The organism is Pseudomonas sp. MWU12-2020 (assembly GCF_023100605.1).
Taxonomy (GTDB): Bacteria; Pseudomonadota; Gammaproteobacteria; order Pseudomonadales; family Pseudomonadaceae; genus Aquipseudomonas; species Aquipseudomonas fluorescens_H.
Window position 1 is genome coordinate 54867 of record NZ_JALMEX010000011.1, and the last position, 57671, is coordinate 112537.

At 61.0% G+C, this 57671-nt stretch carries 54 protein-coding genes (2 of these 54 cut by a window edge); 30 read left to right on the forward strand and 24 right to left on the reverse strand.

The window, feature by feature from the left end; genetic code table 11:
- Positions 1–2284: the 3' portion of a DNA polymerase I gene (gene polA, locus M0814_RS22270; protein WP_103483964.1), read on the forward strand. It extends 521 nt beyond the left edge of the window; only the last 2284 of its 2805 coding nucleotides appear in the window; the start codon falls outside the window, past its left edge; the stop codon is at positions 2282–2284.
- 410 nt (positions 2285–2694) lie between these two features.
- On the opposite strand, the gene yihA is transcribed toward polA, so the two are convergent.
- The gene (yihA, locus tag M0814_RS22275; protein ID WP_003220309.1) at positions 2695–3345 is read right to left on the reverse strand and encodes a ribosome biogenesis GTP-binding protein YihA/YsxC; all 651 of its coding nucleotides are present in this window, start codon (positions 3343–3345) and stop codon (positions 2695–2697) included.
- Positions 3346–3536: 191 nt separating this feature from the next.
- Between yihA and M0814_RS22280 the strand changes: the two genes are divergently transcribed.
- From M0814_RS22280 to M0814_RS22310, 7 genes are all read left to right on the forward strand, one after another.
- Positions 3537–3842, forward strand: a complete 306-nt coding sequence (locus M0814_RS22280) for a c-type cytochrome (RefSeq protein WP_003220307.1) — start codon at positions 3537–3539, stop codon at positions 3840–3842.
- A gap of 32 nt (positions 3843–3874) precedes the next feature.
- A complete protein-coding gene (locus M0814_RS22285; protein WP_003220305.1) occupies positions 3875–4480 on the forward strand; it encodes a c-type cytochrome in 606 nt (201 codons plus the stop codon).
- A gap of 200 nt (positions 4481–4680) precedes the next feature.
- A complete protein-coding gene (locus M0814_RS22290; protein ID WP_103483966.1) occupies positions 4681–5322 on the forward strand; it encodes a thiol:disulfide interchange protein DsbA/DsbL in 642 nt (213 codons plus the stop codon).
- 14 nt (positions 5323–5336) lie between these two features.
- On the forward strand, positions 5337–6215 hold the full coding sequence (locus M0814_RS22295; protein ID WP_103483967.1) for an endonuclease/exonuclease/phosphatase family protein: 879 nt from the start codon (positions 5337–5339) through the stop codon (positions 6213–6215).
- Positions 6212–8293 (forward strand): GGDEF domain-containing protein, encoded by a 2082-nt coding sequence (locus M0814_RS22300; RefSeq protein WP_103483968.1) that lies wholly within the window; start codon positions 6212–6214, stop codon positions 8291–8293. The genes M0814_RS22295 and M0814_RS22300 overlap by 4 nt, the downstream gene beginning before the upstream one ends.
- 100 nt (positions 8294–8393) lie before the next feature.
- Positions 8394–9173, forward strand: a complete 780-nt coding sequence (locus M0814_RS22305; RefSeq protein WP_103483969.1) for an N-acetylmuramoyl-L-alanine amidase — start codon at positions 8394–8396, stop codon at positions 9171–9173.
- Positions 9174–9246: 73 nt separating this feature from the next.
- A complete protein-coding gene (locus tag M0814_RS22310; protein ID WP_103483970.1) occupies positions 9247–10863 on the forward strand; it encodes an EAL domain-containing protein in 1617 nt (538 codons plus the stop codon).
- On the opposite strand, the gene M0814_RS22315 is transcribed toward M0814_RS22310, so the two are convergent.
- Positions 10860–12650, reverse strand: coding sequence for a KinB sensor domain-containing domain (locus M0814_RS22315; protein WP_003220288.1), 1791 nt, complete (start codon positions 12648–12650; stop codon positions 10860–10862). The genes M0814_RS22310 and M0814_RS22315 overlap by 4 nt on opposite strands.
- A gap of 10 nt (positions 12651–12660) precedes the next feature.
- A complete protein-coding gene (algB, locus tag M0814_RS22320) occupies positions 12661–14007 on the reverse strand; it encodes a sigma-54-dependent response regulator transcription factor AlgB (protein WP_003220286.1) in 1347 nt (448 codons plus the stop codon).
- A 426-nt stretch (positions 14008–14433) separates the two neighbouring features.
- Between algB and M0814_RS22325 the strand changes: the two genes are divergently transcribed.
- The 5 genes from M0814_RS22325 (at position 14434) to M0814_RS22345 (ending at position 18888) form a co-directional block, all read left to right on the forward strand.
- Positions 14434–14718, forward strand: a complete 285-nt coding sequence (locus M0814_RS22325; protein ID WP_103483971.1) for a hypothetical protein — start codon at positions 14434–14436, stop codon at positions 14716–14718.
- A 72-nt stretch (positions 14719–14790) separates the two neighbouring features.
- The gene (locus tag M0814_RS22330) at positions 14791–14955 is read left to right on the forward strand and encodes a DUF1328 domain-containing protein (protein WP_003177151.1); all 165 of its coding nucleotides are present in this window, start codon (positions 14791–14793) and stop codon (positions 14953–14955) included.
- Between the two features lie 2 nt (positions 14956–14957).
- Positions 14958–15422 (forward strand): inhibitor of vertebrate lysozyme family protein, encoded by a 465-nt coding sequence (locus M0814_RS22335; protein ID WP_003220283.1) that lies wholly within the window; start codon positions 14958–14960, stop codon positions 15420–15422.
- A gap of 702 nt (positions 15423–16124) precedes the next feature.
- Entirely contained in the window at positions 16125–17456 is a 1332-nt protein-coding gene (gene gltP / locus M0814_RS22340; RefSeq protein WP_103483972.1) for a glutamate/aspartate:proton symporter GltP, read from the forward strand.
- Between the two features lie 202 nt (positions 17457–17658).
- Entirely contained in the window at positions 17659–18888 is a 1230-nt protein-coding gene (locus tag M0814_RS22345; protein ID WP_103483973.1) for a spore maturation protein, read from the forward strand.
- Positions 18889–19009: 121 nt separating this feature from the next.
- Here the strand turns inward: M0814_RS22345 and M0814_RS22350 are convergent, their stop codons facing one another.
- The 9 genes from M0814_RS22350 to M0814_RS22390 all read right to left on the reverse strand — a co-directional run bounded on the left by M0814_RS22350 (position 19010) and on the right by M0814_RS22390 (position 29595).
- Positions 19010–19636 (reverse strand): ABC-type transport auxiliary lipoprotein family protein, encoded by a 627-nt coding sequence (locus M0814_RS22350; protein ID WP_103483974.1) that lies wholly within the window; start codon positions 19634–19636, stop codon positions 19010–19012.
- Positions 19633–20571, reverse strand: coding sequence for an MlaD family protein (locus M0814_RS22355; RefSeq protein WP_103483975.1), 939 nt, complete (start codon positions 20569–20571; stop codon positions 19633–19635). Before M0814_RS22355 ends, M0814_RS22350 begins: the two co-directional genes overlap by 4 nt.
- A gap of 1 nt (position 20572) precedes the next feature.
- Positions 20573–21376, reverse strand: coding sequence for an ABC transporter ATP-binding protein (locus M0814_RS22360; protein ID WP_103483976.1), 804 nt, complete (start codon positions 21374–21376; stop codon positions 20573–20575).
- Entirely contained in the window at positions 21373–22521 is a 1149-nt protein-coding gene (locus tag M0814_RS22365; protein WP_103483977.1) for an ABC transporter permease, read from the reverse strand. The genes M0814_RS22360 and M0814_RS22365 overlap by 4 nt, the downstream gene beginning before the upstream one ends.
- A gap of 55 nt (positions 22522–22576) precedes the next feature.
- Entirely contained in the window at positions 22577–23605 is a 1029-nt protein-coding gene (locus tag M0814_RS22370) for a DUF5924 family protein (RefSeq protein ID WP_103483978.1), read from the reverse strand.
- A 191-nt stretch (positions 23606–23796) separates the two neighbouring features.
- Positions 23797–25185: an insulinase family protein gene (locus tag M0814_RS22375; protein ID WP_103483979.1), complete on the reverse strand. Its 1389-nt coding sequence runs from the start codon at positions 25183–25185 to the stop codon at positions 23797–23799.
- A gap of 163 nt (positions 25186–25348) precedes the next feature.
- A complete protein-coding gene (locus tag M0814_RS22380) occupies positions 25349–27007 on the reverse strand; it encodes a Na/Pi cotransporter family protein (protein ID WP_003220268.1) in 1659 nt (552 codons plus the stop codon).
- Between the two features lie 442 nt (positions 27008–27449).
- Positions 27450–28217: a TerC family protein gene (locus M0814_RS22385; RefSeq protein WP_003220266.1), complete on the reverse strand. Its 768-nt coding sequence runs from the start codon at positions 28215–28217 to the stop codon at positions 27450–27452.
- A 70-nt stretch (positions 28218–28287) separates the two neighbouring features.
- Positions 28288–29595 (reverse strand): CitMHS family transporter, encoded by a 1308-nt coding sequence (locus M0814_RS22390; protein WP_007954069.1) that lies wholly within the window; start codon positions 29593–29595, stop codon positions 28288–28290.
- 416 nt (positions 29596–30011) lie between these two features.
- On the opposite strand from M0814_RS22390, the gene M0814_RS22395 reads away from it, so the two are divergent.
- From M0814_RS22395 to M0814_RS22405, 3 genes are read left to right on the forward strand one after another with little or no spacing between them, the layout of a single operon-like run.
- On the forward strand, positions 30012–31025 hold the full coding sequence (locus M0814_RS22395; protein ID WP_103483981.1) for an ATP-binding protein: 1014 nt from the start codon (positions 30012–30014) through the stop codon (positions 31023–31025).
- Positions 31022–31528 (forward strand): hypothetical protein, encoded by a 507-nt coding sequence (locus M0814_RS22400; protein WP_103483982.1) that lies wholly within the window; start codon positions 31022–31024, stop codon positions 31526–31528. The genes M0814_RS22395 and M0814_RS22400 overlap by 4 nt, the downstream gene beginning before the upstream one ends.
- A 15-nt stretch (positions 31529–31543) precedes the next feature.
- Positions 31544–31945, forward strand: coding sequence for a GFA family protein (locus tag M0814_RS22405; protein WP_103483983.1), 402 nt, complete (start codon positions 31544–31546; stop codon positions 31943–31945).
- Here M0814_RS22405 and M0814_RS22410 read toward each other — a convergent pair whose 3' ends face one another.
- Positions 31946–32272 carry a DOPA 4,5-dioxygenase family protein gene (locus M0814_RS22410; RefSeq protein ID WP_003220261.1) on the reverse strand — a complete coding sequence of 109 codons (327 nt, stop codon included), beginning with the start codon at positions 32270–32272 and terminating at the stop codon, positions 31946–31948.
- Between the two features lie 80 nt (positions 32273–32352).
- On the opposite strand from M0814_RS22410, the gene M0814_RS22415 reads away from it, so the two are divergent.
- Positions 32353–33018: an NAD(P)H-binding protein gene (locus M0814_RS22415; protein WP_103483984.1), complete on the forward strand. Its 666-nt coding sequence runs from the start codon at positions 32353–32355 to the stop codon at positions 33016–33018.
- Between the two features lie 82 nt (positions 33019–33100).
- Here the strand turns inward: M0814_RS22415 and M0814_RS22420 are convergent, their stop codons facing one another.
- Positions 33101–34051, reverse strand: a complete 951-nt coding sequence (locus tag M0814_RS22420) for a LysR family transcriptional regulator (RefSeq protein WP_103483985.1) — start codon at positions 34049–34051, stop codon at positions 33101–33103.
- 114 nt (positions 34052–34165) lie between these two features.
- Here M0814_RS22420 and betC point away from each other — a divergent pair, with 114 nt between their 5' ends.
- The 3 genes from betC (at position 34166) to M0814_RS22435 (ending at position 38396) form a co-directional block, all read left to right on the forward strand.
- Positions 34166–35680 (forward strand): choline-sulfatase, encoded by a 1515-nt coding sequence (betC, locus tag M0814_RS22425; protein WP_103483986.1) that lies wholly within the window; start codon positions 34166–34168, stop codon positions 35678–35680.
- 15 nt (positions 35681–35695) lie between these two features.
- The gene (choX, locus tag M0814_RS22430) at positions 35696–36616 is read left to right on the forward strand and encodes a choline ABC transporter substrate-binding protein (RefSeq protein ID WP_103483987.1); all 921 of its coding nucleotides are present in this window, start codon (positions 35696–35698) and stop codon (positions 36614–36616) included.
- A gap of 211 nt (positions 36617–36827) precedes the next feature.
- Entirely contained in the window at positions 36828–38396 is a 1569-nt protein-coding gene (locus M0814_RS22435) for a SulP family inorganic anion transporter (protein WP_003220253.1), read from the forward strand.
- Positions 38397–38486: 90 nt separating this feature from the next.
- Here the strand turns inward: M0814_RS22435 and aroE are convergent, their stop codons facing one another.
- Together aroE and hemF are read right to left on the reverse strand one after the other, a co-directional pair.
- Entirely contained in the window at positions 38487–39308 is an 822-nt protein-coding gene (gene aroE / locus M0814_RS22440; protein WP_103483988.1) for a shikimate dehydrogenase, read from the reverse strand.
- A 9-nt stretch (positions 39309–39317) separates the two neighbouring features.
- Positions 39318–40232: an oxygen-dependent coproporphyrinogen oxidase gene (gene hemF, locus M0814_RS22445; protein WP_003220249.1), complete on the reverse strand. Its 915-nt coding sequence runs from the start codon at positions 40230–40232 to the stop codon at positions 39318–39320.
- 164 nt (positions 40233–40396) lie between these two features.
- On the opposite strand from hemF, the gene M0814_RS22450 reads away from it, so the two are divergent.
- Positions 40397–41374: an NADPH:quinone reductase gene (locus tag M0814_RS22450; RefSeq protein WP_103483989.1), complete on the forward strand. Its 978-nt coding sequence runs from the start codon at positions 40397–40399 to the stop codon at positions 41372–41374.
- A 65-nt stretch (positions 41375–41439) separates the two neighbouring features.
- Here M0814_RS22450 and M0814_RS22455 read toward each other — a convergent pair whose 3' ends face one another.
- From M0814_RS22455 to M0814_RS22470, 4 genes are all read right to left on the reverse strand, one after another.
- A complete protein-coding gene (locus M0814_RS22455) occupies positions 41440–42114 on the reverse strand; it encodes a hypothetical protein (RefSeq protein ID WP_103483990.1) in 675 nt (224 codons plus the stop codon).
- A gap of 239 nt (positions 42115–42353) precedes the next feature.
- Positions 42354–42911, reverse strand: a complete 558-nt coding sequence (locus tag M0814_RS22460) for an L-threonylcarbamoyladenylate synthase (RefSeq protein WP_003220243.1) — start codon at positions 42909–42911, stop codon at positions 42354–42356.
- A gap of 55 nt (positions 42912–42966) precedes the next feature.
- Positions 42967–44064 (reverse strand): DNA-processing protein DprA, encoded by a 1098-nt coding sequence (gene dprA / locus M0814_RS22465; protein ID WP_103483991.1) that lies wholly within the window; start codon positions 44062–44064, stop codon positions 42967–42969.
- A gap of 82 nt (positions 44065–44146) precedes the next feature.
- Complete coding sequence (locus M0814_RS22470) at positions 44147–45172, reverse strand: LysM domain-containing protein (RefSeq protein ID WP_103483992.1); 1026 nt, start codon at positions 45170–45172, stop codon at positions 44147–44149.
- Between the two features lie 159 nt (positions 45173–45331).
- Here M0814_RS22470 and def point away from each other — a divergent pair, with 159 nt between their 5' ends.
- The 5 genes from def to M0814_RS22495 all read left to right on the forward strand — a co-directional run bounded on the left by def (position 45332) and on the right by M0814_RS22495 (position 50027).
- On the forward strand, positions 45332–45838 hold the full coding sequence (gene def / locus M0814_RS22475) for a peptide deformylase (RefSeq protein WP_027610272.1): 507 nt from the start codon (positions 45332–45334) through the stop codon (positions 45836–45838).
- Between the two features lie 57 nt (positions 45839–45895).
- Positions 45896–46855 carry a methionyl-tRNA formyltransferase gene (fmt, locus tag M0814_RS22480; RefSeq protein WP_003220236.1) on the forward strand — a complete coding sequence of 320 codons (960 nt, stop codon included), beginning with the start codon at positions 45896–45898 and terminating at the stop codon, positions 46853–46855.
- Complete coding sequence (gene rsmB, locus M0814_RS22485) at positions 46852–48162, forward strand: 16S rRNA (cytosine(967)-C(5))-methyltransferase RsmB (RefSeq protein ID WP_103483993.1); 1311 nt, start codon at positions 46852–46854, stop codon at positions 48160–48162. The genes fmt and rsmB overlap by 4 nt, the downstream gene beginning before the upstream one ends.
- A gap of 22 nt (positions 48163–48184) precedes the next feature.
- On the forward strand, positions 48185–49561 hold the full coding sequence (gene trkA, locus M0814_RS22490; RefSeq protein ID WP_003220233.1) for a Trk system potassium transporter TrkA: 1377 nt from the start codon (positions 48185–48187) through the stop codon (positions 49559–49561).
- Between the two features lie 151 nt (positions 49562–49712).
- Complete coding sequence (locus M0814_RS22495; RefSeq protein ID WP_103483994.1) at positions 49713–50027, forward strand: tetratricopeptide repeat protein; 315 nt, start codon at positions 49713–49715, stop codon at positions 50025–50027.
- A gap of 1 nt (position 50028) precedes the next feature.
- On the opposite strand, the gene M0814_RS22500 is transcribed toward M0814_RS22495, so the two are convergent.
- From M0814_RS22500 to tag, 3 genes are all read right to left on the reverse strand, one after another.
- Complete coding sequence (locus M0814_RS22500; protein ID WP_003220229.1) at positions 50029–50268, reverse strand: PilZ domain-containing protein; 240 nt, start codon at positions 50266–50268, stop codon at positions 50029–50031.
- 110 nt (positions 50269–50378) lie between these two features.
- Positions 50379–51266 carry a lysophospholipid acyltransferase gene (locus tag M0814_RS22505; protein WP_003220227.1) on the reverse strand — a complete coding sequence of 296 codons (888 nt, stop codon included), beginning with the start codon at positions 51264–51266 and terminating at the stop codon, positions 50379–50381.
- 40 nt (positions 51267–51306) lie between these two features.
- Entirely contained in the window at positions 51307–51864 is a 558-nt protein-coding gene (tag, locus tag M0814_RS22510) for a DNA-3-methyladenine glycosylase I (protein WP_103483995.1), read from the reverse strand.
- Between the two features lie 81 nt (positions 51865–51945).
- On the opposite strand from tag, the gene glyQ reads away from it, so the two are divergent.
- The 4 genes from glyQ (at position 51946) to M0814_RS22530 (ending at position 56356) form a co-directional block, all read left to right on the forward strand.
- Entirely contained in the window at positions 51946–52899 is a 954-nt protein-coding gene (gene glyQ, locus M0814_RS22515; protein WP_003187265.1) for a glycine--tRNA ligase subunit alpha, read from the forward strand.
- A complete protein-coding gene (glyS, locus tag M0814_RS22520; protein ID WP_103483996.1) occupies positions 52896–54950 on the forward strand; it encodes a glycine--tRNA ligase subunit beta in 2055 nt (684 codons plus the stop codon). Before glyQ ends, glyS begins: the two co-directional genes overlap by 4 nt.
- A 4-nt stretch (positions 54951–54954) precedes the next feature.
- Positions 54955–55494, forward strand: a complete 540-nt coding sequence (gene gmhB, locus M0814_RS22525; protein ID WP_177434763.1) for a D-glycero-beta-D-manno-heptose 1,7-bisphosphate 7-phosphatase — start codon at positions 54955–54957, stop codon at positions 55492–55494.
- 82 nt (positions 55495–55576) lie between these two features.
- Positions 55577–56356: a lysophospholipid acyltransferase family protein gene (locus tag M0814_RS22530; protein WP_103483997.1), complete on the forward strand. Its 780-nt coding sequence runs from the start codon at positions 55577–55579 to the stop codon at positions 56354–56356.
- Between the two features lie 168 nt (positions 56357–56524).
- Here the strand turns inward: M0814_RS22530 and M0814_RS22535 are convergent, their stop codons facing one another.
- Positions 56525–57671, reverse strand: partial view of a HAMP domain-containing sensor histidine kinase gene (locus tag M0814_RS22535; RefSeq protein ID WP_103483998.1) — the 3' portion only. It continues 386 nt past the right edge of the window; the window shows 1147 of its 1533 coding nt (coding positions 387–1533); its start codon lies off the right edge, out of view — the gene reads right to left on this strand; the stop codon is at positions 56525–56527.

Consider the following 57671-nt stretch of genomic DNA (forward strand, 5'->3'; position numbering starts at 1 on the left):
CGATTATCTGGCGCTGATGGGCGATTCTTCCGACAACATCCCGGGCGTACCGGGCATCGGCCCGAAGACCGCTTCCGGCCTGCTGGTCGGGGTCAACGGTGGCCTCACCGAGCTTTACGCGAATCTCGACATTGTGCCGACCCTGCCGATCCGTGGGGCCAAGACCCTGCCGGCCAAGCTCGAAGAGCACAAGGAGATGGCCTTCCTCTCCTACCAACTGGCGACCATCAAGGTCGATGTGCCGCTGGACATCGGCCTCGACGACCTGCAAATGCGCCCGGAAGACCCGGCCAAGCTCTATGAGCTGTACACCCTGCTGGAATTCAAGAGCTGGCTAAATGATCTGGATCGCGACGCCAAGCGCCAGGAACTGAACGCGGCCGCCGAGCCTGCGCCGGCTGGCGATCTGTTCAGCGCGCCGGCAGAAGAAGCCCCTGCCGCTCCGACCGAAGCAGCGTATGAAACCATCCTCGATCAGGCGCGTTTCGACGTCTGGCTGGAGAAACTGAACAACGCCAAGCTGTTCGCCTTCGACACCGAAACCACCGGCATCGACGCGCAACAGGCGCAACTGGTCGGCCTGTCGTTCGCGGTGCAGGCCAACGAAGCGGCGTACATCCCGCTGACCCACTCCTACATCGGCGTGCCCGAGCAACTGGATCGCGACACCGTGCTGCGCGCGCTGAAGCCGATTCTGGAAGACCCGAACAAACTCAAGGTCGGCCAGCACGCCAAGTTCGACATGAACATCCTGGCCAACTGCGCCATCGGCGGCGATCAGAGCCAGGGCATCAATGTGCGCGGGATCGCCTTCGATACCATGCTTGAGTCCTACGTGCTCAACTCCACCGCGACCCGCCACGACATGGACAGCCTCGCGCAGAAGTACCTGGATCACACCACCGTGAGCTTCCAGGACATCGCCGGCAAAGGCGCCAAGCAGCTGACCTTCGACCAGATCGCCCTGGAGCAGGCCGGCCCGTACGCCGCCGAAGATGCCGACATCACCTTGCGCCTGCACCAGACCCTGTTCGACAAACTCAGCGCGATTCCGAGCTTGGCCAGTGTGCTGACCGACATCGAGATCCCGCTGGTTCCGGTGCTGGCGCGCATCGAGCGTCAGGGCGCGTTCGTCGACGCCGAGCTGCTCGGCATCCAGAGCATTGAACTGGGCAACAAGATGGTCGCGCTGGAGCGCGAAGCATTCGAGATCGCCGGGGAAGAATTCAACCTCGGCTCGCCGAAGCAGTTGGGCGTGATCCTCTACGAAAAGCTCGGCCTGCCGGTGCTGAAGAAAACCGCCAAGGGCCAGCCATCGACCGCCGAGGAAGTGTTGGCCAAGCTCGCCGAGGACGATCACCGTCTGCCGAAAGTGCTGATGGAACACCGCTCCATGAGCAAACTGAAAAGCACCTACACCGATCGCCTGCCGGAGCAGATCAACCCGCGCACCGGGCGTATCCACACCTCGTACCACCAGGCCGTGGCTTCTACCGGGCGCCTGTCCTCCAGCGATCCGAACCTGCAGAACATTCCGGTGCGTACCGCTGAAGGCCGGCGTATCCGTCAGGCATTCGTTGCGCCAAAAGGCTACAAACTGCTGGCGGCGGACTATTCGCAGATCGAGCTGCGGATCATGGCCCACCTGTCCAAAGACGAAGGCCTGATGAACGCCTTCCGCAACAACCTGGACGTGCACACCGCGACCGCCGCTGAAGTGTTCAAGGTCGAGCTGAACGAAGTGACGTCCGACCAGCGCCGTGGCGCCAAGGCGATCAACTTCGGCCTGATCTACGGCATGGGCGCGCAGAAGCTCGGCAAGGACATCGGCGTCGACACCAAGACCGCCAAGGCCTACATCGACACCTACTTCGCCCGCTACCCGGGTGTGCGCGAATACATGGAGCGCACCCGCAAGCAGGCCGCTGATCAGGGCTATGTAGAGACCTTCTTCGGTCGTCGTCTGTACCTGCCGGAAATCAACTCCAACAAGCCGCAGGAACGCGCTGCCGCCGAACGCACGGCGATCAACGCGCCGATGCAGGGCACCGCCGCCGACATCATCAAGAAAGCCATGGTGGCGGTGGATAACTGGCTGACGGCTTCGGGGCTGGACGCCAAAGTCATCCTGCAGGTGCACGACGAACTGGTGCTGGAGGTTCGCGAGGATCTGGTCGATCAGGTCAGCCAGGAAATCCGCCTGCACATGAGCGAAGCGGCGAAGCTGGACGTGCCGTTGCTGGTGGAAGTCGGCGTCGGCAACAACTGGGATGAAGCGCACTAAGGCATCTGGCCCGGGCGTTTGCCGCGACACACTGTCGCGGCAAACGCCCGAAGCGCGCTTATTTCGAAACGCGCTTGGGGTTATTCCAAAGCTTTTTGAAAAAAATCTGAACTAATCTGACAACTCACTACTCAGAGATACTGAATGGCTGGTGAAGCCCTTCAATGCTCCTATGTTGTGTTAAGTGTTGGCAGATATCTGAACCCCGCCCTAGCGGTTCGGAGCTTAAACCCCGGAACTTCTCCCTCCCCATATGAAGTCCGGGGCTTTTTTTGCCTCAAAACTGCCTGTGGCGCAGCCATGCTGCGTTAAAAGCGCAACAAAAAATGCTCATTTAGGTCCCCTAAACTCCGCTTTTTTGTTGCACTTTTGCCTTGCCTGGCAGCACCACAGACAGTTTTGATATTCCCTTATTCTGCCTCGGTCGCCGCTTCGGCGCCCTTGTCAGCCAGTTCCATCCAGCCTGCCAACACAGTGTAGGCCTCTTCCAGGCCCATGCGTTTTGGCGCCGAGAACAGCTGGATCGTCACCAGATCACCCCAGCCCTTGCGGATTTCCGATTGCACTTTCAGCAGCGTGTTCTTGGCTGCGCCGTAGGTCAGCTTGTCGGCCTTGGTCAGCAGAATGTGCATCGGCATGCCGGCGGCAACGGCCCAGTCGAGCATCAGCAGGTCGAAATCGGTCATTGGATGACGGATGTCCATCATCAGAATCAAACCCTTCAAACTCTCGCGGCCACCGAGGTAAGCCTCGAGGTGACGCTGCCAGTGTTGCTTGAGCGGGATCGGTACTTTTGCATAACCGTAGCCCGGCAGGTCGACCAGACGCCGTTCATCGTCTAGCTTGAAGAAGTTCAACAGCTGTGTGCGACCCGGAGTTTTCGAGGTGCGCGCCAGGCTGGCGTGAGTCAGGGTGTTCAGTGCGCTGGATTTACCAGCGTTGGAACGACCGGCGAACGCCACTTCGAAGCCTTCGTCGTCAGGGCATTGATCGACTTTGGCGGCACTGAGCATGAACGTGGACTGTTGGCACAGGCCGAGGATGGGATTCTTGAGTTGCATGGGATTTCCGATGTGGGCGGCGCCGGGATTGGGCGCGGAACGCGGTGTCGCTTCCGTTTCAGTGACGCCAGTATATAATGCCGCAGATTTTGTGTGTGCTTTGTCCCAGCGAAGGATGAAGTTCACGAGAGCCAAAGACCTTGATTGCGCATCAGAACGCAGAACGCTCTCAACCCTGAAAAGGTCGTTTTATGACGAAATGGCTGCTGGCTGCCGGAGTCCTGATACCGCTTTGCGGCGCACAGGCTACACAGGAACCGGAAGCCGTGTACAACCGTGTTTGTGGTGCCTGTCATTCCGGCCAACTACCCATGGCGCCCGAAAGAGGCGATCAGGCAGCTTGGACGCCGAGGTTGGCGAAAGGTATGGGGACGCTGGTGCAACACGTGACCCAGGGTTTCAAGGCGATGCCGCCGCGTGGTTTGTGCATGGACTGCAGTGCCGAGGATTACCAGGCCATCATCCTTTGGATGAGCGAGAGTAAACCCGGTCCATAACTCTTAACCCTTAGCCGTAGTTGGATTAGCTGATGAACAAATTGATCGTGAGTCTGCTGTTGACCGTGGGAATTTCAGGCTTCGCCCATGCTGCCGGTGATGCCGCCGCCGGCCAGGCCAAAGCTGCCGTATGCGGAGCCTGCCATGGTCCGGATGGCAACAGCATGGCGCCAAACTTCCCGAAACTGGCAGGTCAAGGTGAACGCTACCTCGACAAGCAGTTGCACGACATCAAATCGGGCAAGCGCGTCGTTCTGGAAATGACCGGCCTGCTGACCAACTTGAGCGATCAGGATCTGGCTGACATCGCCGCCTACTTCGCCAGCCAGAAAGGCAGCGTCGGCGCAGCCGATCCTAAGATCGTCGCTCATGGTGAAGCGCTTTTCCGTGGCGGCAAACTGGATCAAGGCATGCCGGCCTGCACGGGTTGCCACTCGCCGAATGGAGCAGGGAATGCCGCCGCCGGCTTCCCGCATCTGGGTGGCCAACACGCTCAGTACATCAAGAAGCAGTTGACCGACTTCCGTGAGGGTGATCGAACCAACGACGGCGACACCATGGTCATGCGCAGCGTCGCCGCGAAGCTGAGCAATAAAGACATCGAGGCAGTCTCCAGCTACATCCAGGGCCTGCACTAACCGCCCTGAATCGAGCGTTACAGCTGATGGACATCTCCTGCAACGTTAACGCTCGATTAATCCGTCGCAGCAAGTATAAAAAGGGTGGCTTTGGCTGCCCTTTTTTGTGGCCGCTGCCGTTACACTACAGAACTCATGCCCGCCAGGATCTGTCTGAAAACAGGTCGCGCGAGGCGACCAAAATTGTCCAGGAGTAAAGCATGCGTAATCTGATCATCAGCGCCGCTCTCGTCGCTGCCAGCCTGTTCGGCTTCACCGCCCAGGCTGCCGAAGCACCGACCGCCCCTTATGTCGAGCTGGCCAACCCGGTGCCGGTGGCAGTACCTGGCAAGATCGAAGTGGTGGAGCTGTTCTGGTACGGCTGCCCGCACTGCTACGCGTTCGAGCCGGTGATCAATCCCTGGGTTGAAAAACTGCCCTCCGACGTCAACTTCGTGCGTATTCCGGCCATGTTCGGCGGCGCGTGGGACGCTCATGGCCAGATGTTCCTGACCCTAGAGGCGATGGGCGTCGAGCACAAGGTTCACGCTGAGGTATTCAATGCCATCCAGAAAGAAGGCAAGCGCCTGACCAAGCCGGAAGACATGGCCGACTTCCTTGCCACTCAGGGCGTGGACAAGGACAAGTTCCTGGCCACCTTCAACTCGTTCGCCATCAAGGGTCAGATCGTAAAAGCCAAAGATTTGGCCAAGAAGTATGAAATCTCCGGCGTTCCAACCATGATCGTCAACGGCAAATACCGCTTTGACGTCGGCTCTGCCGGTGGCGAAAAAGAAGCGCTGCAACTGGCTGATCAACTGATCGCCAAAGAGCGAGCGGCCAACAAGGCAGCTGCCAACTAAGCGCGGTAATCGCCATGCGCCGCTGGGGCACCGAACGCATCGTTGGCCTGCATGATCCGCAGGTCAACGAGCATCACCTGGAGTCCACGGGCCTGCCCGCAGACCATCGTCTGCGCTTGCTCAGCTTCAACATCCAGGTCGGCATCAGCACCGAGCGCTATCGGCACTACCTGACGCGCAGCTGGCAGCATCTGCTGCCGCACACCGGGCGCTCAGGCAATCTGCAAAAAATCGGCGACCTGCTTGGCGACTTCGATCTGGTCGCCCTGCAGGAAGCCGATGGCGGCAGCCTGCGCTCAGGCTACGTCAATCAAGTCGAACACCTGGCCCACCTCGGCGCCTTCCCCTACTGGTATCAACAACTCAATCGCAACCTCGGCCGACTGGCCCAGCACAGCAATGGCGTGCTCAGTCGCCTGAAGCCGTGGGCGATCGAAGATCATCCGCTACCAGGCCCGAAAGGTCGCGGCGCGATCCTGCTGCGCTTCGGCGAAGGTCCGGAGGCGCTGGTAGTGGTGATGATGCACCTGGCCCTCGGCGCCCGGGTGCGCAGCTTGCAACTGGCCTACATTCGCGATCTGATCGGTGGCTACAAGCACCAGATATTGATGGGCGACATGAACACCCATGCCAGTGATCTGCTACAACACTCACCGTTACGCGATCTCGGCCTGCTGGCCCCGCAGATGGAAGCGACGTTCCCCAGCTGGCGGCCGCAGCGTTGCCTGGATCATATTTTGCTCAGCCCGACCCTGACCCTGGAAAAGGTCGAAGTGCTGGCTCAACCCATTTCCGATCACCTGCCGGTCGCGGTAGAGATCCGTCTGCCGGGTTCGCTCACGGCCGATGCATTGCCCGCGATGAGTCCTGCCCCTCGCGGAACCCCTGAATGAGCGACGACGCCCAGCGCTGGAAAGAGAAGTACCTTAAAAGCATCGAACAACAGGACAAGCTCGAACGTCGCTGGGCCGCCCGGCTCGACTTGCTGCGTCGCGGTCTGGTGCGCAGCACGCTGGCCGCTGAAGGCACCGACAAAGTCGTTGATCAGTGCATGAAAGAGATGCGCGACGTGGTGCGCACCGACGACATGGACGCCGGCCTCGCTGCCCTGCTGCCGCGCCTGGAAAAAGCCGTGCTCGACTCCGAGCAGCGCCGCGAGACCCGAATCGATCAGGTCAGCACCGCGCTGACCGCACTGGTCACCCAACTGCAAGCCTTGCCGCTGCCTCGGGAAGTCGCTCAGCCGCTGAAGAAATTCGCCAAGCAACTCGACAGCCGGGTCGGTCAGGCGCGGGAAATGCCGCTGCTGCTGAGCGAACTCAGCGGTTTGCAGGGCAAGGCGTTGAGCCAGCTGGAAACACCGGCCGAGCCGGACCGTCCGGGCTTTCTGCAGCGTTTGTTTGGCAGCCGCGACAGTGAAGAGGCAACAGCCGCGCCGCCGGCCCCGGATCAGCCTCAAGCGCCTGCGCCACCCAGCGCGGGACCTGCGCCAGAGCCGGTGCCCGTGCCCGTGCCGACAAAAGCAATCGAACCGGTGCCGGTAGCGCCGGTCACCGCAGAGACCATCGCGCAACCACCGGAGGCTGAGCTTCAGCAAACGCCAGCCGTGCAACCCCAGGCCGAATCGCCCGTGGTTTCATTTGTGCCACCCGTGGTTGCGGTCGAGCCGATCAGCGAACCCGCTGCCGCGCCCGCACTGCCGGCAACCGAACCGGAAGTCGCGCGGCCGGCCACCCCGATCACATCACCAGCGCTGGTTGCCGCGATCAACCCCGACGAGTTGATCCACCCCGGTGACAGCCCGACACCGTTGCTGCTCGACAGCCTGCCCCTGCCCGAACCGATCGCCCAGGCCCTGGCCGCTATCGATCCGGAGCAACCCGAGCAGGACATTCTGTACGCCCTGCCCGACTCGCCGGAGCCGTCCTACAGCTCGGTGGCCAAACACATCGAAGACACGCTGATCGGGCTGCTCGACGACCTGACCTTGCCCGAGCGCCATCGCCCGCAGGCCGAGGCGATGCGCGACCGTTTGAAAAATGGCCTTAACTGGTACGAACTGCTGCCGATTCTCGATGATCTTGCGACCTTGATGCTGGCCATCACCGACAGCGGCCAGCACGAGTTCGAAGCCTATCTGCAACAACTCAACGAACGCCTCGAAGCGTTCCAGAGCAACTTGCAGGCCGCCAGCGAGGGCCACGCCGACAACAGCTCGGCGGCGCGGGCAATGGACACGCAGATCCGCGAGCAAGTCGACGGCTTGCAGACCAGCATGCAGGAAGCGGCTGATCTGGATGACCTCAAGCAGGTGCTGGAGAACCATCTCGAAGGCCTGCTCGGCACCATGGACCAGCACCAGAAACAACGTGATGCCCGCGAGCAGGAAGTGGCGGCACGTCTCAAGGGGCTGGCCGAGCGCGTGGCGCACATGGAACAGGAAGCCCTGGGCTTTCGCGAACACTTGGAAGAACAACGGCAGAAAGCCCTGATCGATCCGTTGACCGGCCTGCCCAACCGCGCCGCCTGGAGCGAACGGCTGGAACACGAGATCAAGCAGTGGCAGCAACACGGCAACACCTTGAGTCTGGCGATGCTCGACCTCGATCATTTCAAACGCATCAACGACAACTACGGCCATCTGGCCGGCGACAAGGTACTGAAGATCATCGCCACCGTACTGCGCAAACGCCTGCGCGGTGCAGATTTCATTGCCCGCTTTGGTGGCGAAGAATTCGTTCTGCTGCTGCCGGCGACCACGCCGGCCGTGGGCGCCAAACTGCTGGAAAGCCTGCGCGCGGCGATCGAAGCCTGCCCGTTTCACTTCAAGGGTGAACGGGTGACGATCACCATTTCCATGGGCCTGGCGTCGTTCAGGACTGGAGAACACAGCGATCTGGTGCTCAAAAGAGCCGATCAGGCGCTGTACCGCGCGAAAAATGGCGGGCGTAACCGGGTCGAACTGGGCTGAGCAATTGTTCCATTTTGTTTAAATCAGCTCGTCGGCCGTCGAGACGCAAGGCAGTACGTTACACTGTTGCATTACTGTCTTGCGTGTACTGCCTTCTACCATGAAATTTTTTGCCCTCCTCGCGTCGCTGCTCGTTCTGGCCGGTTGTGCCAGCGCCCCGCGTTACGACACCAGCCATCCTTCGGCCAATCACGACAGCCGCGTGCAGTTCGTGATCGTGCATTACACCTCTGCATCGCTCGCACGTTCGCTGCAGCTGTTGACCCACGGCGAAGTCAGCAGTCACTACCTGATCGGCGACGACAAAAGCGCCACCATCTACAAACTGATGGATGAAAACCAGCGTGCATGGCATGCCGGGGAAAGTCAGTGGCAGGGCCGCACCTGGCTCAACTCCAGCTCGATCGGCATCGAAATCGTCAATCCGGGCTTCAAGGACACGCCGACCGGGCGCCGCTGGTTCCCGTACAGCGAAGCGCAGATCCAGTCACTGATCGTTCTGCTCAAGGACATCAGCCAACGCCAAGGCATCAGCCCGCGCCATATCATCGGTCACAGCGACATCGCCCCCCTGCGCAAACTCGACCCCGGCCCACTGTTCCCGTGGAAACGTCTGGCTGCCGAAGGCCTGGGCGTATGGCCCGATGAACAAGCGGTGGCCCGCCAGCAGGCGCAGTTCAGCGCCGAACTGCCGAGCATCAGCTGGTTTCAGGAACAGCTGGCGCGCGTCGGTTACGACACTCCGCAAACCGGCGAGCTGGATGTCGCGACCCGTCATGTACTCGCCGCCTTCCAGATGCATTTCCGCCCTTCACGTTTCGACGGTATGCCGGACGCGCAAACAGCCGCGTTGTTGCTGGTACTCAATCAGACAAAATAATGACGCCCGCCCGACGGTCAGGGCGAAACCTTAATCAGCAGCTATAACTCATTGGTAATTCTTCGGATATTCCATGATGGTTGCTACCCGAGCGACGCTGCGTAGCTGGTTCTATCGCCCGTGGTTTTTGGCGATGATCGCGGCTGTCCTCAGCGCTGCGCTGCTGATCGCCGGTGGGATGTTCTTCGCCATGCACCAGATCGAACAGAACGAGAGCCAGGAGATGAACGCTCAGGGCGAGCGTTTTCTAGCTCGACTGGAGCAACTGTTCGGGCAATTGCGCGAAAGTCTCGACGACCTCGAGGCGCAGCCGTTACGCAGTTGCGATGACGAAATGATCGCCACCCTGCAACAGGTCACCTTCAACTATCGCTTCGTCTATGAAGCGGCCTACATGGACGGCAAGCGAATCTGCTCCAACCGGCCCCGGCAAGAAGGGTTGTCGGTCGTCCGTGCGCCGGACATCAAAGGCCCGACTTACAGCTACTGGCTCAACACAACCACCGAACCCGATGAAAACCGCGCAGCCCTGATGCTCGGGCGCGGCAATTTCCGCGTGGCCACATCCCGAGGGCATTTGACTGACATGGTCGACCTGCCACCGGACAGCAGCCTGCTGGTGGTGCTCGATCACGGCAAGCGAGCTATTCCGGTACTCGGCAAAGCCCAGGCATGGCCACCGACCGAGGCCTGGCCACCAAAAAGCCGCGAAGCGCTGCAAGTCACCCAGTCACGGCTGATCTACCGCATGCCAACTAAAAATCCGGAATACCAGTTGGTGCTGATCACGCCACGAACCGGCATGCACATTCCCACCGTCTGGTGGTGGATGGTGCCGGTCTGCCTGCTGCTTGGAGCGTTGTCGGGGTTCCTGGTGTTTCTGCTGGTGCGCCAGCGACAGTCGCTGGACGCCGAGCTTCAGGGCGCGATTCGTCGCGGCGAACTGCAAGTGCTGTATCAACCGATCTTCGACCTCGACAGCCGCAACTGCGTGGGCGCCGAAGCCCTGCTGCGCTGGCGCCGGCCGGACGGTACGTTGACCAGTCCCGACCTGTTCATCCCCATGGCGGAAAACACCGGGCAGATTCGCCAGATGACCGATTTCGTCCTGCAACGGCTGCTTGAACAACTGGGGCCGGTGCTGCGCGCCAACCCGCAGCTGTACATCTCGGTCAATCTCGCCGCGTGCGACGTGATGGTGCCGCGCATCGGTCAGGTCATGGCCAAGCTGTTGACCCTGCACCGGGTCGCGGCGCGGCAGATTGCCTTTGAGGTCACCGAACGCGGGCTGATCGACGTGGTGGTCGCGCGGGAGAACCTGCAAGCCTTGCGTGATGTCGGCCACCAGGTGCTGATCGATGATTTCGGCACTGGCTACTGCAGCCTCGCCTATTTGCAGACGCTGCCGGTGGATTGCCTGAAAATCGACAAGGCCTTCATCGATGCCCTCGGCCATGACGCCGCCAGCAGCGGCGTTGCTCCGCACATCATTCACATGGCGCAGGCACTGGATCTGAAGGTGATCGCCGAGGGCATCGAGCACGAAGCACAAGCGGTGTTTCTCAGCAGTGAGGGGGTCAAGTTCGGTCAGGGCTGGCTGTTCGCCCAGGCACTGAGCGCGGTGCAGTTCATCGAACTGATCACCCGTGGACGGCGCCTCGCCGGGCGCCGGCTGGACGACGAAGCCTAGACCGCCAACGCCATGTAGAACTGCGTGCCCTGCCCCGGCCGCGAATAGACACCCATTCGCCCGCCATGCAACTGCACAATTTCCTTGCACAGTGCCAGGCCAAGGCCGGCGCCGCCCTTCTTGCGCCCGACCTGCACGAACGGTTCGAAAATCCGTCCCTGCTGGCCGTAGGCAATGCCTTCGCCGTTGTCTTCGACGCTGATGATCACCCGCTCGCCATGCCGGCGCGCTTGCAGGCGGATCTGCCCGTCGCGGGCGGTATGACGCAGGGCATTATCGATCAGGTTGTCGAGCACCCGTTCAAGTTGCGCCTGGTCGGCCTGCAGGCGCGGCAACGGCCCCTGCACTTCGACGTTCAAGGCAATGCCCTTGGCCGCGGCCGAATCGGCGAAACGCGACTGCGCCTGCTCCAGCAAATCTTCGATGGAACACGGCGCCAGGGTGAGTTTCTGCAAACCGTTCTGATAGCGCGAGAAGTTGAGCAAGTCGTTGATCAACTGCATCAGGCGCTGCATCTCTTCGTTGACCGTGTCGAGCAGGTCCGCCTCGCGTGACTCCGGGGGAAACTTCGCCCGCTCGCGAAACAGGCCGAACGCCATGTGCATGCCGGTGACCGGCGTGCGCAGCTCATGGGAGGCGCGCAGCACGAACTCGCTGCGTACCCGTTCGAAGGCGCGCTGCTCGGTGACGTCGTGCAGCACCATCACCGCGCCAAGAATATGCCCCTGGGTGTGGCTGACCGGAGTCAGGCTATAGGTCAACAAGCGTGATTCGCCATCGACCTCGATGCTCAAATCCTCCGGGGCGCGCTCAAGGCTGCCGCCGCGCAGCACCAGTTGCAGTTGCGCATCAAGCTCCGGGCGCTCAAGCGCAGTGCCAAGGCCCTGCCCCAAGCGGTCACTGTCCCAGCCCAACTGGCGCTGGGCCACCGGATTGAGGTGCTCCAGATGCCCTTCGCGGTCGATCATCAGCAAGCCGTCGTCGATGCTGTCGAGCACCGCCTGCAAGCGCTGCTGACCGGCCAGCAGCTCGTCGATATTGGTCGCCTGATGCTCGCGCAGCGCCTCGGCCATGAGGCCGAAGCGCTTGGTCAGCTGGTTCATTTCCATCGCCGAGGAAATCGGCAGCGTGACTTCGAAATTGCCCTGGCCGATGTTGTCCGCCGCTTGCGCCAGCGCCTCGATCGGCGCGCCGAAGCGCCGGGCAATCGCATGGGCCGTGACAAACCCGATGATCAACACCGCCAGCCCTACCAGTCCGAGCAAGCCTGAGACCAGCAGCGCCCGCTCCCGGGCGTCATGCTGTACCGCGTTGATGTTGTCCAGCGCATGCTTGTGTTCGGCGATCAGACCGTTGCGCAAGGTGTTGAAGCGCTCTCTGAGTTCGCTGTTGCCACTGAGCACGTTGCCGGGGTCACGCGACTGCTCGAACGCCTGGAGAAAACTCAGGTAATCGGCTTTGGCTTGAGTAAACCCGTACTGTCGGCCATCGCCGTCTGCCTCCTGCGAAATGCCTTCATCGAGTAATTGCAGGTAATGCTGCTTTGACGCCTCGAACGCCGCGGGATCGGGCTTTTCAGCCAGCATCAGCACCAATTGGTCGCCGAGGGTCTGGCGCAATTTGAGCCCCAGATCCAGGGTCACGAAGTTGCTGCGAATCGTTGCTTCCTGAGTACCGGCCATCTGCATCACGCTGACCAGCCCGAGCAACAGCCCGAGCAAGGCAACCGTGATCAGCGCAGAAATACTCAGGAACAAGCGAGTGCGCAACTTCATCGCCAGCTTCATCGTCGGGCGCTCACAGGTTGTACTGCTTGCGTTTGCGATACAGGGTCGACGCATCGATGCCTAGGGTTTTCGCCGCCTGATCGAGGGTGCCTGCCGTCGCCAGCACCGCGCCGATGTGGGCTTTTTCCAGCTCATCGAGACTCAGCGCCGCGCCGACCCGTGGTGCGTTGTTCGCCGGCTGCTCGGCCATGCCCAGGTGACTGATTTCCACGCGTTCCTGCGGGCAGATGATGCTCGCCCGCTCCACCACGTTACGCAGCTCACGGATGTTGCCCGGCCAGCGATAACCCAGCAGCGCCTCCCGCGCCTCGTCACTGAAGCCCCGGGCCGGACGCGCGTACTCTTTGACGAAGCGCGCGAGGAAACGGTCAGCCAGGGTCAGAATGTCTTCGGCACGCTCGCGCAGTGGCGGCAGATGCAGGGTGATCACGTTGAGGCGATAGAGCAGGTCTTCACGGAAGCGCCCGTCGCGCACCATGTCCTCTAGGTTAAGGTTGGTCGCGGCGAGAATCCGCACATCGGCGCGGCGGGTCACCGGATCCCCTACCCGCTCGTACTCCTTGTCCTGAATAAAGCGCAGCAACTTGGGTTGCAATGTCAGCGGAAAATCGCCGATCTCGTCGAGAAACAGCGTACCGCCGTCAGCCTGATTGACTCGACCAAGCGTGCTTTCGCTGGCGCCGGTAAACGCACCGCGACTGTGGCCGAACAGCTCGCTTTCCATCAACTCGGCGGTCAACGACGGACAGTTGATGGTCACGCAGGATTTCTTCTCACGCTTGCTCCAGCCGTGAATGGCCCGGGCCAGTTCGCCCTTACCCGTGCCGGATTCGCCGAGGATAAGGATATTGGCGTCGGTACCAGCGACCTGACGTGCGGTTTCCAGCACGACTTTCATCGCCGGGCTGTGGGAATCGAGGCCATCCTTGGGTTTGCGGATCTCGCCTTCAAGGGCTTCCAGGCGCGCCGAGAGCTGGCGCACTTCCAGTTGCTTGGCGGTGGCCAGACGCAACTGGTCGGGGCTGCACGGTTTGACCAGATAGTCGGCGGCGCCCGCCTGGATCGCGTCCACGGCGGTATCGACTGCCGAGTGCGCGGTGACGATCACCACGCGCATCCACGGCGCCTGAACGCGCATCTGCGCCAGTACATCGAGACCGTTGTCTTCACCCAGACGCAAATCAAGGAAGCACAGGTCGAACACCTGACGTTGCAACAATGCCTCAGCCTGGGCCGCGCTGTTGGCGGTGGCCACCGTATAACCTTCGTCTTCGAGGCAGTAACGAAAGGTTCGCAGGATGGCGGACTCGTCGTCCACCAGCAGAATGCGGCCTTGATGCTCAGTGGCAGATTCCATTTTTCCTACGCTCCATAGTGATTGATCTTGGGTTAGTCCCGGAAAAATCGGGCAAGTTGCATGGTTGATTCTGAACGATGCGAGCCATAGGAGGGTAGCTCTCTCCTGCCTTAACGGCCAATCCATTGATTTTGTTGAGTTTTTAAACAATCACCGATTTACAGGGGGTTCCCTGCGTACTTTTCTGACATCCGGGACGTGCTCTCAATTCAATAAGAATGAAATCTCCTACGAAATAATCGTGCATTCCGCACGACCGTAGACGACCCATCGTGCAGGATGCGTCCGTCGCTGAATTTTGATCACTTATAACTTATTGATTTTATTGAATATTTTCCAAATAAAAAACTGGCATGCAGCCTGCAATAACTCATTCAGCCCGGGCAGATTCCACTGCCCCCACCGAATAAGAGTGAGGAACCCAGGATGACTCGCCAACGTGCCGCCCAAGTGCGTATCTCGCCACTGCATATTCAGCAAGGCCTGTTTGGCGTACTTGCGCTGTTGATCACCCTGATCGCTTGCCAGCAATACCTGAGCTGGGAAAACAGCCAGAAGCCTGAGCCACTGATCTCGATTCAACACAGCACGCAGACGCACTTCAGCGCCGTCAGCAGCAGTCAGGCCGAAAGCGCCTCGATGCGCATGCTGGATGTCGATCAGCCACAGCCGCTGGATCAACTGCCACGTGAAGAGCGCTGGGTTTTCTGACGAACCGAAGAATTCGGGCGCATCGCGCCGGAACACGCAATATCCCTAAATAGAGAAGTAAGGAGAATCACCATGTTGAGCTGGGCAATTACATTCTTGATCATTGCCATCATCGCCGCCGTACTGGGCTTCGGTGGTATCGCGGGCACCGCCACGGGTATCGCCAAGATTCTCTTTGTCGTGTTCCTGGTGATGTTCATCGCTTCCTTCTTCTTTGGCCGTCGCGGCCGAGGTTAACGATGATTGCTTTAAAGACACTGGCAGCCGCCCTGCTTCTGGGCGGTAGTGCCATGGCGATGGCGGCCAATGATGGCCAGGCGCGGGTCAACGAGCTGCTCAGCTCCGACCCGCAATACCGGGAAACCTGGCAAGGCGTTGTGAAGCACGAAGAACGCCTGCCGGAATGGGTGATGAACCTGTCCGGCACGCCAGACCAGCAGATGAATGCCGTGACTGAAGATGGCGACAAGTACTTGGTCGGCCCACTCTGTGAATCCGCAGACAAGTGCCTCAACCACCGCTTGATCGTGGCTTTCAGCTTCGACAAGAAAGATGCGTACGCCATGCTCGTCGATGTGCCCGAAGGACTGCCGGCCGACAAGTCGCCCACGCGACATGCCACCTACCGCTTCCTCGGCAAACCGGATCAGGGCATGCAGAACCTGTTGATGGAAACGTTGAAGAAAGATCCGAACTGGTACTGATTCGAACATGAGGGCAGCGCCCCGCTGCCCTTTATTGCGCCTGCCCGAGGAAGGCCGGCGCATGACCAGGGGGCCGGGACGTTCTGACTGTTACAGGGTCGGAGTGACCTACGGGTACAGGGAGTGCCTGCGCGAGGGCCGGGTCAGGGTAAAAGCTGCGACGCAGGTTCGCCGACCCACAGCGGTTCGACGGACTTGCGCTGAGCTTTGTCCGATGCAAAAACATTGATCTAGAGCGTCCTGCTCGTCTTTTAATGCCTCACACTGCGCGCGAAAACATTTCGCGGTGTTTCCTGGCGACCGTATATCGAGAAAGAGTCCCTTTAAACAGTGGGAGATCTAGTCTGCAAATGTAGGCTTTTTCCTAAATTTTCCGACGAATTCACTCGTTCAAAAAATAACCAACCTCGGCTGTAATGGCCGGTTCACGGCACTTATGCCGGCTGAAATGTCGTAATCGAACCGGTTGGGACGCCAGTTTCATTTAAAAAAGCTCATGCCGATTCGGCATAGGGTAGGCGTTTACGGCATTAGACGGCGCAACCTTGCATCGGAATAGTTGCGCCTTTTTTCGCCTGCCGAAGAGCCGTAAACACGCGCTTCGGGGCACCTTATACGGAGGCAGATGCACAGACTTTTCCGCTGAAAGAGCGTTCCAGTTCCTGCATGTGCCTGAGTCAAACGCAAGTAAGGGTAAAGATAATGAAGAAGGCAAAACTCAGCCTCGCCTGGCAGATCCTCATCGGTCTGGTATTAGGGATTGCAATCGGAGCGTTGCTCAACCACTTCAATGCCGAGAAAGCCTGGTGGATCAGCAACGTCCTGCAACCGGCAGGCGATATCTTTATCCGTCTGATCAAGATGATCGTGATCCCGATCGTCATCTCTTCCCTGATCGTCGGCATTGCTGGCGTGGGCGACGCCAAGAAGCTCGGGCGTATCGGCCTGAAGACCATCATCTACTTCGAAGTCGTCACCACCATCGCGATTATCGTCGGCCTGCTGCTGGCCAACGTGTTCCATCCGGGCGCCGGCATCGACATGAGCACCCTGGGCACAGTGGATATCTCCAAGTACCAGGCGACCGCCGCCGAAGTGCAGCATGAACACGCGTTCATCGAGACCATCCTCAACCTGATCCCGTCGAACATCTTCGCGGCCATGGCCCGCGGCGAGATGCTGCCGATCATCTTCTTCTCCGTGCTGTTCGGTCTCGGCCTGTCGAGCCTGCAGTCGGACCTGCGCGAGCCGCTGGTGAAGATGTTCCAGGGCGTCTCGGAAAGCATGTTCAAAGTCACCCACATGATCATGAACTACGCCCCGATCGGCGTGTTCGCCCTGATCGCGGTGACCGTGGCCAACTTCGGCTTCGCCTCGCTGCTGCCGCTGGCCAAACTGGTGATCCTGGTTTACGTCGCCATCGCCTTCTTCGCCTTCGTGGTGCTGGGCCTGATCGCCAAGCTGTTCGGCTTCTCGGTGATCAAGCTGATGCGCATCTTCAAGGATGAGCTGGTCCTGGCGTACTCCACCGCCTCCTCGGAAACCGTGCTGCCACGCGTCATCGAAAAGATGGAAGCCTACGGCGCACCGAAAGCCATCTGCTCCTTCGTGGTACCGACCGGCTACTCGTTCAACCTCGACGGTTCGACCCTGTACCAGTCGATCGCCGCGATCTTCATTGCCCAGCTGTACGGCATCGACCTGTCGATCAGCCAGCAACTGCTGCTGGTACTGACCCTGATGGTGACCTCCAAAGGCATCGCCGGTGTACCGGGCGTGTCCTTCGTGGTGCTGCTGGCGACTCTGGGCAGCGTGGGTATCCCACTGGAAGGTCTGGCGTTCATCGCCGGTGTCGACCGCATCATGGACATGGCGCGTACCGCACTGAACGTGATCGGCAACGCCCTGGCAGTCCTGGTTATCGCACGTTGGGAAGGCATGTACGACGACGCCAAGGGCGAACGCTACTGGAACTCCCTGCCGCACTGGCGCAGCAAGGAAAAACTGCCGGCTGGCGAGATCTCCAAGCCATAATGCAAATCCCTGTGGGAGCGAGCTTGCTCGCGAAGAGGCCGGCACATCCAACAATTATGTTGATTGACACACCGCCTTCGCGAGCAAGCTCGCTCCCACAGTGACTGATGCAAGCCTTACCGACAAACCCCGGAGCAATCCGGGGTTTGTCGTTTCTGGCGACCCCGCTATCATTCGCCGCATCTTCCGGGGGATTTGACTGATGCTTAATGGCCTGTGGCTTGGCTTCTTCGTCGTGGCGGCAATATCTGCGCTGGTGCAGTGGCTGGTCGGTGGCAACGCCGGGATTTTCGCGGCGATGGTGGAAAGCATTTTCGCCATGGCCAAACTCTCGGTCGAGGTCATGGTGCTGCTGTTCGGCACGCTGACCCTGTGGCTGGGCTTTCTGCGCATCGCCGAAAAGGCCGGGATCGTCGAATGGCTGGCCAAGGTGCTCGGCCCGCTGTTTCTGCGGCTGATGCCGGAAGTCCCGGCCGGTCACCCGGCACTGGGCCTGATCACCCTGAACTTCGCCGCCAATGGCTTGGGGCTGGACAACGCCGCCACGCCGATCGGCCTCAAGGCGATGAAAGCGCTGCAAGAGCTCAACCCCAGCACGACCATCGCCAGCAACGCGCAGATCCTGTTCCTGGTGCTCAACGCCTCGTCGCTGACCCTGCTGCCGGTGACGATCTTCATGTACCGCGCCCAGCAAGGCGCGCCGGACCCGACCCTGGTGTTTCTGCCGATCCTCCTGGCGACCAGTTGCTCGACCATCGTCGGCTTCCTCTCGGTGGCGTTCATGCAGCGCCTGCGTATCTGGGACCCGGTGGTGCTGGCCTATCTGATTCCCGGCGCACTGATCCTCGGCGGCTTCATGGCGCTGCTGGCGACGATGTCGGCCACAGCGCTTGCCGGACTGTCGTCGATCCTCGGCAACCTGACGCTGTTCGGCCTGATCATGCTGTTCCTGGTGATCGGCGCGTTACGCAAGGTCAAGGTTTACGAGGCGTTCGTCGAGGGCGCGAAGGAGGGCTTCGACGTCGCCAAGAACCTGCTGCCGTATCTGGTGGCGATGCTCTGCGCGATTGGCGTGCTGCGTGCTTCCGGAGCGCTGGACTTCGGCCTCGATGGCATTCGGCATCTGGTGCAGTGGGCCGGTTGGGACACACGTTTCGTCGATGCGTTGCCGACCGCGATGGTCAAACCGTTTTCCGGCAGCGCCGCACGGGCGATGCTGATCGAGACCATGAAGACCTCCGGCGTCGACAGCTTCCCGGCTCTGGTGGCGGCGACGATTCAGGGCAGTACCGAGACCACGTTCTATGTGCTGGCGGTGTATTTCGGTGCGGTGGGGATTCAGCGCGCAAGGCACGCGGTGGGTTGTGCGTTGCTGGCGGAACTGGCTGGCGTGCTCGGCGCGATTGGCGTCTGCTACTGGTTCTTCGGTTAACCACAAATCCCCATTGTGGGAGCGGGCTTGCTCGCGAAAGCGGTGGGTCAGTCGACCTGTGTATTGACTGACACACCGCCTTCGCGAGCAAGCCCGCTCCCACAGGGGTTATGCACAAGGTTTAAGGTCTGGGTTGTTGGGTGAATTGCTGGCCTTGCTGAACGGCCCACGCGACAACCTTGGCCGTCAGCCGATCACTGGCCTGTCCAAACCCCGCCACCACCGCCGGCACCTGCACATCGTTCAACGGCTGACGCTCTTCGAAGCGGCGGCTGGCGAGGATCTTCTGGTCATAGCCGCGCACCAGCAGCGCATCGACGCGCACCACGACGCTGGCCTGATTGCCCTGATACTCGGTCTGAAACGCCTGCAAATTGCCGCCCAGTTCCAGATCCGCGGCGAAGTTGCTGTCATCGGTACTGAGCAGCGTCACCCGACCATCCCGGGCAAAGCCATCCAGCAGCCGATTACGCACCAGCACCGGCGCCGGATCGCTCCAGCGCGAAGCCTTGTAGCTGCTGATCACGTCGCCCTGGGGAATCACCGCGATGTTCGGCCGGTTCAGCGCTTCGCTGGCCTGCAACTTGTTCAGGCGCAGCGACCAGTGCTGGGTCGCCGCTGAGCTGGCCGAGGCGGGCGCTTGCGCGGCGGGCAGGCGATAGACGTCAGAGGGCTCGGCCTTGGGCAGGATCGAGCACGCCGAGAGCAGGGAGAAACTGGCGAGGAGAGCGAAGTGAGTCAGCTTCATGGGGTGAATTCCTTGTTCTTGTCACTGCCCAGCAGGTAGCCGCTGGGGTTGGCCTCAAGGCGTTGCGAAATGCCGCGCAGCGAGGTCAGGGTTTCGCGCAGTTCGCGGATCGCCGGGGCCAGGCCATTGAGGCCCTGCAAGCCGTTGTCGAGGGAGTTCTGGTTCTTGCTGAGCAAGCCGTTGATGGTGGCGCTGCTCTGTTCCAGTGACTTCATCGCCTGCTCGGCACTGCCCAGCGCCTGCTTGCCCTGATCGTTGAGCAGGCCGTTAGCGTTGCGCATCAACGCCGAGGTTTGCTCGAGCATGCTGCCGGCCTGCTTGCCGACGCTCGCCAGTTGCTGCATGGCCTGGCGCAGGTCGCCGCGCTGATCGTTGATCGAACCGGTGGTTTGCTCCAGGTGCGCCAGGGTGTTGCTGACGCGCTCGACGTTCTCCGGGGAAAACATCTGGTTGGCATTGTTCAGCAGGGCGGTGATGCCGGTCATCAGGTCGTTGCTGTCGTTGAGCAGCCGGGAAATGGGCGAGGGCGCCGCGACGATGGTCGGCAATTCGCCGTCATGGCCGCGCAATTTCGGGCTCTCAGGGGTGCCGCCGCTGAGCTGGATGATCGAAGTGCCGGTGATCCCGGCCAGCGCCAGTTTGGCCTGGGTGTCTTCCTTGACCGGGGTGTCACCGCCCAGACGAATCCGTGCCAGCACCCGGCGGGGGTCTTTCGGGTCGAGACGCAGGCTGACCACGTCACCGACCTTGATCCCGCTGTACTGCACCGGGCTGCCCTTGGACAGGCCGCTGACCGCCTCGTTGAAGACCACTTCGTAATCCTTGAACTCGCTGTCGACGCTGGACTTGGCCAGCCACAGGCCGAAGAGCAGGGCGCCTGCCACGACAATCACTGAGAACAGGCCGATCAACACATGATGGGCTCGGGTTTCCATGTCAGACCTCGTTGAGCAATTTGGCGGCGTCCAGCGCCGAGCGGCCGCGCGGGCCGTGGAAGTATTCGTGAATCCACGCGTCGTTGGTTTCCGAGACCACATCGATCGGGCCGGCCACCAGCACTTTCTTCTGCGCCAGCACTGCCACGCGGTCGGTGATGGTGTAGAGCGTGTCGAGGTCGTGGGTCACCAGAAACACGCTCAGACCCAGCGCATCACGCAGGGTCAGGATCAGTTGATCGAACGCTGCCGCGCCAATCGGGTCGAGGCCGGCGGTGGGTTCGTCGAGAAACAGGATGTCCGGATCCAGTGCCAGAGCCCGGGCCAGCGCGGCGCGCTTGATCATCCCGCCGGACAGCGACGCCGGGTATTTGTCCGCCGCCGACAACGGCAGCCCGGCCAGCGCCAGCTTCACCGCCGCCAGGTGCTCGGCGTCGTTGCGGCTCAGGCCGGCGTGTTCGATCAGCGGCAGGGCGACGTTTTCGGTGACGGTCAGCGAGGAGAACAGCGCGCCTTTCTGAAACAGCACGCCGAAACGTCGCTCAACCAGCGAACGCTCATGCTCGGACAGGCTCGGGAGGTTCTGGCCGAACACCTTCACGTTGCCTTCGCTGGGCCGGCGCAAACCGACAATGCTGCGCAGCAGCACCGATTTACCGCTGCCGGAACCGCCAACCACGGCGAGGATTTCGCCTTTGTACAAATCCAGATCAAGGTTCTCGTGCACGCTCTGGCTGCCAAAGCGATTGCACAGGCCACGGACTTCGATCACCGCCTCCGAGGGCGCGCGGGGTAGACGACTCACCAGCCCATCTCCATGAAGAACAGCGCAGCCACCGCATCGAGCACGATCACCACGAAAATCGACTGCACCACGGCAGACGTGGTGTGCGCGCCGACCGATTCGGCGCTGCCGCTGACCTTGAAGCCTTCCAGGCAACCGATCGTGGCGATCAGGAAAGCAAAAATCGGCGCTTTCACCAAGCCGACCAGAAAGTGCTGAATACCGATGTCGCTTTGCAGCAGCGAGAGGAACATCGCCGGCGAAATCCCCAGCGACACCGCACACACCACGCCGCCACCGATGATCCCGCAGAGCATCGCCAGAAACGTCAACATCGGCAGCGCCACCAGCATCGCCAATACCCGGGGCACCACCAGCAACTCCATCGGATCGAGGCCGAGGGTGCGGATCGCGTCGATTTCCTCGTTGGCCTTCATCGAGCCGATCTGCGCGGTGAACGCACTGGCGGTGCGCCCGGCCATCAGGATCGCCGTGAGCAGCACACCGAACTCGCGCAGGAAGGAGAAGCCCACCAGATCCACGGTAAAGATCGTCGCGCCGAAACTGGCGAGCACCGTGGCGCCGAGAAACGCCACCACCGCACCGACCAGAAAGGTCAGCAGCGCCACGATCGGCGCGGCGTCGAGACCGGTCTGTTCGATGTGGGCGACGACGGGGGTGATGCGCCAACGCTTGGGGCGCAGCAGATTGCGGGCGATGGTTTCGAGGATCAGGCCGATGAAGCCCAGCACTTGCAGGGTGTCCTGCCAGACCGTTTCCACTGCGCGCCCGATGCGGGTCAGCAGTTGCACGCTGACGCTGATTTCCGGCTCCTTGATCGGCACGCAGAAGTCGGTCAGCGAGCGATACACCGTTTGCAGCAGTGCGCGGTCAGCCTGGGAAATCGTGCAGTCGGGGTGTTCGGCGGATCTGCCCAGACGCTCGGAGCCGAGCAGTTCCACCAGCAACGAAGCGCCAGCGGTGTCGAGCGCACCGAGGCTGTTGAGGTCGACCACGGTATTGGCGTCGTACTGGCCGCGGAGTTTTTCGGTCAGGTGCTTGAGGTCGGCGTAATGGGCAAGCGTCCAGTCCCCGGAAACCCGCAGGCGGGCAGGGCTGATCGAGGTGTCCAGCTGGGCATTACCGCTCATTGAGCTGCTGATCATAAGCTCCGTGCTTGTTCGGCTAAATACGCTGGCATACGTAATAGCACGAACCGGATTACTTTTCTTTGATCGCTGTGCTGTCGGTCACTTCGAAACGCAGCACGCCGATCACCTGACCGTCCTCGGTCAGCACCCGCACCTGCCACTTGCCCGCCGGATTGCCGGGGAAGTTCTGCTTGTGCGTCCACGCCCGGTAGCCTTCCTTGCGCCCGCCGTGGATGTCGAGGGCGATGCGGTCGACTTCCTGACCGTTGAACTGCCACACATGGTAGATCCGCTCATCCAGCCCGCGCGGCGCATTGATCGCGGTGTAGGCGTAGAGACCGCCGTCGCGGATCTGCTCGGCGCTGACCTGTTCGAGGCTGTCGCCCGGGGTGCGATCCTGCAACTGAGTGCTGATCGCCACGTCGGTCATCCACAGCGTCGCCGGCGGCACCCACGAGCGCAGGGTCCAGCCGACCGCGCCTATGCCGACGGTAATGCACAGAATGGCCAGCGCGTTGCGCACCGTGCGGATCGGGAAAATCGACGCCAGGCTCGGGAATGACAGCACCACCGCCGTACCCAGCGCCCATTTGAAACTCTGCGCGGTGGTCAGGTGCATGATCACCGGCAGCGCAGTGAGCAGGGCGGCGAACAGGGTCAGGGTGTGCAGCGCGAGAAACGCCCAGCGCCGTGGCGCCAGCCATTTGTAATAGAGCGGGTCGACAATCGAGATCAACGCGGCGATGCACAGCAACCCGGTGAAGATCAGTTGGCCGCTGTTCCAGGTGGTGGTGATGAAGAAGAACGGCAGGACGAAAAACAGGCTTTCCTGGTGGATCATCTGCGTTGCGTAACGCAGCAGCGGCTGGGGGATTTCCCGCTTGAAGATGCGCGTGAACAGGCCGGTCAGGGTGTTTTCCAGCATCAGCCAGATCCAGCTGAGCAGCATGATGATGGTGATCCAGCTCGCCAGCCCCTGCTGGCGGTCGACCAGAATGAAACTGCCGACCCCGGAGATGAAACCGCCAAGCGCAATCACCCCGGGATAGCGCTTCATCAGCTCGAGAATACGCTGGATCAGGAGGGGGATTTTCGGCATGTGGGCGGTTCACGACTGGATAGGAAAAAACCTCGACAGAGTACCGTCCGCCGGGCGACGTGGCGAGGCTCCCGGTCAGTAAAATCACCACAGTTCCCTGTGGGAGCGGGCTTGCTCGCGAAGGCGTGGTATCAGTCAGTGCATGTATTGCATGACACACCGCATTCGCGAGCAAGCCCGCTCCCACAGGTTCAGTGTTTGGCTGGCTTACGACGGTGCAAGCGCCAGCCAATCAGCACCAGCAACACCACGCCCAGACCACCGGCAATCAGCCACAACACCTCATCATCACTGAGCAACGGTTTCTCGATCCGCAGATACCCCGGTTGCAGCAGCAACTCGCGCATGGCCTTGTTCGCCGTTTCCAGCGTCACGCCTTGCAGCTCGCGGGCGGGGTTGGCGAAGCGGCCGTCTTCGTAGTCGCCCAGCGCGCTCCAGTAGTAATCGGCCATCGCGCTGTTGCCCTGGACCGCCCAGGCCTGATGGGCGATGGCGGCCTGTTTGATCCGGGCGAAGGTGTCCGGGTCGAGGCCGTTTTTCAGCAGATCGGCCTTGAGGTCTTCCAGCACCTGTTGGGCTTCGGCGAGGTCATCGCGATCGACGTCAGCGTTGAGGCTCATGAAACCGACCCCGCCAAACACTTCACGCTCGGCCCACGGCCCGTAGGACAAGCCATGGTTCAGGCGGATCTGCCGGTACAGCGCCCAGTCGAGGTAGTCCTTGAGGATGTCGAAGGTCTCGTCGTATTGATCGTCGAGCATCGGCTCCGGCACCAGCCAGTGCAACTTGGCGCTGTCGCCGATGAAGCCGCGGGTGAGGGTGCGTTCATGGGCGGCGTTGGTGCGGATGTCCGGCAGTTCACGGTGCTCCGCCGGGTCCACCGCTTCCAGCGCGCCCCAGGTGCGTTCCAGATAGGCTGGCAGCAGTTTGTCGAGCTCGCCGACGACGATCAGGGTCATGTTGTTCGGCGCGTACCAGGTCTTGCGCACCTTCTCCAGTTGCTCCTGGGTCAGATGGCCGACTTCGGCGCGTTGCGGGCATTTCAGGCCCAGTTCCACGGCCAGTTGATTGCTCGCGGTGTGGCCAAGATCCTGGCGGTCGAGGAAGCGCTGCAGGCGCGTGTAGTGGCCGCCGTCCTCACGCTCGACCACACGTTTGGCGGCGTTGATCGCGTTGTCGTCGATGCGGGTCTGGGTCAAAAGGTCGAGCAGCAGGTCGAGCACCTTGCGCTGATTCTTTGCCGGGGCTTCGATGACGAACGTGGTGTCGGCGTTGCTGGTGAACGCGTTCCACTCACCGCCCAGCGCCTGCATGCGCTCCTCGAGGCCGCCTTCGCCGGTGGCATCGACGCCGCTGAACAGCAGATGCTCAAGCAGATGCGGCAGCTCTTTTTCATCGCAATCGAAATCGTCGAGACCAACGCCCACCACCAGACGAATCGCCACATGCCCGCGTTCGGTGCCAGGCTTGAGCAACAGCTGCAAACCGTTGGGCAGCGCATAGCCTTCGACCTGAAATCGATCAACAGCGAAGACGGGCAGGGAACCGAGCAATAGACAGGCGAACAACAGGCAACGCATAACAGGCTTCCATACGGCTGATTTGGAGATCCGTGTCGCTATTCAGACCGCTTTCGCGAGCAGGCTCGCTCCCACCTTGAAATTCATTCCCTGTGGGAGCGAGCCTGCTCGCGAATATCTTGCGGCTGAATCAATGTTACTGACTGACCCCAGCCCCAGACGTTCAAGGCGAATGCGTAATGTCTACCATATCGTCCGACTCCAGCGCCCCGGTGTCCGAGGTTTCCAGCACCACATAAGCACTGCTGCAAAACAGCGAATTCAAGCGTTTCATATCCGCAATCAACTCCAGATGCAGGGAACTGGTTTCCAGACTCTGCACGATCTTGCGTTGCAAACGGCTGACATGCGCATGGGCCAAACGGCGTTCCTGTGCGCGGAAACGACGTTTCTCGCGTAGCAGTTGCCGAGCACTTTCCTTGTCGCCGCTGAGGAACACCGACAGGCCCAGGCGCAGGTTGGCGATCAGTTGCTGATGCAACCCGGCCAGCTCTTCCAGACCGTCCTCGGAGAACGAGCGACGCTGCGAAGTCTTCTGCTGCTGCACCTTGCGCAGCATGCGTTCGATCAGGTCGCTGGCCAGTTTCAGATTGATCGCCAGCTCGATGGTCTCCGCCCAGCGCCGACTGTCCTGCTCGCCAAGGTCCTCGCGGGGCATTTGCGCCAGATACAGCTTGATCGCGCTGTACAGCGCTTCGACGTCATCGGTCAGACGGCGCATTTCCTGGGTGATGGCGGTCTGCTTGCCGCGCAGCACATCGAGCATCGCGTCGAGCATGTTGTCGATCAGGTCGCCCATGCGCAGGGTCTCGCGGGCGGCATTGGCCAGCGCCAGGCTCGGGGTGACCAGCGCCGTTGCATCGAGATGGCGCGGCTTGGCGGTGCCGTTGACCTCCGCACGCTCCGGCAGCAGCCAGGCACACAGACGTGCCATCGGCGAGACGCTGGGCAGCAGGATCAGGCAGCGTGCGGTGTTGTAGAGCAGGTGGAAGCCGATGACCATTTCCTGCGGGCTGAAATCCAGGCCGTCCATCCAGTGCACCAGCGGATCGAGCACCGGGATGATCAACAACAGGCCGATCAGCTTGTACAACAGACTGCCCAGCGCCACTTGCCGGCCCGCCGAGTTCTGCATGCTGGTGCTCATGAACGCCAGCACGCCGCTGCCGATGTTGGCGCCGATCACCAGACCGATCGCCACCGGCAGGCTGATCACACTGGCGCCGGCCAGCGTTGCGGTCAGCAGCACGGCAGCGAGGCTGGAATAGGAAATCATCGCGAACAACGCGCCGACCAGGGCGTCGAGCAGAATGTCGCCGGTCAGCGAAGCGAAGATCACCTTCACCCCTTGGGCATGGGTGATCGGCGCGGCGGCCTCGACGATCAATTGCAGCGCGAGAATGATCAGCCCCAGGCCAATCGCCACCCGGCCCATCTGCCCGAGCCGCGTCTGTTTGCGCGACAGAAAGAAAATTACCCCGAGGAAAATCAGCAGCGGCGACAGCCACGACAGATCGAACGTCAGCACCCGCGCCATCAGCGCGGTACCGACGTCGGCGCCGAGCATGGTCGCCAGCGCCGGGGTCAGCGCCATCAGGCCCTGGCCGACGAAGGAGGTCACGAGCATGGCGGTGGCGTTGCTGCTCTGCACCATCGCGGTCACGACGATGCCGGCGACGAACGCGAGCCAGCGTTTGGACATGTTCTGGCCGATCACATGGCGCAGATTGGTGCCGTACACCCGCAGGATGCCGGTTCGGACGATATGCGTGCCCCAGATCAGCAGGGCCACGGCAGACAGCAAATTGAGCAGGGTGAGCATGCAGACCCCCTGTAATGGCAGCGCCCCAGAGGGGCAAGTTGACGGTACCGCGCGGTTTCTACGTTTTTGATACTTAAGCTGTAGTTGGCTAACGGACTGGGCGCCAGCATTGCACAGCTAAAGTGCGGATTGAAACAAAAGTGTCATGAAAATGGGTTTATTCACCTCATCTGAAATCAACGCGGTCCCCTGTAGGAGTGAGCCTGCTCGCGATAGGGCCATCAACTTCAACATCGTTGTTTACTGACGGACCGGCGATCGCGAGCAGGCTCACTCCTACAGGTATTACGGCTGCCCCGGATTCTTCAGTACCCCTGAACAACTGTGGGAGCGAGCCTGCTCGCGAAAGCGGTGGATCAGCCAACATTGTTGTCGACTGACACTCCGTCTTCGCGAGCAGGCTCGCTCCCACAGGGGTGTTGCGTGATTCAGGGCTACCGGATTACTGCCCCGGAACGTCCTTGCGCAGTTTCACCGGATCTTGCTGCTGTTTCTTCCTGGCCATCGCGCCGCGCAGTTTGATGTTGATCGCTTCCACCGCCAGCGAGAACGCCATGGCGAAGTAGACGTAGCCTTTCGGTACGTGCACGTCGAACGACTCAGCAATCAGCACGGTACCGACCACCAGCAGGAACGACAGCGCCAGCATCTTCAGCGACGGGTGCTTGTCGATGAACTCGCTGATCTTGCCCGAGGCCGCCATCATCACCAGCACGGCGACGACGATTGCCGCGACCATCACCGGCACATGGGAAACCATGCCGACAGCGGTGATCACCGAGTCCAGCGAGAACACGATGTCGATGATCGCGATCTGGATGATCGTGTAGAGGAAGTTGCCGCCCTTGCCCGAAGGCTCGTCGCCTGTTTCGTCTTCGCCTTCCAGCGCGTGGTACATCTCTTGCGAGCTCTTCCACAGCAGGAACAGGCCACCGAAGAACAGGATCAGGTCACGCCCGGAAATGCCTTGGCCGAACACCACGAACAGGTCGGCGGTGAGGCGCATGACCCAGGTGATCGACAGCAGCAACAGGATCCGCGTGATCATCGCCAGGCCCAGGCCGAAGATGCGCGTGCGCTGCTGCATGTGCTTGGGCATGCGGCTGACCAGGATCGAAATCATGATGATGTTATCGATGCCCAGAACGATTTCCAGGGCGGTCAGGGTAAAGAAGGCAACCCAGATTTCGGGGTTGGTCAGCCAATCCATGTGTATTCCTTTGAGCGAGTGTTAAACCAGAACGCCAGCAAGCAGCTGGCGTCATGGTGAGTGAATGCCGTTACAACGTGCTGAACAGCGGGAAAGTCCCCAGCAGCAAGGCGGCCACCAGTATGCACAGGCAGACCAGCACTGCCCACTTCAGGGTGAAACGTTGGTGATCACCGAACTCGATGCCGGCCAGCGCCACCAGCAGGTAGGTCGACGGTACCAGCGGGCTGAGCAAGTGGACGGGCTGACCGACGATCGAGGCACGGGCCATTTCCACTGCGGTGATGCCGTAATGGCTGGCCGCTTCGGAGAGCACCGGCAACACGCCGTAGTAGAACGCGTCGTTCGACATGAAGAACGTGAACGGCATGCTCACCAGCGCCGTGATCACCGCCAGGTACGGGCCGAGGAAGTCCGGAATCACTGCCAGCAGACTTTTCGACATGGCGTCGACCATGCCGGTTCCGGACAGGATACCGGTGAAGATACCCGCAGCGAAAATCAGACTGACCACCGACAGCACGCTGCCGGCGTGAGCCGCAACGCGGTCCTTCTGCATTTGCAGGCACGGGTAGTTGACGATCATCGCGATGCTGAACGCCACCATGAACAACACCGGCAGCGGCAGCAGGCCGGCGATCAGGGTGCACATCAGCGCCAGGGTCAGCAGGCCGTTGAACCAGATCAGCTTCGGACGGCGGGCATCGGGGAATTGCGACACGCTGATTTCACTGTGATCGATTTCGTCGCCGATCAGGTGCAGCTCGCCCAGACGCGCACGCTCACGTTTGCCGTAGAAGTAGGCAATGATCAGGATCGCCACCACACCGGCGGCCATGGCCGGGATCATCGGCACGAAGATGTCCGACGGGTCCACATGCAGCGCACTGGCGGCACGCGCGGTCGGACCGCCCCACGGGGTCATGTTCATCACGCCACCGGCGAGGATGATCAGACCGGCCATGATCCGCGGGCTCATGCCGATGCGGCTGTACAGCGGCAGCATGGCGGCCACGCAGATCATGTAAGTGGTCGCGCCGTCACCATCGAGGGAAACGACGAGCGCCAGCACGGCGGTACCGACCGAAACTTTCAGCGGGTCGCCCTTGACCAGTTTGAGAATCTTGCGCACGGCCGGGTCGAACAGGCCGGAGTCGATCATCAGGGCGAAGTACAGAATGGCGAACATCAGCATCACGCCAGTCGGCGCAAGCTTGGTAATACCTTCGAGCATCATCGGGCCGATCTTCGGCGCGAAACCACCGAACAGGGCGAACAGGATCGGGATGATGATCAGGGCGATCAGCGCAGACAGGCGCTTGGTCATGATCAGGAACATGAACGTGATGACCATGGCAAAGCCAAGGAAAGTCAGCATGGGAATACTCCAGGCGTAGCGCGGCGAGTGAAGTGAGCGGATCGGAAAGGGATCAGCGCAGAACGGGAAGCACGAGACGTACGGGCGGAGTGACAGCGAAGAGGCGGGTTACAGAGGACATCAGATCACCATTGTTGTTGTTAATTGGGCCTGACGTGCGAGCGATCACACGCGCTGGCCAACCGGTCTGTTGCCGGTAGTGGCGGCGATCCTAATCGGGCAACCTTTCAGCTACCTTTCGCGGATGAAAGGTCTGACGAGAGGCGCGGCCACTTTCATGCAACTGGAAGCAGATACAACGATGAACGTCGTAAGACCTTTCTGTAGTTTCTGAGGGAGCGTCTTCACCCGCTGTATGGAAGGGAAACGCAATGCTAGGCTTGCGCCACTGCAATGTTTGAGAGGAGCTCCAACCAATGCTTAATAGCGTTGAATTAGATAATTTCGGCCCGCTACAAAAAATCCGCTGGGGCAAGCTCTCAAACTTGAATCTGATTATCGGAGCAAACAGCAGCGGCAAGACGTTTTTGCTCAAAGCGCTTTACTGCACGATGCGCACGCTCGAAGAGTACCAGCGTGGAAATGAACAACGTTCCGCCGCGGAGATACTGGCAGACAAACTTTACTGGACGTTTCAGGCAGACAAGATTGGCGACCTGGTAACAAAAAGCGCAGACGGTCCGTTGATGTGCAAGGTCAACGTTGACTCTCGAGCGTTTCGGTACGCATTCGGCAAAGACACGACAAAGAACATTGCCACGTTAGAAAATCACGTCCCTCCACGAGGCAGCAACTCAATATTTCTTCCTCCCAAGGAAGTACTTTCCCTGCAACACATTATTCTGAAAAGCCGTGACATCGATAAAGACTTCGGTTTCGACGACACCTATTACGATCTGGCGAAAGCACTCCGCCTCCTACCGACGAAAGGAAAAAATCACGCTCATTTCGCAAAGGCCAGGGAGAATCTGGAGGAGATGTTCGGCGGCAAGGTGGAATTCGACAGCAGTACAAATCGCTGGCAATTCAAAAAAGGCAATCAGAAGTTCCAGATTGGCTCTACTGCTGAGGGCATCAAGAAAATTGCCATTCTCGACACCTTGCTGGGCAATCGATTCCTGACCAAAGATTCCATGGTATTCATCGACGAACCCGAGTCGGCCTTGCATCCGGTAGCCATCACCAGGCTCGTCGATATCATTGTGTCTCTGGCCGCAAGCGGGATTCAGTTTTTCATTGCCAGCCACTCGTATTTCGTCATTAAAGCGCTGTATCTCGCGGCGCAAAAACAGAACATGTCTATCCCTGTTCTCTCGTCAATTGACGGCGAATGGCTCGGTGATGATCTTCTCAAAGGTATGCCGGACAACCCCATCGTCGATGAGTCCATTCGTCTTTATGAAGAGGAAGTGGAGCTGGCTCTGGGATGACTATTTCAATCGAAGAATCAGGGATGATTTTCGGGCCGTTTTCAGAGGATCAGCTTTTTCCGATCGAAAACAGTCCACTGTCCAAAAAAATAGGAAACGGCATCAAGGTCACTGAGTTTGTTCTACTTCGCGATCTTCAGGACAAACCTCAGGAAGTCTGGTTTGTAGAGGCAAAATCAAGTGCTCCTCGGCAGACCGAAGTATTCGTAGAAGAGATCAGGCAAAAATTCACCAACTCAGTGCAATTGACGCTTGCGGCCTGCCTTAGGCGGCACCCTCACAGTGATGAACACCTTCCAGCGGGTTTCTTGAATCTTGATCTCTCAAACTGCGCCATAAAATGCATTCTGGTCATAAACCAATTTCCAAAGGAATGGATGATCGGACTACGTGACGCGCTGAATAAGGCAATGAGCTCTTTAGCGAAGACTCTCGGGCTAAAACCGGGCTCAGTCGTCGTCATTAATGACGAAATGGCACGGGCCAGGAATCTGATAAGTTAACTAAGAGGGCAGGCGATGACTTTATCGCACAGCGGCGGCTGCCATTGCGGACATATCCGCTATCGGTTCAGCGGGCCATTGCAGGACATTGCCCACTGCCACTGCTCGATCTGCCGCAAGGTCAGCGGTGGAATCGTCACCACCTGGATCACGGTTCCGGCAGCCAGCTTTCATTGGCTGGCGGGGACGCCTTCGCGCTATGACTCGTCGGACAGTTGCGCGCGGTATTTCTGTCCGCGTTGTGGCGCGCAGCTGGCTCTGGTGACATTGCTCAGTCCCGAGAGCATCGATGTGACCATCGCCACGCTGGATCACCCGGAGCGGGCGCCGGCCGAGCGGCACATCTGGACCGACAGCCAATTGCCCTGGCTGCATCTGGACGAGCATCTGCCGGGCGAGCCTGAAGAAACGCTTTGATCAGAAAATAGACAGATCCAGCGGACGCATCGCCCCCATCCAGATCGCATGCTCGGTGTGATCGAGCAAGTCATCGCCGGTATCCGGGTGCAAAAACACCACCAGCCCATTGCGATTGAGCGCCAGCCACGGCAACAGATCGCCGATCAACTGCGGGCCGAAAGCCAACTGGCAGCTCCAGTCCGGGTGTGGGCCGACCGGACGTTCGTGCATCCGGCCCATCTGCACTGGAAACAACTGCGCGGCCTGTTCGCACAAGGCCCGGGCCTGAGCAATCGTGCTGGCGTCGTAATAAATATGGGCGTGGTAGCCCTTGATCGTGTGCATTTGAAAGCCTCTGAATCGAATTCGAACCCTCGCCGTTTCCTGTAGGTCACACGCCATATGACAAGAACAGGAGCTCAGCCATGAAAAATGCCGAAACCCCGACGGTGAAAGTGGTGCTCTATGGTGCCATGGCCAGCCTCGGCGGTGCGTTGATGGCTGAATTGCTGCGACGGCAGCACGAAGTCATCGCGATTCTCGACGATTTGAACGTACTCGCGCCACGTCCCGGCCTGCGCACCAAAAGCGGCGATCTGTTCGATGCCGAGCGGGTCAAGCAAAGCGTAGCGGGCAGTTCGGCGGTGATCTGTCTGCTGGATGCTCCCGGTTTGCCGTTCAGCAGCGACCATGTGGAAAGGTCCGTAGTGCTCGGCCCGGTGGAACAGGTGCTGGCGGTCGATGCACTGGTCGACGGCCTGCAAGCGGCCAACGTTTCCAGGCTGTTCCTGGTGGGGAATTTTGCCGTGCTCGACGAGCCGGAGCTGGACGACGGGCTGCAACGCCACGCCGCCGAAGAAATCCGCGAAGCCCTGCAAAGCAGCCCGCTGCAGTGGACACTGGTGAATGCGCCCCACGGGGTAGCGGGGCTGACCATTGAGCATTTCAGTCAGGTGGGCGGCAATCTGGAGCCGGGACTGGCGGAGCCGCTGGAACGCCTGAACCGGGTCGCGGTGGGGATTGCCGATGAGCTGCGATTGAACCTGCATGTGGGGCAACATGTGAATTTTGTGGCGACGTCAGATACGTAAAAAGATCGCAGCCTTCGGCAGTTCCTATATTTGAAACGCGATTCCCCTGTAGGAGCTGCCGCAGGCTGCGATCTTTTGCTGTTCAAACCGCAATCGAAGGTAACCCCAATCCAGTCAGAGATTCGGCGCTGCTGGCCTGTTCCGCCATCAACCAATCGACAAACTGCTGAATCAACGCGCCCCGGCGTTTGCGTTGCGGCAGTACCACGTAATACCCCAGACGCGACAACATAGTCTCGGCGATTGGCCGACAGAGCAAGCCTTGGCTCAACAAGTTATCCACAAGGTGGCGCCAGCCGATGGCCACGCCCTGACCGCCAATCGCCGCTTGAATCAACAGGGTGTAATTGTCGAAACGCAATTGGCCCGGCGCGGGTGGCGTGCTGATACCCAGTTCGCGAAACAGCCCGCTCCAGTCAAACCAATTGCTGCTGTTCTCCCCGCGCAGGTGTAGCAGCGGCAATTCCAGCAATGCCTGAGCAGGCAAGGGCAGGGCACGCTCCTTGAGCAACTGCGGACTGCACACTGGAAACACTTCTTCGCTGAACAGCCAATGGCTCTCGCCCTGCTTGAAACGCCCGTCGCCAAACAAGATCGCGACATCGATGTCGGTGCGCAGCATGTTGTGGTTGCGCTCGCTGGTGACCAGGCTGACGTCGACATTCGGATTGGCTTCGTGGAAGCGATGCAGGCGCGGCATCAGCCAGTACGCCGCAAACGCGAAGTCGGTGGCGACCTGCAATACCTCATGCTGTTGCTGCGCGCTGATCGCGCTCAAGCCTGCGTCGATGTTCTGCAAACCGAGCTGAACCTGCTCGAACAGGATTGTCCCGCCCTCGGTCAGTTCGATCCCGCGGTAGATCCGGTCAAACAGTCGTGCGCCCAGCTGTTCTTCCAGACGCTTGATCTGCTGGCTGATCGCTGGCTGCGTGGTGCCCAGCTCCACCGCCGCTGCGGTAAAGCTGCGGTGACGGGCCGCCGCCTCGAAGGCGCGCAGCAGGTCGAGGGACAGATTGCCCAGGGCTTCATACATAAGCTGTGCTTATCCTAGTCATTGTCCGGCGCGGGCTTTACCGGACAGAGCATGGACTCCATGCTCGATCGCAGCAATGTCGCATAAATATTCACTATGGAATGCCGCGATCACATGAAGCGCAAGAACATTCTTTTCATCATGGCCGATCAAATGGCCGCGCCAATGTTGCCGATCTACGGCCCGTCGCCGATCAAACTGCCGAATCTTTCGCGCCTCGCCGCTCAGGGCTTGGTGTTCGACGCCGCTTATTGCAACAGTCCGCTGTGCGCGCCGTCGCGCTTCACCCTGGTCAGCGGTCAGTTGCCGAGCAAGATCGGCGCCTACGACAACGCCGCCGATTTCCCCGCCGACATTCCGACCTACGCCCATTACCTGCGCCGCCTCGGCTACCGCACCGCGCTGTCGGGCAAGATGCATTTCTGCGGCCCGGATCAATTGCACGGCTACGAAGAGCGCCTGACCAGCGACATCTACCCGGCCGATTACGGCTGGGCGGTGAACTGGGACGAGCCAGACGTGCGCCCGAGCTGGTATCACAACATGTCGTCGGTGCTGCAGGCCGGGCCGTGCGTGCGCACCAACCAGCTCGACTTCGATGAAGAGGTGGTGTTCAAGGCCCAGCAATACCTGTTCGATCACATTCGCGAGGACGGAGATCAGCCGTTCTGCCTGACCGTTTCGATGACTCACCCACACGACCCGTACACGATTCCCAAGGCGTTCTGGGATTTGTATGACGATGGCGACATCCCGTTGCCGAGCACTCCGGATCAACATTCCCTCGATCCACACTCACAGCGCCTGCTCAAGGTCTACGACCTGTGGGACAAACCGCTGCCTGTGGATAAAATTCGCGACGCGCGTCGCGCCTATTTCGGCGCGTGCAGCTATATCGACGCCAACGTCGGCAAACTCCTGCAAACCCTCGAAGATACCGGGCTGATCGACGACACGATCATCGTCTTCTCCGGCGACCACGGCGACATGCTTGGCGAGAAAGGCCTCTGGTACAAAATGCACTGGTTCGAGATGGCTGCTCGCGTGCCTCTGTTGATAAGTGCTCCAGGCCAGTTCGCTGCCGGCCGGGTCAGCGCTGCGGTGTCCACCGCTGACTTGTTGCCGACCTTCGTCGAACTGGCCGGTGGCAGCCTGGAGCCGAACTTGCCGCTGGACGGCCGCTCGCTGCTGACGCACCTGCAAGGGCAGGGCGGGCATGACGAAGTATTCGGCGAGTACATGGCGGAGGGCACGGTCAGCCCGCTGATGATGATCCGTCGCGGCGCCTACAAATTTATCTACAGTGAAAGCGACCCGTGCCTACTCTTCGATGTGCACAACGATCCGCGTGAACTCGAAGAACTCAGCCAGTCGCCGCAACATCGCCAGCTGTTCGACGATTTTCTCGCCGAAGCGCGAGCAAAGTGGGACATCCCGGCGATTCACCGCGAGGTGCTCGCCAGCCAGCGTCGCCGACGTTTTGTCGCCGACGCCCTGACCATCGGCAAGCTGAAGAGCTGGGATCACCAGCCGCTGGTGGACGCCAGTCAGCAGTACATGCGCAACCACATCGACCTCGACGATCTGGAGCGCAAGGCCCGTTATCCACAACCCTGCCAAAATCAATAATGTAAGGGGAAGTCCATGCGCAAGTTATCCACAGCACTGACGATTGGCCTGCTGGCTCTGGGCAGTGCTTCGGCATTCGCCGAGCAAAGCTGCGAAACGGTGAAAATGGCCGACCCGGGCTGGAGCGACATCGCCGCGACCAACGCCATCGCCGGGTTTCTGCTGGACGGCATGGGCTACAAGGCTAAGGTCGACACCCTCGCGGTGCCGATCACCTTCGGTGGTTTGAAGGACGGTCAGGTGGATGTGTTCCTCGGCAACTGGATGCCGGCGCAGCAGGGCTTCTACGACAAGTTCGTCGCCACCGGTGACGTCACGCAACTGGCGAAGAACCTCGACGGCACCGAGTTCACCCTCGCCGTCCCGGATTATGTGTGGGACGCCGGTGTGCATGACTTTGCCGACCTGAACAAATACGCCGACAAGTTCGACAAGAAGATCTACGGCATCGGTTCCGGGGCGCCCGCGAACATTTCGCTGCAGGAAATCATCAAGAAGAACGACTTCGACCTCGGCCAGTGGAAGCTGATCGAATCCAGCGAACAGGCGATGCTCGCCGAAGTCTCGCGGGCGGTGAAGAAACAGAAATTCGTCACCTTCCTCGGCTGGACCCCGCACCCGATGAACGTGCAGCTGAAGATGCATTACCTCAAGGGCGGCGAGAAGTATTTCGGCGACACCGGCAGCGTCTATACCCTCACGCGCAAGGGCTACGCCGAGGCCTGTCCGAATGTGGGCAAGTTGCTGACCAACCTGGCGTTCACCCAGGACATGGAGAACAGCATCATGGCTGAGGTGGTGAACAAGAAAGTCAGCAATGCCGATGCGGTGAAGGCATGGATCAAAGCCAATCCGGCGGTGCTGGACAAGTGGCTGGATGGGGTGAAGACCGTGGATGGCAAGGATGCGTTGCCTGCGGTGAAGGCCAAGCTCTAACGCTTTCCACTTGACGACAACTTACCCGTGGCGAGGGGATTTATCCCCGATCGGCTGCGCAGCAGTCGCAAAATCTATGCACTCGGTATACCTGACTCACCGAGACCGTCGGTTTTGGGGCCGCTTCGCAGCCCATCGGGGATAAATCCCCTCACCACAGTGATTGGCGCGTCCTGATAACCTTGCATAAACCCACACCCCGCGAGGACCCATGGCCCTGCCCAGTCGCCATTCACTTTTCCCCTTCCTGACCTGGCTGCCCCGGCAAACCCGCGCCAGCGTCGGCCGGGATCTGGTCGTTGGCCTGAGCGGTGCCATTCTCGCGCTGCCGCAGTCGATCGCCTACGCGCTGATCGCCGGCCTGCCGCCGGAATACGGCCTCTATGCGGCGATCATCCCGGTGCTGATCGCCTGCCTTTGGGGTTCCTCGTGGCACCTGATCTGCGGCCCGACCGCAGCGATTTCGATTGTGCTGTATGCCAGCGTCAGCCCCTTGGCCGTGCCCGCGTCGCAGGACTACATCACCCTGATTCTGCTGCTGAGCTTTCTGGCGGGGATTTTCCAGTGGCTGCTCGGCCTGCTGCGCTTCGGCGCGCTGGTGAATTTCGTCTCGCATTCGGTCGTGCTCGGCTTCACCCTCGGCGCAGCGGTGGTGATTGCCATCGGCCAGTTGCCGAATCTGCTGGGGCTGGATCTGCCGGCCAAAGCCACGGCCCTGGACAGCCTGATGGATCTGCTGCAGCACCTGCAGGCTGTGGATAAACCTTCATTGGTATTGGGCGTGGCCACGGTGGTGGTCGGTTTCGTGCTCAGACAATTGCTGCCGCGCTGGCCGACCCTGTTGATAACCCTGGTGCTCGGCAGCCTGCTGGTGTGGCTGTGGCCGACGATGTTCGGCCACGTGCATCGGGTCAGCGCCTTTGTCGGGCGCTTGCCGCCGTTCAGCGCGTTGCCGCTGGATCTGGATCTGGTGCTGCGCTTGCTGCCGAGCGCCGTGGCGGTGGGCATGCTCGGGCTGGTGACGAGTCTGTCGATTGCCCGTTCGATTGCCGCGCGCTCCCAGCAGTTGCTCGATGCCAATCAGGAAGTCCGTGCGCAGGGTCTATCGAACATCGTCGGGGCGTTCTTTTCCGGCTCGTTGTCCGCCGGCTCGTTCACCCGCTCAGGTCTGAGTTACGAGGCCGGTGCCTGTTCGCCGCTGGCCGGGGTGTTTTCGGCGATCTGGGTCGCGCTGTTCGCGATTTTCGGCGCCGGGCTGATTTCACACATTCCCATTCCGGCGATGGCCGGAAGCATTCTGCTGATCGCCTGGGGGCTGGTGGATCATCGCGGGATTCGTTCGCTGCTGCGGGTCAGCCGCGCCGAGTTCGTGGTCATGGCCCTGACCTGCCTCGCCACGCTATTGCTGGAATTGCAGACGGCAATCTACGCCGGAGTGCTGGCGTCACTGTTCTTTTACCTCAAGCGCACCTCGCAACCGCGAGTACAGCATTGGCGCGAGGGTGAAGAGGATGTGTTGCGGGTTGGCGGCTCGATCTTCTTCGGCGCCAGCCATTACCTGCAAGTGCGCCTGCAACGGCTGCACGGCACGCGGGTGGTGATCGAGGCGCAGCAGATCAACTTCATCGATTATTCGGGGGTGGAAATGCTGCATCAGGAGGCGCGGCGCCTGCTGCGTCAGGATCGCAGCCTGACCCTGCGCCGAGCGCGGCCGCAGGTGGTGGAGGAGTTGAGAAAGCTGGAAGGGCCGGAGAAATGCCCGATCCGGTTTGAGGATTGATCCAGAATCGGCGGTGCGGCCATTCGCGAGCAAGCCCGCTCCCACATTTGATCGCATTCCAATGTGGGAGCGGGCTTGCTCGCGAAGCTTTTAAAGGGCCAACTGGCGGCGTAGTTCGGCGAGCACCGGCGCCGTATCCGGACGCACCCCGCGCCACAGGAAAAATGCCTCGGCAGCCTGTTCAGCCAGCATCCCCAGACCATCCATCGACACCGCCGCACCATGCTCGCTGGCCCAACGGCAGAACGCGGTCGGTTCCTTGCCATACATCATGTCGTAGCACAGGGTCTGGCCCGGTTCGATCAGGCTCGGCGCAATCGGCGGTACATCGCCGGTCAGACTGGCGGAGGTGGCGTTGATGATCACGTCCACCGGCTCCTGCAACCAGTCGAAACCACTGGCCGACACCGGCCCCAGATCACCGAACAATTCTGCCAGCAGCTCGGCCTTGTCCACCGTGCGATTGGCGATGATCACCGATGCCGGCTTCTCGGCCAGCAACGGCTCCAGCGCGCCACGCACCGCGCCGCCAGCGCCGAGCAGCAGGATGCGCTTGCCGGTCAGGCTGAAACCGGCATTCACCGTCAGGTCGCGCACCAGTCCGGCACCGTCGGTGTTGTCACCGAGCAACGAGCCGTCGGCCAGTTTGCTCAGGGTGTTCACCGCACCCGCGCGTTGCGCACGGGCGGTCAGGCTGGTCGCCAGGCGAAAGGCTTCTTCCTTGAACGGCACAGTGACGTTGGCGCCGCGACCGTCCTGGAAAAACGCCGTGGCGCAGCCAGTAAAGTCGTCGAGTGGCGCCAGCAGGGTGCTGTAGTCGAGGCGCTGGCCGGTCTGCTCGGCGAACAGTTTGTGAATCATCGGCGACTTGCTGTGGCCGATCGGGTTACCGAAAACGACGTAACGATCCATCAGCAGTCCTCAGGCCTCGGCCAGCCAGTCGCGGTCTTGCAGGAAGTAGTCGGTCAGGCGCGCTTCTTCACTGCCGGGCTCGGCCTTGAAGTCATAGGCCCAGCGCACTTGCGGCGGCAGCGACATGAGGATCGACTCGGTACGCCCGCCCGATTGCAGGCCGAACAGCGTGCCACGGTCGTAGACCAGGTTGAACTCGACGTAGCGGCCACGGCGGAATTCCTGGAATTCACGCTGTTTCGCGGTGAACGCATCGTTCTTGCGGCGTTGCACGATGGGCAGGTACGCATCGATGTAGGCGTCACCGATGGCGCGCATGAAGGCGAAACTGGTGTCGAAGTCCCACTCGTTCAGGTCATCGAAAAACAGGCCGCCGATGCCGCGCGGTTCGTGGCGATGCTTGATGTGGAAGTAGGTGTCGCACCACGCCTTGTAGCGCGGGTAGACGTCCGCACCAAACGGCGCGCAGGCCTGTTCGGCGACGCGGTGCCAGTGGATGCAGTCTTCTTCGTTGCCGTAATACGGAGTCAGGTCGAAGCCACCGCCGAACCACCAGACCGGCTCTTCACCTTCCTTCTCGGCGATGAAAAAGCGCACGTTGGCGTGGGACGTCGGCACATGCGGGTTGTGCGGATGGATCACCAGCGACACGCCGAGGGCTTCGAAACCGCGACCGGCCAGTTCCGGACGGTGGGCGCTGGCCGACGGTGGCAGGCCGCTGCCGAACACGTGGGAAAAGTTGACGCCGCCCTTTTCGATCACCGTACCGTTCTCGATCACGCGAGTACGACCGCCACCGCCGGCAGGCCGGGTCCAGGCGTCTTCGACGAAGCGCGTGCCGCCGTCTTCGGTTTCCAGCGCGGCGCAGATACGGTCTTGCAGGTCGAGCAGATAGGCCTTTACGGCGTCGGTGCGGGTCGTCATGGCTTCACCTTGAATCAGGGGCATCACTACGCGGGCGCCCCGCAGGCAGGGGGCGGCGCAAATGGGCGCGTAGCATAACACCGCAGACCCGAGCGCCGCAGTTGACGAAGATCAAGCAGGGGAGTTGGATAGGGGCCTCGCAAAACGACCCAAGGAGTAGGCAGATGGCAAAGCGTATCCAGTTCCGCGCCCACGGCGGACCCGAAGTACTCGAGTATGTCGATTACCAGCCCGCCGCCCCCGGCCCGCAACAGGTGCGAGTGGCCAACAAAGCCATTGGCCTGAACTTCATCGACACCTATTTCCGCAGCGGTCTCTATGCGCCACCGGCGCTGCCATCGGGTCTGGGCGCTGAAGGCGCGGGTATCGTCGATGCGGTGGGCAGTGAAGTCACCCGGTTCAAGGTCGGTGATCGCGTGGCGTATGGCAGCGGCCCATTGGGTGCCTACAGCGAGTTGCACGTGCTGCCCGAAGCCAACCTGGTGAAACTGCCGGACGAGATCAGCTTCGAAACCGCCGCCGGGGTCATGCTCAAGGGCCTGACCGTGCAGTACCTGCTGCGCCAGACCTATGAACTCAAGGGTGGCGAAACCATTCTGTTCCACGCCGCCGCCGGGGGCGTCGGTTCGCTGGCCTGCCAATGGGCCAAGGCCCTGGGCGTGAAACTGATCGGCACCGTCAGCTCCAAGGAAAAAGCCGAACTGGCCAAGGCCAACGGCGCCTGGGCAACCATCGATTACAGTCAGGAAAACGTGGCACAGCGGGTGCTGGAGCTGACCGACGGCAAGAAAGTCCCGGTGGTGTACGACGGCGTCGGCAAGGACACCTGGCTGACCTCGCTCGACAGCGTCTCACCGCGCGGGCTGGTGGTGAGTTTCGGCAATGCCTCCGGTGCGGTGGACGGGGTGAACCTGGGGATTCTTTCGGCCAAGGGCTCGCTGTACGTGACCCGCCCGACCCTGGCGACCTACGCCAACAACGCCGAGAACCTGCAGCGCATGGCCGACGAGCTGTTCGAGATGATCATCAGCGGCAAGATCAAGGTGGACATCAGCCAGCGTTATCCACTGGCTGACGCGGCAAAGGCGCAGACCGAACTGTCGGCGCGGCGCACCACCGGCTCGACCATCCTGCTGCCCTGATCAACCTTCGGCATCTTGCCAGTCAGGTTTGAAACCCCATGGCTGGCAAGACAGTTCGAACGCGTTCAGCACCTCGGCAGAGGACACTCCAACGGTTTTTGTACCAGGTGGCCAACCGTCGCGTGATCGGGCTGTTGAACCGCCGCGAGGATTTGCCGCCACTCGGCTGACAACACCCAGTAATCGCCGCGTGCGCGCTGGTCGATGTGCAGCGCATTGGAGGCGATCGGCATCAGGCCGAAACGCTGATAAAAGCGCAGTTGTTGCGATCTGCACAACGCGGTCACCCCCTGATAACCGCGTTTTATCGCCCACTCGGTAGCGGCCGCCAACAGACCGTTGATCGCAATGGGCAGTTGATTGGGCGTGTACGAGATCAAGCGGCTGAATTCGACATGGCGCGACAGCGCCACCGTGAGCGAAACGTGTTGCTGCGCCAGCGATACCCATTCGAACGGCGCCGGAGTCGCCCTCAATACTGCCAACAGTTGATCGTGCCGATACAGCAGAAAGTGGGTACTTCGCGACTTTATCGCCAGTCTGGTTTCGAGCATCCGCGCCCGTGAAGTCAGCATGTAATGCTGCAGCCGGAGTCGAAATTGCCGATCGACAAACCGGTCGAACTCCTGAGTATCCGCCCCCGCTTCAAGCATCACGATACGGCAACCCTCATGGTGACTCTTTAACGTCACCTGAAGCGCCTGCAGATAATCCGTGAGTTGCAAATTCGTAGTGTCCATTCTTTCTCCGCAGACCTTAACTTATCGAAGTGTTTCGAGTGCAGGGAAAGGATGGTTGCTTTTGGCGATTCCGCCACGCCAGGAAGTCTGATAATCCGGTGGGAAAACTCAATGAATCCGGGTACTTGGCGACTTTTCCGACACAGAAACGGGCGTCATTGCAGGACAAATCGCAGGTACGCGTAGTCCTCCTCGCCATCAAGGCGAAGAGGACTCACGTAAAGGTTTTCGAGCCAGGATCAGTCGGGACGAATGACCTTGCCGGTCGCCAGATCACGGATCACGCTGGGGTTCTTGCGCCCACCCAGTTGCCCGCCGAGGATCAGGTCGATCTGCCCACGGAAATACTGCTCGACGCGCAACCGCGTGCGCGCCGCCGGCCGTCCTTGCGGGTTCGCCGAGGTGGAGATCAGCGGCCCGACCATCGAGCACAGATCCCGCACCTGCGGATGATCGCTGACTCGCAGCGCCACCGTGTCATGCACGCCCGTCACCCACTCCGGCAGCAGGTTTTGATGCGGCACCAGCCAGGTGTTCGGCCCCGGCCAGGTACTGGCCATGCGGTCGAGCCACTCTTGCGGGAAGTCTTCGAACAGGAAGTCGAACTGGCGAATGTTGTCGGCGACCAGGATCAGGCCCTTGTCCACCGAACGGTTCTTGATCGCCAGCAGACGATCCACTGCCTCTTCGTTCCACGGGTCGCAACCCAGCCCCCAGACGGCTTCGGTTGGATAGGCAATCACCGCCCCGGCGCGAATCTCTCGTGCGGCTTGCTGCACACGCCAACTGTTGACCATGAAAAAACTCTCCGCAAACAGGTTTTGCGCAGTTTACCGATCTTCCCTGTAAAACCTAGCGTGTCCTGGCCTGCCAGCGACCGTTTTCACACACTGCCCGGCCTTCCATTTCCAGCTCGGTGAGTGCCGCGAGAACTTTGGGCAACGCCCAGCCGCTGCTGTCGACCAAGGCTTCGCTGGTGTGCGGCGCCGCGTGCAGCAGGCGCAGCAAGGGGTGCTCGGCTTTCGGCGTGTCTGTGGATAACGGCACATGCTGCCAGCCGCGCAGGGCTTCGAGGATGTGTTCGATGGTTTCGACCAGCACCGCACCGTCGCGGATCAACTGGTGACAGCCGCGTGCGCCAGGGTGATGGATCGAGCCTGGAATCGCGTACACCTCGCGGCCCTGCTCTGCCGCCAGCCTGGCAGTGATCAGCGAACCGCTGGCAACACTCGCTTCGACCACCAGCACACCGAGGGACAAACCGCTGATGATCCGGTTGCGCCTGGGGAAGTTGCTCGCCGTCGGACCGGCGTCCAGTGGAAACTCCGAAAGCACCGCGCTGCCCGAGGCAATCATCGCGTCGGCCAGTCGGCGATTGCGCTGTGGATAAAACTTTTCCAGGCCGGTGCCGAGCACGCCGACGGTTTGCCCGCCGACGTCCAGCGCCGCCTGATGGGCAGCTGCATCGATGCCCAGCGCCAAGCCACTGGTGATGACAAAACCGGCCCCGGCGAGGCTGCGGGAAAATGCTGCAGCGGTGTCCATTCCCGGGCGTGAAGCACTGCGACTGCCGACCATCGCCAGTTGCGGTTTTTCCAGAATCAGCGGGTCGCCCGCAACAAACAACAGCGGTGGTGGGTCAGGGATCTGCGCCAGCAGCGCCGGATAATCCGCCTGATCCAACAGCAATAGGTGCTGGCCGGGCCGCTCTAGCCAGCGCAATGCATGGCTCGCGCCGTCGCGCACTTCGGGGCTGCGCCGGGCCTCGGCCGACGCCGCCGGCAACCCCAGCGCACGCCAGGCACTGGCCGGCGCGCTCAGGGCTTTTGACGCCGAGCCGAAGGCTTCAAGCAGTTTGGCAAAACGTTTCGGACCGATTTCCGGCAAGCGGTGCAGGCGCAAACGCGCTTCCAGTTCCGCAGGGGAAACCGGCGTACAGGCAGACAGCATCGTGGATCATCCTTGATCGTTATAAGTCCCGAACCATTCGGAACAAGCTGTGGATAACTCTGTTGGTAACTTGTGAAGCCAGCTAAGGATTTCGTACCTTGTCGAGCACCGCCAGCGAGCGCGATGCGTTGAGTACCAGGCCATAACTGATTTTTTCGTAGGTGCGGAACACCATCAGCAAACCGGCGCGTTCGTCGGGGATTTTCAACGGCTGGCCGGTTACCCGGTCACGTACGGTTTCCCCGGTTTTCATCACTGCCAGAACGTTGCCTTCGACCAGACCGTCGCGCTGGCCCTTGTTCAGGGTGACCACGTCCATCACGCCGATCTGCGTGACGCCGCGCGGCACGTCGATGATCACGCCGTTGATGTTGGTGCTCGGGGAGCTGGGCATGAAGGTCGAATTGATCGAGCGCTCTTCGCCGCTGAACAAACGGTCGCCGAGGCGCACTTCCTGCGTGGTGCGTTGCAGGGCGAGGGTGGCGACATCGCCTTCGGTGGCAACGATTTCGCCGCCGCCAACGTCATCGGCGTTGATCCCCAGGAACTCCTTGGTCTGCGGGTCGGTGTAGACCTTGCCCTGGCGGAAGATGCCGTACACCGGCTGACTGGGGTCGAAATGGCCACGGGCATAAATCCGGTCACCGGTGCCGGAAAGCACCCGCTCGGCATCGCCGGCGACGATATAGGGTGCCTTGTCGAAGTCTTCGACCTTGTCGACGATGCGGTTGCTCAGCAGAAAGGCGTTGATCGACTTCAGCGGAATGCTCGGGATCGCCTCGGCCACCGGGCTGGTGCGGATGCGTGGCGACAGTTTGATGGTGCCGCGCGACTCGCCGCGATTGACGGTCAGTCGAGGCTGGCCGTCGACATAACTCAGCGTCAGCGTGTCGCCGGGATAGATCAGGTTGGGGTTTTCAATTTGCGGGTTGGCCCGCCACAGCTGTGGCCATTGCCAGGGCTCGCGCAGGTATTTGCCGGAAATGTCCCAGAGTGTGTCTCCCGAAACCACCGTGTATTGCTGTGGAAAACCATCCCTGAGTTGCACTTGCCCTTGCGCCACGCCGGCCGAGACCAGAAGCAGCAGGGCGAGTAGTGTTTTCCTCATGCAGCGAATCCCTTTATCATGTGCGTTCGCGTGAACCGTCAGAGCCCCCGTGGCTCGCTACTGCAAATTGCATTAGCTACGCTTCACAACGGTAGCCTGCATCTTCGGACCTGCCAGGCCATCGACCCGACTTTACTCAATACGTGCAGCAATCAGCCTATGGCCATTTTAAACATCCTCGAATTCCCGGACCCGCGTCTGCGTACTATCGCCAAGCCTGTGGCTGTAGTGGACGACGAAGTGCGTCAGTTGGTCGATGACATGTTTGAAACAATGTATGAAGCGCCGGGCATCGGCCTCGCCGCGACCCAGGTCAACGTGCACAAACGTATCGTCGTGATGGACCTTTCCGAAGACCGCACCGAACCCCGGGTGTTCATCAACCCCGAGTTCGAATCGCTGACCGACGAGATGGATCAGTACCAGGAAGGCTGCCTCTCGGTGCCGGGTTTCTACGAAAACGTCGACCGCCCGCAGAAGGTCAAGATCAAGGCGCTGGACCGCGACGGCCAGCCTTACGAACTGATCGCCGAAGGCCTGCTCGCGGTGTGCATCCAGCACGAATGCGACCACCTCAACGGCAAGTTGTTCGTCGATTACCTGTCCACGCTCAAACGCGACCGGATCAAGAAGAAACTGGAAAAGCTGCATCGCCAGAACGCTTGATGCCCTCCTTCAAAGGCTTGCTGCGGCAAGCCTTTTTCTTTTTATGAGACGCCCTTCATGACTGAGCCACTGCGCATCGTTTTTGCCGGTACCCCGGAATTTGCCGCCGAACACCTCAAGGCCCTGCTGAACAGCCCTTACGAGATCGTTGCGGTCTACACCCAACCGGATCGTCCGGCCGGTCGCGGGCAAAAACTGATGCCGAGCCCGGTCAAACAGTTGGCCCTGGAAAATAATATCCAGGTGTTGCAGCCGCCGACCCTGCGCAACGCTGACGCTCAAGCCGAGCTGGCCGCGCTGAAACCGGACTTGATGGTGGTGGTCGCCTACGGCCTGATCCTGCCGCAAGCGGTGCTGGATATTCCGCGTCTGGGCTGCATCAACAGCCACGCCTCGCTGCTGCCACGCTGGCGCGGTGCGGCGCCGATCCAGCGCGCCGTGGAACACGGTGATGCCGAAAGCGGCGTGACCGTGATGCGCATGGAAGCCGGCCTCGACACCGGGCCGATGCTGCTCAAGGTCGTGACCCCGATCAGCGCCGACGACACGGGCGGCACGCTGCACGACCGTCTCGCCGAAATGGGCCCGCCCGCCGTGGTCCAGGCGATTGCCGGCCTGGCCGCCGGAACCCTCGAAGGCGAAGTGCAGAACGACGAACTCGCCACCTACGCCCACAAACTGAACAAGGACGAAGCGCGCCTCGACTGGAGCCGTCCGGCGGTTGAGCTGGAGCGTCTGGTACGCGCCTTCAATCCATGGCCGATTACCCACAGCACCCTCAACGGTGAAGCGCTGAAAGTACTGGCCGCGACCCTGGCTGACGGCAAAGGCGCGCCGGGTGCAATCCTCAGCGCCAGCAAGGACGGCCTGATCGTCGCGTGCGGTGAGCAGGCGTTGTGCCTGACCCGTCTGCAACTGCCCGGCGGCAAGGCGCTGAACTTCAGCGACCTGTTCAACAGCCGTCGCGAGAAATTCGCCGTCGGTACCGTGCTCGGCGCCGTGGTGGACGCGCAATGAACCCGCGTCTGGCTGCCGCCAAGGCACTCGCTGCCGTCCTCAGCGGCAAGGCTTCGTTGAACAGCTCCCTGCCGACGCAACTGGACAAGGTCGAAGACCGTGATCGCGGCTTCACCCAGGATCTGGCGTTCGGCACCGCGCGCTGGCAGCCACGGCTGTCGGCGCTGGCGGAAAAACTTCTGCAGAAGCCGTTCAAGGCTGCCGACGCCGATGTCGAGGCGCTGCTGCTGGTCGGTCTCTATCAACTGCTCTACACCCGCGTGCCGCCGCACGCGGCCATCGGCGAAACCGTCGGTTGCGCCGACAAGCTGAAAAAGCCGTGGGCCAAGGGTCTGCTCAACGCCGTGCTGCGTAATGCCCAGCGCGAAAGCGAGACGATTTTTGCCGAGCTTGAGCGTGATCCGGTGGTGCGCACCGCCCACCCGCGCTGGCTGCAAAAATCCCTGAAAGCCTTCTGGCCGGAGCAATGGGAAGCGATCTGCGCCGCGAACAACGCGCACCCGCCGATGATCCTGCGGGTCAACCGCCGGCATCACAGCCGCGACGCCTATCTCGGCTTGCTCAGCGACGTCGGCATCGCTGCCACGCCCTGCGTCTATAGCCGCGACGGCATCGTCCTTGAGGCCGCCGCCGATGTGCGCAGCCTGCCGGGTTTTGCCGAAGGCTGGATCAGCGTGCAGGATGAAGCCGCGCAACTGGCCGCCGATCTGCTCGATCTGGCCCCGGGTCAGCGAGTGCTCGACGCCTGCTGCGCCCCCGGTGGCAAGACCTGCCACATCCTTGAAGCCGAACCGGCGCTGGCCGGCGTGGTGGCGGTGGATCTGGAAGCCAAACGTCTGGTGCGGGTGAAGGAGAACCTTGAGCGGCTGGGCCTGAGCGCCGAACTGATCGCTGCCGACGGTCGCGATACCGCCGCGTGGTGGGACGGCAAACCGTTCCAGCGCATCCTGCTCGACGCGCCATGCTCGGCCACCGGCGTGATCCGCCGCCATCCGGACATCAAGCTGACCCGTCAGGCCGACGACATCGCCGCCCTCGCGCTGCTGCAAGGCGAGCTCCTCGACGCCCTGTGGAAAACCCTCGAAGTCGGCGGCATCCTGCTCTACGCCACTTGCTCGACCTTGCCCACCGAGAACACCGAAGTCATTGCCGCGTTCCTTGAGCGCACGCCCGGTGCCCGCGAGCTGGATCTGGCCACCACGGCCGGGATCAAACAGCCCCATGGTCGCCAATTGCTGGCCCAGCAGGGCGGGCATGACGGGTTCTACTACGCCAAGCTGATCAAGATCGCTGCTGCGCGCGGCTAAACGGATTCAATGGAGTGACTGGATGAAAATCATCATCCTCGGTGCGGGGCAGGTCGGCGGTTCGCTGGCTGAACACCTGGCGAGCGAAGCCAACGACATCACCGTGGTCGACACCGACGGCGAGCGCCTGCGCGACCTCGGCGACCGCCTCGACATCCGCACCATTCAGGGCCGCGGCTCGCTGCCGTCGGTGCTGCGCCAGGCCGGCGCCGACGATGCCGACATGCTGGTGGCGGTGACCAACAGTGACGAGACCAACATGGTCGCCTGCCAGGTCGCGCACACGCTGTTCCACACCCCGACCAAAATCGCCCGGGTGCGCGAAGCGTCCTACCTCAATCGCGAAGAACAGCTGTTCCAGAACGAAGCGATTCCGGTCGACGTGCTGATCAGCCCCGAGCAGGTCGTTACCAACTACATCAAGCGCCTGATCCAGCATCCAGGCGCGCTGCAAGTGATCGACTTCGCCGAAGGCCAGGCGCAACTGGTGGCGGTGCGCGCCTATTACGGCGGGCCGCTGGTGGGCCAACAGCTGCGCCAGCTGCGCGAACACATGCCGAATGTCGAGACGCGTGTCGCGGCGATTTTCCGCCGTGACCGACCGATCCTGCCGCAAGGCGACACGGTGATCGAGGCCGATGACGAAGTCTTCTTCATCGCCGCCCGTGAGAATATTCGCGCGGTGATGAGCGAAATGCGCCGTCTCGACGAAACCTACAAGCGCATCGTGATTGCCGGTGGCGGGCAGATCGGCGAGCGCTTGGCCGAGGCCATCGAAAGCCGTTATCAGGTGAAGATCATCGAGATGAACCCGGCACGCTGCCGCTACCTCTCGGATACCCTCGACAGCACCGTGGTGCTGCAGGGCAGCGCGTCGGACCGTGATCTGCTGCTGGAAGAGAACATCGCCGACGCCGACATCTTCCTTGCGCTGACCAACGATGACGAAGCCAACATCATGTCGTCGTTGCTGGCCAAACGCCTGGGCGCGAAGAAGGTGATGACGATCATCAACAACCCGGCGTACGTCGACCTGATCCAGGGCGGCGATATCGACATCGCCATCAGCCCGCAACTGGCGACCATCGGCACCTTGCTGGCCCACGTACGGCGTGGCGATATCGTCAGCGTGCACTCACTGCGCCGGGGCGCGGCGGAAGCCATCGAGGCGATTGCCCACGGTGATGCGAAGTCGAGCAAGGTCATCGGCCGACCGATCGAGAAAATCGGCCTGCCACCGGGCAGCACGATTGGCGCGATCATCCGCAACGAAGAAGTGATCATCGCCCACGACGATACGGTGATCGAAACCGGTGACCATGTGATTCTGTTCCTTGTGGATAAAAAGCATATCCGCGATGTGGAGAAGCTGTTTCATGTGGGTTTGAGCTTCTTCTGATCCGGATTACTGGGTGACCAGACTGGCCCCATCGCGAGGAGGCTCACTCCTACAGGGGAACGCATTCCAAATGTGGGAGCGGGCATGCTCACGAAAGCGGTGTAACTGACACCGATCAACACCTGACACTCCACAGAAAAGGACTCTGCCCATGCTCGAATCCCTGGAAAAAATGCTCGCCAAGGGTGTGGATAACTCACTGCTGCGCTTCGGCCTCGGCAAGGGTTATCTGGATTTGGGGGAGAACGCCAAAGCCGCCGAACATTTCCAGCGCTGTGTCGGTTTCGACCCGAAGTACTCGGCGGCGTGGAAGCTATTGGGCAAGGCGCAACTCGCACTCGGCGATCACGCCGCCGCAAGGCAGGCATGGGAACAAGGTCTGGAAGCCGCCCGCGCCCATGGCGACAAGCAGGCCGAGAAGGAGATGGCGGTGTTTCTGAAGAAGCTCGACCGTCAGGCGCAATAAGCTAGAGATAGCGCAGGCCGATGCCCTCGGCATCCACCGTCACCACTTCCATTCGCACCCGTGGCGCGCCCGTGGGCAAGCCCTGCACTTGCCCGTAAACCACAGCGCCCTTGGGCAGCGAAGCCAGGCGCGGATGCTGGACGTAGACCCCCGTAGTGGACAGATTGCGCGTCTGCCCGAGGCATTCGCCGAAGCTGTCGTGGGTGATCTTGATGCGGAAAGATTTGCAGTGTTCGGACATCTTTATGCGCCCTTGAATGAACGAGGCTGTGGATAAGCCGCAGAAGCAGGATCAACTGATCGCCGGCTGCGGCAGCTTCTACAGGTTATCCACAGAGTGTGCCAACTCGCTCAGTACCAGCGCGCTTCGCCCGGCGGCCGCTTTTTGAAACGCTTCATGCTCCACATGTACTGGCTCGGATACGCCGCGACATAGCGCTCGACCACCTTGCTCATGGCCGCGCAGGATTCCTCGGTATCGGTGCTGTACATGGCTTCCGGCGCCGCTTCGAGGATCACTTTGTAGCCGGAACCGTCCGGCAGACGCAGGGCGTGCAGAAACACGCCGACCGCTTTGCCGCCGGCGAGCATGTTCGGCACGAATTTGCTGGTCAGCGCCTGGGTGGCGAAGAACGGCACGAAGATCCCGGCGGATTCGGCCGGTTCCGGGTCAGCCGGAATGCCCACTGCACCACCTTTGCGCACTTCCTTGATGACGCTGAGGATGCCTTCCTTGGTGGAAGCGGCGACTTTGTTGCCCAGTTGCACGCGTTGTTTGCGCAGCAATTCATCCACCGCCTTGAGCTTCGGCGGGCGGTAGAAAATGATCGGTTTGCACTGGCTGCAATAGAAGTGGTTGAGCACTTCCCAGTTGCCCAGGTGGCTGGTAATGCCGACCACGCCTTTGCCCGAGGCCAGCGCCTCCTTGAGGATGTCGAGGCCTTCGACTTCGCGCACCAGATCGATGGAGCGCTGGGCCGGCCAGATCCAGGCGCAGGCGCTTTCGGTCAGGGACTTGCCGATGTCTTTCAGGCTCTGGCCGACCAGGCGCTCGCGCTCGGCCGGGTCCATCTGTGGAAAACATTTGGCGAGGTTGATCCGCACCACGTCGCGGGAGCGGTTGGGGGTTTTCCACATGATCCAGCCGATCGCCGAACCCACGGCCTGCACGGCCCGCCATGGCAGCAGGGCAAACAGCCGCAGAGCGCCTACCAGCAAGGCGCCTTTAAACTTTTCCACAGGTCACTCCTGATTTTGTGCTGTGCGCGAGGCGGCCATTCTAACCGCCGTTGACCAGCTGCGCGTAGCGATCGCAGTCCTGGGTGTGATCCATGACCATGCCCGAGGCCTGCATCAGCGCGTAGCAAATGGTCGGGCCGACGAAGGTGAATCCGGCCTTTTTCAGGGCTTTGCTCATCGCCACGGCTTCGGGGGTGATGGCCGGGACTTCACTGCGATCCTTGAAATGATTGATGACCGGTTTGTCACCGACAAACGACCAGAGGAAGGCCACCGGGTCTTCCAGCGCCAGCCAGGCCTGGGCGTTGCGCCGGGCGGCATTGAGTTTGAGGCGGTTGCGGATGATCCCCGGATCGAGCATCAACTCAGCGATTTCCGCGTCGCTCATCTGCGCCACGCGCTGCACGTCGAAGCCGTACAACACCTCGCGGTAGCGCTTGCGTTTGCGCAGCACGGTGATCCAGGAAAGGCCGGCCTGGAACCCTTCGAGCAAAAGCAACTCGAACAAACCCTGCGCATCGCGTAGCGGCGTGCCCCACTCCTGATCGTGATAAGCCATGTACAGCGGATCTTCGGTACACCAAAAGCAGCGTGGCATAAGGCTCCAGGGGGTGGAGGTGCGACTGAATCGGGTATACTCCCGCTCTTTAAATCGCAGCCCAAGAAACAGGTGAATTTCGTGAGCCAGCCTACGCCAGCCGTGCGTACCTTCCAAGACTTGATCCTCGCGCTCCAGCAATACTGGGCCGAGCAAGGTTGTGTGGTACTTCAGCCCTACGATATGGAAGTAGGCGCCGGCACTTTCCACACCGCGACCTTCCTGCGCGCCATCGGCCCGGAAACCTGGAACGCCGCGTACGTGCAGCCAAGCCGCCGTCCGACTGACGGCCGCTACGGGGAAAACCCGAACCGTCTGCAGCACTACTACCAGTTCCAGGTCGTCCTGAAGCCGAACCCGGACAACTTCCAGGAACTGTACCTGGGCTCGCTCAAGCATGTCGGCCTGGACCCGTTGGTCCACGACATCCGCTTCGTCGAAGACAACTGGGAATCGCCGACCCTCGGCGCCTGGGGTCTGGGCTGGGAAGTCTGGCTCAACGGTATGGAAGTGACGCAGTTCACTTACTTCCAGCAAGCGGGCGGTATCGAATGCTACCCGGTGACCGGCGAGATCACCTACGGTCTCGAGCGTCTGGCCATGTACCTGCAGGGCGTGGATTCGGTCTACGACCTGGTCTGGGCCGACGGTCCGTTCGGCAAGGTGACCTACGGCGACGTGTTCCACCAGAACGAAGTGGAACAGTCCACCTACAACTTCGAACACGCCAACGTCGACAAACTGTTCGAACTGTTCGACTTCTATGAAAGCGAAGCCAAGCGCCTGATCGAACTCGACCAGCCGCTGCCGTTGCCGAGCTACGAAATGGTCCTGAAGGCCTCGCACACCTTCAACCTGCTGGATGCGCGCCGGGCGATCTCGGTGACCGCGCGTCAGCAATACATCCTGCGCGTGCGCACCCTGGCGCGTTCCGTTGCGCAAGCCTACCTGCTGGCCCGCGCCAAGCTCGGCTTCCCGATGGCGACCCCGGACCTGCGTGACGAAGTACTGGCCAAGCTGGAGGCTGCACAATGAGTGCTCAAGATTTTCTGGTTGAACTGGGCACCGAAGAACTGCCACCCAAAGCCCTGAACACCCTGGCTGAAGCGTTCCTCGCCGGTATCGACAAGGGCCTGCAAGCTGCCGGCCTGAGCTACGAAAGCAAAACCGTCTACGCCGCACCGCGTCGTCTGGCCGTGCTGATCACGGCGCTGGCCACCCAGCAACCGGATCGCAGCATCAACCTCGACGGCCCGCCGCGTCAGGCTGCGTTCGACGCTGAAGGCAACCCGACTCAGGCAGCCTTGGGCTTTGCCAAGAAGTGCGGCGTCGAGCTGAGCGAAATCGACCAGAGCGGTCCGAAACTGCGCTACAGCCAGAACATCGCCGGCAAGCCGACCGCGAGCCTGCTGCCGACCATCGTCGAAGATTCGCTGAACGACCTGCCGATCCCGAAACGCATGCGTTGGGGTGCGCGCAAGGAAGAGTTCGTGCGTCCGACCCAGTGGCTGGTGATGCTGCTCGGTGACCAGGTCATCGACTGCACCATCCTCGCGCAAAAGGCTGGCCGCGATTCTCGTGGTCACCGTTTCCACCACCCGGAAAGCGTGCGCATCGGTTCGCCGTCGAGCTATCTGGCCGACCTGCGTGCCGCTTATGTCCTGGCCGATGCCAACGAGCGTCGCGAGATCATCAGCAAGCGCACCGAAGAACTGGCAACCCGTCAGGAAGGCACCGCGATCGTGCCGCCGGCGCTGCTCGACGAAGTGACCGCGCTGGTTGAATGGCCGGTGCCGCTGGTGTGCTCGTTCGAGGAACGCTTCCTCGACGTGCCGCAGGAAGCGCTGATCACCACCATGCAGGACAACCAGAAGTATTTCTGCCTGTTGGATGCCGACGGCAAGTTGCTGCCACGGTTCATCACCGTCGCCAACATCGAAAGCAAGGATCCGCAGCAGATCATCGCCGGTAACGAGAAAGTGGTTCGCCCACGCCTGACCGACGCCGAGTTCTTCTTCAAGCAAGACAAGAAGCAGAAACTCGAAGACTTCAACCTGCGCCTGCAGAACGTGGTGTTCCAGGAAAAACTCGGCAGCGTCTACGACAAGGCCGAGCGCGTGTCGAAACTGGCGGCGTACATCGCCGCACGTATCGGCGGCAACGCTTCGTGGGCGGCCCGCGCCGGCTTGCTGTCGAAGTGCGACCTGGCCACCGAAATGGTCGGCGAGTTCCCGGAGATGCAAGGTGTCGCCGGTTACTACTACGCGCTCAATGACGGCGAGCCGGAAGACGTCGCGCTGGCGCTGAACGAGCAGTACATGCCACGCGGTGCCGGTGCTGAACTGCCGGCGACCCTGACCGGTGCGGCCGTCGCAATCGCCGACAAGCTCGACACCCTGGTCGGCATCTTCGGTATCGGCATGCTGCCAACCGGCAGCAAAGACCCGTATGCCCTGCGCCGTGCGGCCCTCGGCGTACTGCGCATCCTGATCGAGAAACAACTGGATCTGGACCTGAACGACGCCGTGGCCTTCGCCGTGAATGCGTTCGGTGCCAAGGTCAAGGCTGCCGGCCTGAACGACGCGGTGCTGGAATTCATCTTCGACCGTCTGCGTGCGCGTTACGAAGACGAGGGCGTCGATGTCGCCACCTACCTGTCGGTACGCGCCCTGAAGCCGGGTTCGGCGCTGGACTTCGACCAGCGTGTGCAAGCGGTTCAGGCCTTCCGCAAACTGCCGGAAGCGGCAGCGCTGGCGGCAGTGAACAAGCGTGTATCGAACCTGTTGAGCAAGGTTGAAGGCTCGGTGCCGACCGTGGTCGAGGCCAAGTACTTCGACAACGCCAACGAGTTCTCGCTGTACTCGGCGATCCAGCAAGCGGATCAGGCGGTGCAGCCAATGGCCGCAGCGCGTCAGTACAACGAATCGCTGGCACGTCTGGCTGCATTGCGTGAGCCGGTAGACGCGTTCTTCGACGCCGTCATGGTCAATGCCGAAGACGCCAAGGTCCGGGCCAACCGCTACGCGCTGCTGGCGCGCCTGCGTGGTCTGTTCCTCGGGGTTGCCGACATTTCGCTGCTGGGTTGAGGGACTGCTGTTGAAACTGCTGATTCTCGATCGGGACGGAGTGATCAATTACGACTCCGACGCTTATATCAAGTCGGTGGAGGAGTGGATTCCTTTGCCCGGCTCGATCGCAGCGATTGCGCAGTTGAGCAAGGCCGGCTGGACGGTGGCGGTGGCCACCAACCAGTCGGGCATTGCTCGCGGCTATTACGACCTCGCCACCCTCGATGCCATGCACGCGCGCCTGCGCGAGCTGGTGGCAGAGCAGGGCGGTGAAGTCGGGCTGATCGTGTACTGCCCGCATGGCCCGGATGAGGGTTGCGATTGCCGCAAACCGAAACCGGGGATGTTGAAAACCATCGCCGAGCATTACAACGTGGCGCTGACGAATGTCTGGTTCGTCGGCGACAGCCTTGGTGACCTGGAGGCCGCCAAAGCCGTCGATTCACAGCCCGTTTTGGTAAAGACCGGGAAAGGCGAAAAAACTCTGGGCAAGACCCTTCCGGTCGGCACCCTGATTTTTGACGATCTGGCGGCGATTGCCGCAGAACTTATCCACAACTAGAGTGCTTCTGAAGTTCCTGACCAGGGATTGATCGGGAGTGCGCTTGAACAGTCGGGCATCGCCCGTAACGGTAAACGTCGCCATGTCGATACTGCAGGCCATCAGAATCTTCCTCTTTTACCTGCTGCTGGGCACCACTGCCTTGCTGTGGTGCAGCCTGAGCTTTTTTATCGCGCCCTTTTTGCCGTTCAAGGCGCGCTATCGTTTCATCAACGTGTACTGGTGCCGCTGCGCCTTGTGGTTGACCAAGGTGTTTCTCGGCATTCGTTACGAGATCAAAGGCGCGGAAAACGTGCCGGACCGGCCCTGCGTGATTCAGTCGAACCACCAGAGCACTTGGGAGACGTTCTTTCTCTCCGCTTATTTCTCGCCCTTGAGCCAGGTGCTCAAGCGTGAATTGCTGTACGTGCCGTTCTTCGGCTGGGCCATGGCCATGCTGCGGCCGATCGCGATTGACCGCGACAACCCGAAAGCGGCACTCAAGCAAGTGGCCGCCAAAGGCGATGAACTGCTCAAGGATAACGTCTGGGTATTGATCTTCCCTGAAGGCACCCGCGTTCCTTACGGCACCGTCGGCAAGTTCTCCCGCAGTGGCAGCGCGTTGGCGGTGAATGCGGCGCTTCCGGTACTGCCGATTGCACACAATGCCGGCAAATTCTGGCCGAAAATCGGCTGGGGCAAGCAGCCGGGCGTGATCACCGTGGTCATCGGCGAGCCGATGTATGCCGAAGGCACTGGCCCGCGCGCCATCGCCGATCTGAACGACCGGGTACAAGACTGGAACGAACGGACTCAGCGCGAAATGGGTTCGCTTCCGCCGGCACCGCAAGCGCCTGCAGCCAGTGATCAGATGGCTGTCTGAGATTTTGTGGATAACCTGTGTACGGTTTTGTTGAAAAGGCCTGAATCTTTAATTTAAGTAACTGATTTACTTATATATTTCTCAAGCTCATAAAGCACCGTAAAAGGTGCATAAGTTTTTTTCGGAAGTAAAAAAACCGGCTGATATAGCCGGTTTTTTTGTGCCTGTTCACTCCGCGATCAGCGGTAACTGCAGCCGGAACGTGGTGCCTTGATCGACGATGCTGTGGCACTCGATGCTGCCGCCATGATGATCGACCACTGCCTTGACCATCGACAGCCCCAAACCCACACCATCGATACCTTGCGCCGATGAAAAGCGTCGGTACTGCATGAACAGATCCGGCAATTCCTCGGCGGCGATGCCTTTGCCCTGATCGCTCAGTTCACAGCGCAACCAGTCGCCCTGGCAACTGACACTCAACTCGATCGTTGTGTCGGCCGGGCTGTACTTGATGGCGTTTTCCAACAGGTTGAACAAGGCGCGGGTCAGCAGGCCTTGATCAGCGTTGATCAGACGCTCCTGGGATTGTTCGTCCATCGTGTGCAGCAGTTTGATGCTTTTCTGCTGGGCGATGGGCAACGCCTGATCCAGCACGTCCAGTACCAGCATCGCGAACAGGCTGGGCTGAAACTGGTAAGCCTCGGATTCCGCCCGCGCCAGCAACACGAAGCCATCGGTCAATTCCAGCGCGCGGCGGACCTGGCGCTCGATCTGCTCGAACAGCGGTGAATCCGCTCCGGCCTGATGGCGATGCACATCGAGCAGAGCAAGGATCGCCGAATGCGGGGCCCGCAGGTCGTGGGACAGAAAACGCAGCAGTACGCTGCGCTGTTCTTCAGCGGCGCGTTCGGCACTCAGGTCGGTGAGGCTGAGCAGCCAGCCAATGGGAGTATCGCCGTCCACCGGCAGCAATGCCGCCCGCTCCAGACGCAGGCTGCGCTCCTTGTGATCGCGAAACTCCAGCAGTGCCAGGGTGGACAATGCCGGGCGCGGTTCTGTGGACAACTCCGGGTAACCGAGACGGGCCAGTTGCTCGAGAACGTCGCCGCCCACCAGCGGGTGATCGAACAATACCCGAGCCTTGCGATTACCCAAGAGAATCTGCCCCTTGGGATCGCTGATCAGCGTCGCCACCGGCAGGTACTCCAGACCGTCGGCAATGAAGCGCCGGGTATCGCGGGTGCGGCTCATGGCTTGCTCCAGCGCCATGATCTGGCCCTGCAGCTGATCAGCGCTGGTGAATTGCGCGCGGCGCCGTTCCGGAAATACTTTCGGCTCGCGATCCAGCCGCGCCAGCTCCCAGCCAAAGTAC

Bases quoted from the DNA above. Each gene is read 5' to 3' on its own strand.
- yihA (WP_003220309.1), bottom strand. From the start codon at position 3,345: ATGCAACTCAAGAATCCCATCCTCGGCCTGTGCCAACAGTCCACGTTC.
- M0814_RS22280 (WP_003220307.1), top strand. From the start codon at position 3,537: ATGACGAAATGGCTGCTGGCTGCCGGAGTCCTGATACCGCTTTGCGGC.
- M0814_RS22285 (WP_003220305.1), top strand. From the start codon at position 3,875: ATGAACAAATTGATCGTGAGTCTGCTGTTGACCGTGGGAATTTCAGGC.
- M0814_RS22290 (WP_103483966.1), top strand. From the start codon at position 4,681: ATGCGTAATCTGATCATCAGCGCCGCTCTCGTCGCTGCCAGCCTGTTC.
- M0814_RS22295 (WP_103483967.1), top strand. From the start codon at position 5,337: ATGCGCCGCTGGGGCACCGAACGCATCGTTGGCCTGCATGATCCGCAG.
- M0814_RS22300 (WP_103483968.1), top strand. From the start codon at position 6,212: ATGAGCGACGACGCCCAGCGCTGGAAAGAGAAGTACCTTAAAAGCATC.
- M0814_RS22305 (WP_103483969.1), top strand. From the start codon at position 8,394: ATGAAATTTTTTGCCCTCCTCGCGTCGCTGCTCGTTCTGGCCGGTTGT.
- M0814_RS22310 (WP_103483970.1), top strand. From the start codon at position 9,247: ATGATGGTTGCTACCCGAGCGACGCTGCGTAGCTGGTTCTATCGCCCG.
- M0814_RS22315 (WP_003220288.1), bottom strand. From the start codon at position 12,650: ATGAAGCTGGCGATGAAGTTGCGCACTCGCTTGTTCCTGAGTATTTCT.
- algB (WP_003220286.1), bottom strand. From the start codon at position 14,007: ATGGAATCTGCCACTGAGCATCAAGGCCGCATTCTGCTGGTGGACGAC.
- M0814_RS22325 (WP_103483971.1), top strand. From the start codon at position 14,434: ATGACTCGCCAACGTGCCGCCCAAGTGCGTATCTCGCCACTGCATATT.
- M0814_RS22330 (WP_003177151.1), top strand. From the start codon at position 14,791: ATGTTGAGCTGGGCAATTACATTCTTGATCATTGCCATCATCGCCGCC.
- M0814_RS22335 (WP_003220283.1), top strand. From the start codon at position 14,958: ATGATTGCTTTAAAGACACTGGCAGCCGCCCTGCTTCTGGGCGGTAGT.
- gltP (WP_103483972.1), top strand. From the start codon at position 16,125: ATGAAGAAGGCAAAACTCAGCCTCGCCTGGCAGATCCTCATCGGTCTG.
- M0814_RS22345 (WP_103483973.1), top strand. From the start codon at position 17,659: ATGCTTAATGGCCTGTGGCTTGGCTTCTTCGTCGTGGCGGCAATATCT.
- M0814_RS22350 (WP_103483974.1), bottom strand. From the start codon at position 19,636: ATGAAGCTGACTCACTTCGCTCTCCTCGCCAGTTTCTCCCTGCTCTCG.
- M0814_RS22355 (WP_103483975.1), bottom strand. From the start codon at position 20,571: ATGGAAACCCGAGCCCATCATGTGTTGATCGGCCTGTTCTCAGTGATT.
- M0814_RS22365 (WP_103483977.1), bottom strand. From the start codon at position 22,521: ATGATCAGCAGCTCAATGAGCGGTAATGCCCAGCTGGACACCTCGATC.
- M0814_RS22370 (WP_103483978.1), bottom strand. From the start codon at position 23,605: ATGCCGAAAATCCCCCTCCTGATCCAGCGTATTCTCGAGCTGATGAAG.
- M0814_RS22375 (WP_103483979.1), bottom strand. From the start codon at position 25,185: ATGCGTTGCCTGTTGTTCGCCTGTCTATTGCTCGGTTCCCTGCCCGTC.
- M0814_RS22380 (WP_003220268.1), bottom strand. From the start codon at position 27,007: ATGCTCACCCTGCTCAATTTGCTGTCTGCCGTGGCCCTGCTGATCTGG.
- M0814_RS22385 (WP_003220266.1), bottom strand. From the start codon at position 28,217: ATGGATTGGCTGACCAACCCCGAAATCTGGGTTGCCTTCTTTACCCTG.
- M0814_RS22390 (WP_007954069.1), bottom strand. From the start codon at position 29,595: ATGCTGACTTTCCTTGGCTTTGCCATGGTCATCACGTTCATGTTCCTG.
- M0814_RS22395 (WP_103483981.1), top strand. From the start codon at position 30,012: ATGCTTAATAGCGTTGAATTAGATAATTTCGGCCCGCTACAAAAAATC.
- M0814_RS22400 (WP_103483982.1), top strand. From the start codon at position 31,022: ATGACTATTTCAATCGAAGAATCAGGGATGATTTTCGGGCCGTTTTCA.
- M0814_RS22405 (WP_103483983.1), top strand. From the start codon at position 31,544: ATGACTTTATCGCACAGCGGCGGCTGCCATTGCGGACATATCCGCTAT.
- M0814_RS22410 (WP_003220261.1), bottom strand. From the start codon at position 32,272: ATGCACACGATCAAGGGCTACCACGCCCATATTTATTACGACGCCAGC.
- M0814_RS22415 (WP_103483984.1), top strand. From the start codon at position 32,353: ATGAAAAATGCCGAAACCCCGACGGTGAAAGTGGTGCTCTATGGTGCC.
- M0814_RS22420 (WP_103483985.1), bottom strand. From the start codon at position 34,051: ATGTATGAAGCCCTGGGCAATCTGTCCCTCGACCTGCTGCGCGCCTTC.
- betC (WP_103483986.1), top strand. From the start codon at position 34,166: ATGAAGCGCAAGAACATTCTTTTCATCATGGCCGATCAAATGGCCGCG.
- choX (WP_103483987.1), top strand. From the start codon at position 35,696: ATGCGCAAGTTATCCACAGCACTGACGATTGGCCTGCTGGCTCTGGGC.
- M0814_RS22435 (WP_003220253.1), top strand. From the start codon at position 36,828: ATGGCCCTGCCCAGTCGCCATTCACTTTTCCCCTTCCTGACCTGGCTG.
- aroE (WP_103483988.1), bottom strand. From the start codon at position 39,308: ATGGATCGTTACGTCGTTTTCGGTAACCCGATCGGCCACAGCAAGTCG.
- hemF (WP_003220249.1), bottom strand. From the start codon at position 40,232: ATGACGACCCGCACCGACGCCGTAAAGGCCTATCTGCTCGACCTGCAA.
- M0814_RS22450 (WP_103483989.1), top strand. From the start codon at position 40,397: ATGGCAAAGCGTATCCAGTTCCGCGCCCACGGCGGACCCGAAGTACTC.
- M0814_RS22455 (WP_103483990.1), bottom strand. From the start codon at position 42,114: ATGGACACTACGAATTTGCAACTCACGGATTATCTGCAGGCGCTTCAG.
- M0814_RS22460 (WP_003220243.1), bottom strand. From the start codon at position 42,911: ATGGTCAACAGTTGGCGTGTGCAGCAAGCCGCACGAGAGATTCGCGCC.
- dprA (WP_103483991.1), bottom strand. From the start codon at position 44,064: ATGCTGTCTGCCTGTACGCCGGTTTCCCCTGCGGAACTGGAAGCGCGT.
- M0814_RS22470 (WP_103483992.1), bottom strand. From the start codon at position 45,172: ATGAGGAAAACACTACTCGCCCTGCTGCTTCTGGTCTCGGCCGGCGTG.
- def (WP_027610272.1), top strand. From the start codon at position 45,332: ATGGCCATTTTAAACATCCTCGAATTCCCGGACCCGCGTCTGCGTACT.
- fmt (WP_003220236.1), top strand. From the start codon at position 45,896: ATGACTGAGCCACTGCGCATCGTTTTTGCCGGTACCCCGGAATTTGCC.
- rsmB (WP_103483993.1), top strand. From the start codon at position 46,852: ATGAACCCGCGTCTGGCTGCCGCCAAGGCACTCGCTGCCGTCCTCAGC.
- trkA (WP_003220233.1), top strand. From the start codon at position 48,185: ATGAAAATCATCATCCTCGGTGCGGGGCAGGTCGGCGGTTCGCTGGCT.
- M0814_RS22495 (WP_103483994.1), top strand. From the start codon at position 49,713: ATGCTCGAATCCCTGGAAAAAATGCTCGCCAAGGGTGTGGATAACTCA.
- M0814_RS22500 (WP_003220229.1), bottom strand. From the start codon at position 50,268: ATGTCCGAACACTGCAAATCTTTCCGCATCAAGATCACCCACGACAGC.
- tag (WP_103483995.1), bottom strand. From the start codon at position 51,864: ATGCCACGCTGCTTTTGGTGTACCGAAGATCCGCTGTACATGGCTTAT.
- glyS (WP_103483996.1), top strand. From the start codon at position 52,896: ATGAGTGCTCAAGATTTTCTGGTTGAACTGGGCACCGAAGAACTGCCA.
- M0814_RS22530 (WP_103483997.1), top strand. From the start codon at position 55,577: ATGTCGATACTGCAGGCCATCAGAATCTTCCTCTTTTACCTGCTGCTG.